The organism is Pseudomonas kairouanensis (assembly GCF_004682055.1).
Lineage (GTDB): Bacteria > Pseudomonadota > Gammaproteobacteria > Pseudomonadales > Pseudomonadaceae > Aquipseudomonas > Aquipseudomonas kairouanensis.
The window spans coordinates 1-57,671 of sequence record NZ_QUZU01000034.1; the positions used below are offsets into that span (position 1 = coordinate 1).

General features: G+C 59.7%; 51 protein-coding genes and 1 tRNA gene (1 of these 52 running past the window's edge). 39 read left to right on the forward strand and 13 right to left on the reverse strand.

The window, feature by feature from the left end; translation table 11 throughout:
- Positions 1-113 precede the first annotated feature (113 nt).
- Both DYL59_RS22595 and DYL59_RS22600 read left to right on the forward strand, forming a co-directional pair.
- Positions 114-374, forward strand: a complete 261-nt coding sequence (locus DYL59_RS22595) for a DUF6429 family protein (RefSeq protein ID WP_135291172.1) — start codon at positions 114-116, stop codon at positions 372-374.
- Positions 375-407: 33 nt separating this feature from the next.
- Complete coding sequence (locus tag DYL59_RS22600; protein WP_135291173.1) at positions 408-950, forward strand: AAA family ATPase; 543 nt, start codon at positions 408-410, stop codon at positions 948-950.
- Positions 951-1,152: 202 nt separating this feature from the next.
- On the opposite strand, the gene DYL59_RS22605 is transcribed toward DYL59_RS22600, so the two are convergent.
- Positions 1,153-1,237: transfer RNA gene (locus tag DYL59_RS22605), tRNA-Leu, on the reverse strand.
- Positions 1,238-1,345: 108 nt separating this feature from the next.
- On the opposite strand from DYL59_RS22605, the gene queA reads away from it, so the two are divergent.
- The 6 genes from queA (at position 1,346) to DYL59_RS22635 (ending at position 7,419) form a co-directional block, all read left to right on the forward strand.
- Complete coding sequence (queA, locus tag DYL59_RS22610) at positions 1,346-2,395, forward strand: tRNA preQ1(34) S-adenosylmethionine ribosyltransferase-isomerase QueA (protein WP_135291174.1); 1,050 nt, start codon at positions 1,346-1,348, stop codon at positions 2,393-2,395.
- 5 nt (positions 2,396-2,400) lie between these two features.
- A complete protein-coding gene (gene tgt / locus DYL59_RS22615; protein WP_162303237.1) occupies positions 2,401-3,516 on the forward strand; it encodes a tRNA guanosine(34) transglycosylase Tgt in 1,116 nt (371 codons plus the stop codon).
- Positions 3,517-3,559: 43 nt separating this feature from the next.
- Positions 3,560-3,898, forward strand: a complete 339-nt coding sequence (gene yajC / locus DYL59_RS22620) for a preprotein translocase subunit YajC (RefSeq protein ID WP_003175975.1) — start codon at positions 3,560-3,562, stop codon at positions 3,896-3,898.
- A 62-nt stretch (positions 3,899-3,960) separates the two neighbouring features.
- Positions 3,961-5,829 (forward strand): protein translocase subunit SecD, encoded by a 1,869-nt coding sequence (gene secD, locus DYL59_RS22625; protein WP_135291175.1) that lies wholly within the window; start codon positions 3,961-3,963, stop codon positions 5,827-5,829.
- Between the two features lie 9 nt (positions 5,830-5,838).
- A complete protein-coding gene (secF, locus tag DYL59_RS22630; protein WP_135291176.1) occupies positions 5,839-6,753 on the forward strand; it encodes a protein translocase subunit SecF in 915 nt (304 codons plus the stop codon).
- 123 nt (positions 6,754-6,876) lie between these two features.
- The gene (locus DYL59_RS22635) at positions 6,877-7,419 is read left to right on the forward strand and encodes a glycine zipper 2TM domain-containing protein (RefSeq protein ID WP_135291177.1); all 543 of its coding nucleotides are present in this window, start codon (positions 6,877-6,879) and stop codon (positions 7,417-7,419) included.
- A gap of 206 nt (positions 7,420-7,625) precedes the next feature.
- Here the strand turns inward: DYL59_RS22635 and suhB are convergent, their stop codons facing one another.
- On the reverse strand, positions 7,626-8,441 hold the full coding sequence (gene suhB / locus DYL59_RS22640; protein ID WP_003175971.1) for a type III secretion system regulator SuhB: 816 nt from the start codon (positions 8,439-8,441) through the stop codon (positions 7,626-7,628).
- 145 nt (positions 8,442-8,586) lie between these two features.
- Here suhB and trmJ point away from each other — a divergent pair, with 145 nt between their 5' ends.
- The 21 genes from trmJ (at position 8,587) to DYL59_RS22750 (ending at position 27,474) form a co-directional block, all read left to right on the forward strand.
- Positions 8,587-9,357 (forward strand): tRNA (cytosine(32)/uridine(32)-2'-O)-methyltransferase TrmJ, encoded by a 771-nt coding sequence (gene trmJ, locus DYL59_RS22645; protein WP_135291178.1) that lies wholly within the window; start codon positions 8,587-8,589, stop codon positions 9,355-9,357.
- Between the two features lie 2 nt (positions 9,358-9,359).
- Entirely contained in the window at positions 9,360-10,142 is a 783-nt protein-coding gene (cysE, locus tag DYL59_RS22650; RefSeq protein ID WP_135291179.1) for a serine O-acetyltransferase, read from the forward strand.
- Positions 10,143-10,441: 299 nt separating this feature from the next.
- Complete coding sequence (iscR, locus tag DYL59_RS22655; protein ID WP_003194020.1) at positions 10,442-10,933, forward strand: Fe-S cluster assembly transcriptional regulator IscR; 492 nt, start codon at positions 10,442-10,444, stop codon at positions 10,931-10,933.
- Between the two features lie 50 nt (positions 10,934-10,983).
- Entirely contained in the window at positions 10,984-12,198 is a 1,215-nt protein-coding gene (locus DYL59_RS22660; RefSeq protein ID WP_135291180.1) for an IscS subfamily cysteine desulfurase, read from the forward strand.
- Between the two features lie 99 nt (positions 12,199-12,297).
- Positions 12,298-12,684 carry a Fe-S cluster assembly scaffold IscU gene (gene iscU, locus DYL59_RS22665; RefSeq protein WP_028617851.1) on the forward strand — a complete coding sequence of 129 codons (387 nt, stop codon included), beginning with the start codon at positions 12,298-12,300 and terminating at the stop codon, positions 12,682-12,684.
- Positions 12,685-12,712: 28 nt separating this feature from the next.
- Positions 12,713-13,036: an iron-sulfur cluster assembly protein IscA gene (gene iscA, locus DYL59_RS22670; RefSeq protein WP_003175963.1), complete on the forward strand. Its 324-nt coding sequence runs from the start codon at positions 12,713-12,715 to the stop codon at positions 13,034-13,036.
- 8 nt (positions 13,037-13,044) lie between these two features.
- On the forward strand, positions 13,045-13,566 hold the full coding sequence (hscB, locus tag DYL59_RS22675) for a co-chaperone HscB (RefSeq protein ID WP_135291181.1): 522 nt from the start codon (positions 13,045-13,047) through the stop codon (positions 13,564-13,566).
- A 53-nt stretch (positions 13,567-13,619) separates the two neighbouring features.
- Positions 13,620-15,482, forward strand: a complete 1,863-nt coding sequence (gene hscA, locus DYL59_RS22680; protein ID WP_135291182.1) for a Fe-S protein assembly chaperone HscA — start codon at positions 13,620-13,622, stop codon at positions 15,480-15,482.
- A gap of 3 nt (positions 15,483-15,485) precedes the next feature.
- Complete coding sequence (gene fdx, locus DYL59_RS22685; protein ID WP_105523895.1) at positions 15,486-15,827, forward strand: ISC system 2Fe-2S type ferredoxin; 342 nt, start codon at positions 15,486-15,488, stop codon at positions 15,825-15,827.
- 14 nt (positions 15,828-15,841) lie between these two features.
- Positions 15,842-16,042 carry a Fe-S cluster assembly protein IscX gene (gene iscX / locus DYL59_RS22690; RefSeq protein WP_135291183.1) on the forward strand — a complete coding sequence of 67 codons (201 nt, stop codon included), beginning with the start codon at positions 15,842-15,844 and terminating at the stop codon, positions 16,040-16,042.
- Between the two features lie 92 nt (positions 16,043-16,134).
- Positions 16,135-16,560, forward strand: a complete 426-nt coding sequence (ndk, locus tag DYL59_RS22695) for a nucleoside-diphosphate kinase (RefSeq protein WP_003175956.1) — start codon at positions 16,135-16,137, stop codon at positions 16,558-16,560.
- Between the two features lie 29 nt (positions 16,561-16,589).
- A complete protein-coding gene (gene rlmN, locus DYL59_RS22700; protein ID WP_135291184.1) occupies positions 16,590-17,738 on the forward strand; it encodes a dual-specificity RNA methyltransferase RlmN in 1,149 nt (382 codons plus the stop codon).
- Between the two features lie 12 nt (positions 17,739-17,750).
- Positions 17,751-18,509 carry a type IV pilus biogenesis/stability protein PilW gene (gene pilW / locus DYL59_RS22705; protein ID WP_135291185.1) on the forward strand — a complete coding sequence of 253 codons (759 nt, stop codon included), beginning with the start codon at positions 17,751-17,753 and terminating at the stop codon, positions 18,507-18,509.
- Positions 18,509-19,504, forward strand: coding sequence for a RodZ domain-containing protein (locus DYL59_RS22710; protein ID WP_135291186.1), 996 nt, complete (start codon positions 18,509-18,511; stop codon positions 19,502-19,504). Before pilW ends, DYL59_RS22710 begins: the two co-directional genes overlap by 1 nt.
- 2 nt (positions 19,505-19,506) lie before the next feature.
- Entirely contained in the window at positions 19,507-20,616 is a 1,110-nt protein-coding gene (ispG, locus tag DYL59_RS22715; RefSeq protein ID WP_099585613.1) for a flavodoxin-dependent (E)-4-hydroxy-3-methylbut-2-enyl-diphosphate synthase, read from the forward strand.
- Positions 20,617-20,639: 23 nt separating this feature from the next.
- Positions 20,640-21,929 carry a histidine--tRNA ligase gene (gene hisS, locus DYL59_RS22720; protein WP_017736817.1) on the forward strand — a complete coding sequence of 430 codons (1,290 nt, stop codon included), beginning with the start codon at positions 20,640-20,642 and terminating at the stop codon, positions 21,927-21,929.
- A gap of 41 nt (positions 21,930-21,970) precedes the next feature.
- Positions 21,971-22,612: a YfgM family protein gene (locus DYL59_RS22725; protein ID WP_135291187.1), complete on the forward strand. Its 642-nt coding sequence runs from the start codon at positions 21,971-21,973 to the stop codon at positions 22,610-22,612.
- Positions 22,605-23,756: an outer membrane protein assembly factor BamB gene (bamB, locus tag DYL59_RS22730; RefSeq protein WP_135291188.1), complete on the forward strand. Its 1,152-nt coding sequence runs from the start codon at positions 22,605-22,607 to the stop codon at positions 23,754-23,756. The genes DYL59_RS22725 and bamB overlap by 8 nt, the downstream gene beginning before the upstream one ends.
- Positions 23,757-23,960: 204 nt before the next feature.
- Positions 23,961-25,430: a ribosome biogenesis GTPase Der gene (gene der, locus DYL59_RS22740; protein ID WP_135291190.1), complete on the forward strand. Its 1,470-nt coding sequence runs from the start codon at positions 23,961-23,963 to the stop codon at positions 25,428-25,430.
- A 116-nt stretch (positions 25,431-25,546) separates the two neighbouring features.
- Positions 25,547-26,695 (forward strand): pyridoxal phosphate-dependent aminotransferase, encoded by a 1,149-nt coding sequence (locus DYL59_RS22745; protein ID WP_135291191.1) that lies wholly within the window; start codon positions 25,547-25,549, stop codon positions 26,693-26,695.
- Positions 26,683-27,474 carry an amidohydrolase gene (locus DYL59_RS22750; protein WP_135291192.1) on the forward strand — a complete coding sequence of 264 codons (792 nt, stop codon included), beginning with the start codon at positions 26,683-26,685 and terminating at the stop codon, positions 27,472-27,474. Before DYL59_RS22745 ends, DYL59_RS22750 begins: the two co-directional genes overlap by 13 nt.
- Positions 27,475-27,647: 173 nt before the next feature.
- Here DYL59_RS22750 and leuA read toward each other — a convergent pair whose 3' ends face one another.
- The 5 genes from leuA to DYL59_RS22780 form a co-directional block, all read right to left on the reverse strand.
- Entirely contained in the window at positions 27,648-29,327 is a 1,680-nt protein-coding gene (leuA, locus tag DYL59_RS22755) for a 2-isopropylmalate synthase (protein WP_135291193.1), read from the reverse strand.
- A gap of 364 nt (positions 29,328-29,691) precedes the next feature.
- A complete protein-coding gene (locus tag DYL59_RS22765) occupies positions 29,692-33,609 on the reverse strand; it encodes a membrane-targeted effector domain-containing toxin (RefSeq protein WP_135291195.1) in 3,918 nt (1,305 codons plus the stop codon).
- A gap of 327 nt (positions 33,610-33,936) precedes the next feature.
- Positions 33,937-34,758, reverse strand: coding sequence for a M23 family metallopeptidase (locus DYL59_RS22770; RefSeq protein ID WP_135291196.1), 822 nt, complete (start codon positions 34,756-34,758; stop codon positions 33,937-33,939).
- Positions 34,759-34,761: 3 nt separating this feature from the next.
- On the reverse strand, positions 34,762-36,141 hold the full coding sequence (gene xseA / locus DYL59_RS22775) for an exodeoxyribonuclease VII large subunit (protein WP_135291197.1): 1,380 nt from the start codon (positions 36,139-36,141) through the stop codon (positions 34,762-34,764).
- Between the two features lie 10 nt (positions 36,142-36,151).
- On the reverse strand, positions 36,152-37,042 hold the full coding sequence (locus tag DYL59_RS22780; protein WP_135291198.1) for a LysR family transcriptional regulator: 891 nt from the start codon (positions 37,040-37,042) through the stop codon (positions 36,152-36,154).
- A gap of 99 nt (positions 37,043-37,141) precedes the next feature.
- Here DYL59_RS22780 and DYL59_RS22785 point away from each other — a divergent pair, with 99 nt between their 5' ends.
- From DYL59_RS22785 to DYL59_RS22820, 7 genes are all read left to right on the forward strand, one after another.
- The gene (locus DYL59_RS22785; RefSeq protein ID WP_135291199.1) at positions 37,142-37,909 is read left to right on the forward strand and encodes a sulfite exporter TauE/SafE family protein; all 768 of its coding nucleotides are present in this window, start codon (positions 37,142-37,144) and stop codon (positions 37,907-37,909) included.
- Between the two features lie 142 nt (positions 37,910-38,051).
- Positions 38,052-38,600: a sugar ABC transporter ATPase gene (locus DYL59_RS22790; RefSeq protein WP_135291200.1), complete on the forward strand. Its 549-nt coding sequence runs from the start codon at positions 38,052-38,054 to the stop codon at positions 38,598-38,600.
- A 229-nt stretch (positions 38,601-38,829) separates the two neighbouring features.
- Positions 38,830-40,299, forward strand: coding sequence for an IMP dehydrogenase (guaB, locus tag DYL59_RS22800; RefSeq protein ID WP_017478674.1), 1,470 nt, complete (start codon positions 38,830-38,832; stop codon positions 40,297-40,299).
- An 81-nt stretch (positions 40,300-40,380) separates the two neighbouring features.
- A complete protein-coding gene (gene guaA / locus DYL59_RS22805; RefSeq protein ID WP_016977685.1) occupies positions 40,381-41,958 on the forward strand; it encodes a glutamine-hydrolyzing GMP synthase in 1,578 nt (525 codons plus the stop codon).
- A gap of 227 nt (positions 41,959-42,185) precedes the next feature.
- Positions 42,186-43,793, forward strand: a complete 1,608-nt coding sequence (locus tag DYL59_RS22810; protein WP_135291201.1) for a Fic family protein — start codon at positions 42,186-42,188, stop codon at positions 43,791-43,793.
- Between the two features lie 291 nt (positions 43,794-44,084).
- Positions 44,085-45,407, forward strand: coding sequence for an NAD(P)/FAD-dependent oxidoreductase (locus tag DYL59_RS22815; RefSeq protein WP_167496708.1), 1,323 nt, complete (start codon positions 44,085-44,087; stop codon positions 45,405-45,407).
- A gap of 59 nt (positions 45,408-45,466) precedes the next feature.
- Positions 45,467-45,892 carry a hypothetical protein gene (locus tag DYL59_RS22820; RefSeq protein ID WP_135291203.1) on the forward strand — a complete coding sequence of 142 codons (426 nt, stop codon included), beginning with the start codon at positions 45,467-45,469 and terminating at the stop codon, positions 45,890-45,892.
- Here DYL59_RS22820 and DYL59_RS22825 read toward each other — a convergent pair.
- Genes DYL59_RS22825 through DYL59_RS22845 form a run of 5 tightly spaced genes read right to left on the reverse strand, consistent with a single transcriptional unit; the run spans position 45,889 to position 52,294 of the window.
- The gene (locus DYL59_RS22825; RefSeq protein ID WP_135291204.1) at positions 45,889-47,064 is read right to left on the reverse strand and encodes an acyl-CoA dehydrogenase family protein; all 1,176 of its coding nucleotides are present in this window, start codon (positions 47,062-47,064) and stop codon (positions 45,889-45,891) included. The genes DYL59_RS22820 and DYL59_RS22825 overlap by 4 nt on opposite strands.
- A 34-nt stretch (positions 47,065-47,098) precedes the next feature.
- The gene (locus tag DYL59_RS22830) at positions 47,099-48,802 is read right to left on the reverse strand and encodes a dipeptide ABC transporter ATP-binding protein (protein ID WP_135291205.1); all 1,704 of its coding nucleotides are present in this window, start codon (positions 48,800-48,802) and stop codon (positions 47,099-47,101) included.
- Positions 48,799-49,662 carry an ABC transporter permease gene (locus tag DYL59_RS22835; RefSeq protein ID WP_135291206.1) on the reverse strand — a complete coding sequence of 288 codons (864 nt, stop codon included), beginning with the start codon at positions 49,660-49,662 and terminating at the stop codon, positions 48,799-48,801. Before DYL59_RS22835 ends, DYL59_RS22830 begins: the two co-directional genes overlap by 4 nt.
- Positions 49,659-50,648, reverse strand: coding sequence for an ABC transporter permease (locus DYL59_RS22840; RefSeq protein ID WP_135291207.1), 990 nt, complete (start codon positions 50,646-50,648; stop codon positions 49,659-49,661). The genes DYL59_RS22835 and DYL59_RS22840 overlap by 4 nt, the downstream gene beginning before the upstream one ends.
- Positions 50,645-52,294 (reverse strand): ABC transporter substrate-binding protein, encoded by a 1,650-nt coding sequence (locus DYL59_RS22845; protein ID WP_193557577.1) that lies wholly within the window; start codon positions 52,292-52,294, stop codon positions 50,645-50,647. Before DYL59_RS22845 ends, DYL59_RS22840 begins: the two co-directional genes overlap by 4 nt.
- A gap of 421 nt (positions 52,295-52,715) precedes the next feature.
- On the opposite strand from DYL59_RS22845, the gene DYL59_RS22850 reads away from it, so the two are divergent.
- The gene (locus tag DYL59_RS22850; protein ID WP_238340764.1) at positions 52,716-54,824 is read left to right on the forward strand and encodes a TonB-dependent receptor family protein; all 2,109 of its coding nucleotides are present in this window, start codon (positions 52,716-52,718) and stop codon (positions 54,822-54,824) included.
- Positions 54,825-54,843: 19 nt separating this feature from the next.
- On the forward strand, positions 54,844-56,244 hold the full coding sequence (locus DYL59_RS22855) for an LLM class flavin-dependent oxidoreductase (RefSeq protein ID WP_193557578.1): 1,401 nt from the start codon (positions 54,844-54,846) through the stop codon (positions 56,242-56,244).
- Between the two features lie 30 nt (positions 56,245-56,274).
- On the opposite strand, the gene treR is transcribed toward DYL59_RS22855, so the two are convergent.
- Positions 56,275-56,979, reverse strand: a complete 705-nt coding sequence (gene treR / locus DYL59_RS22860; protein WP_135291210.1) for a trehalose operon repressor — start codon at positions 56,977-56,979, stop codon at positions 56,275-56,277.
- 198 nt (positions 56,980-57,177) lie between these two features.
- Between treR and treP the strand changes: the two genes are divergently transcribed.
- On the forward strand, positions 57,178-57,671 hold the beginning of the coding sequence (gene treP, locus DYL59_RS22865) for a PTS system trehalose-specific EIIBC component (protein WP_135291211.1). It continues 949 nt past the right edge of the window; only the first 494 of its 1,443 coding nucleotides appear in the window; it begins with the start codon at positions 57,178-57,180; its stop codon lies off the right edge, out of view.

Sequence of the window (57,671 nt, forward strand, 5' to 3'; positions counted from 1 at the left end):
CGAAAAAGTTATCGTGACTTGATCCCTGATCGTCATCACATCACTGGTCAGGATGGGGTGTGAATGCTCACAAGCGTCGATGACGCCCGTTGAATATGAACGGAGTGCCGATGATGGAATACGACGAAAAACTGATTGAAGACACCGTGCTTGCTCTATTGGCGGCCTTCAGTTCGGACGATGGCAATGCTTGGAAAGGGTTCGACTTCGAAATCATGAATCGGCTACATGAACATGGTTTCATCAGCAACCCCGTCAACCGCAATAAATCGATATGGTTGACTGGGGAGGGGCTCGAACGAGGCACGCAGTTGGCTGAGCAGTTGTTTGGGGTGAAAGCTCCAGCGGATCGTCTATCCGACTCTCATGCTTGATCTCCAACTGCTGGTATACGGTTGTCGGGTTTTATGCGGCGCATCATGATTGTTGGCCAGCCAGGCTCAGGAAAAACAACCCTTGCCCGAGAGTTAGGTAAACGTACCGAGCTGCCTGTCATTCATATCGATACGATCCACTGGCAGCCTGGATGGATCGAGCGGAGCAAGGACGAAAAGACCCGCCTGTGTCGCAAGGTTGAAGCGCGTGATCGCTGGATATTCGAAGGCGGCCACTCTGCGACATGGGATAGTCGTATTGCCCGTGCCGACGTCTTGATATGGATTGATCGTTCCTCGCCGCTGCGATTTTGGCGTGTGCTTCTCAGGGCTCTGATTCAGCGAGACGGCTTTCGGCCAGACCTTCCAGAGAATTGTCCTGAGCGGCTGGGTAACCTCCCGGAGTTTTTCACCTTCATGTGGATTACTCGTAAATCGGCGCGTTCCAAGATGAAACAGCTCGCGGCATCCGCCCCGTCGACGTGCCGTGTCATCTGCCTGCGCTCCAACCGTCAGACGAAGCTATTTCTTGAAAGTGTCGAGAGGTCGTGGCGTAGAGATGCCCTAGAAACATGATCTCGGTAGAACCGTCGCACATATCCCGCTAGCCCATGCGCACTCTCTCAAGCGCTCTTTAGTGAGGTTAAGAGTGTGATGGGAAGGGGGCAGCTAGAAAGTTGTTCCTCCAGGCGTGAGAGCCTGCATAGGAGCCCAGCCGGTGAAGCACTTTTCTACAGACGAAAAAAAAGACCTTGAATTTCAAGGTCTTTCTTTAAGATGGTGCCCCGAGGGAGACTCGAACTCCCACTCCTTTCGAAAACGGATTTTGAATCCGCCGCGTCTACCAATTCCGCCATCAGGGCTCAATGGCGGCGAAGTATAGAGATGAGATTACCGTTGGTCAATCACCTTTCATGGTCAATTTTCACTATTTCCGCTAGACTTCCCGGCCCTGCTAGACGAACTCCATCATGCGCGTTGCTGACTTTACTTTTGAACTCCCTGATTCGCTGATTGCTCGCCACCCTTTGGCCGAGCGTCGCGCCAGCCGACTGCTGACCCTGGACGGGGTAAGTGGTGCCCTCGAACATCGTCAATTCACTGATTTGCTTGAGCATTTACGCCCTGGCGACCTGATGGTGTTCAACAATACCCGGGTGATTCCTGCGCGGCTTTTTGGCCAGAAAGCTTCCGGCGGCAAGCTGGAAATCCTGGTAGAACGCGTGCTGGACAGTCACCGCGTACTGGCCCATGTACGCTCCAGCAAGTCGCCGAAACCGGGGTCGAAGATCCTCATCGATGGCGGCGGTGAAGCCGAAATGCTCGCTCGCCATGACGCGTTGTTCGAGCTCAAGTTCGCCGAAGAGGTACTGCCTCTGCTGGAACGTGTCGGCCACATGCCGCTGCCGCCCTACATCGATCGGCCCGACGAAGACTCGGACCGAGAGCGCTATCAGACAGTTTACTCCCAGCGCCTCGGTGCTGTTGCCGCGCCGACTGCCGGCTTGCATTTCGACCAGCCGCTGCTGGATGCAATTGCCGCCAAAGGCGTCGAGACTGCCTATGTGACCCTGCACGTGGGGGCCGGCACGTTTCAGCCGGTGCGTGTGGATAACATCGAAGACCACCACATGCACAGTGAGTGGTTGGAAGTCACTCAGGAAGTCGTAGACGCTGTCGCAGCGTGTAAGGCCCGTGGCGGACGAGTAGTCGCCGTAGGGACCACCAGTGTGCGTTCGCTCGAGAGTGCGGCCCGTGACGGCGTGCTCAAGCCGTTCAGCGGCGACACCGATATCTTTATCTTCCCAGGTCGGCCGTTCCATGTAGTCGATTGCCTGGTGACCAATTTCCATTTGCCTGAATCCACATTGTTGATGCTGGTCTCGGCATTTGCTGGCTACCCGGAAACCATGGCGGCTTACCAAGCGGCCATCGCTAACGAGTACCGTTTTTTCAGCTACGGTGATGCGATGTTTATCACCCGTAACCCGGCGCCACGCGGCCCAGAGGAACAGCTATGAGTCGTATGTCGTTTGAATTGCTCGCCACTGACGGAAAGGCCCGTCGTGGTCGCCTTACTTTTCCGCGCGGCACCGTCGAGACCCCGGCATTCATGCCAGTGGGTACCTACGGCACCGTCAAAGGCATGCTGCCCCGTGATATCGTTGCCACTGGCGCCGAGATCATTTTGGGCAACACCTTCCACCTGTGGCTGCGTCCCGGCACGGAAGTGATCAAGAAGCATGGCGACCTGCATGACTTCATGAAGTGGCAAGGCCCAATCCTCACCGACTCAGGCGGCTTCCAGGTGTTCAGCCTGGGTGCCATGCGCAAGATCAAGGAAGAGGGCGTGACCTTCGCCTCGCCAGTAGACGGTTCCAAGGTGTTTATGGGCCCGGAAGAGTCGATGCAGGTCCAGCGCGACCTGGGCTCCGACATCGTGATGATCTTCGACGAATGCACGCCGTACCCGGCCGATGAAGACGTCGCGCGCATCTCCATGGAGTTGTCCCTGCGTTGGGCCCAGCGCTCTAAAAACGCCCATGGTGACAACACGGCGGCGTTGTTCGGTATCGTCCAGGGCGGCATGCACGAAAGCCTGCGTAAACGCTCGCTGGAAGGCCTCGACAAAATCGGCTTTGACGGCCTGGCCATCGGCGGTTTGTCGGTAGGCGAGCCCAAGCACGAAATGATCAAAGTGTTGGATTATCTGCCGGGCCTGATGCCCGCTGAAAAACCTCGTTACCTTATGGGCGTTGGCAAACCGGAAGATCTCGTAGAGGGTGTGCGCCGCGGTGTGGACATGTTCGATTGCGTGATGCCAACCCGTAATGCCCGCAATGGGCATCTGTTCATCGATACAGGCGTGCTCAAGATCCGTAACGCGTTCCATCGCCATGATGATTCGCCGCTGGATCCTACCTGCGATTGCTACACCTGCCAGAACTTCTCCCGTGCTTATCTGCACCATCTGGACAAGTGTGGGGAAATGCTGGGTAGCATGTTGAATACCATCCACAATTTGCGTCACTACCAAGTCCTGATGGCTGGTTTGCGCGAGGCTATTCAACAGGGTACATTGGCCGCCTTCGTCGATGCCTTCTATGCCAAGCGCGGGCTTCCTGTGCCGCCCTTGGACTGAGTTTTCCGACCCTAAGATTCACTATTTGCAACTGGAGTGCTAAATGAGCTTTTTTATCTCTAACGCCATGGCTGACGCCGCTGCGCCTGCCGCTGCCGGTCCTATGGGCGGTGGTTTCGAGTGGATTTTCCTGGTCGGCTTCCTGGTCATCTTCTACCTGATGATCTGGCGTCCACAGGCCAAGCGTGCCAAAGAGCAGAAAAACCTGCTGGGTAGCCTGCAGAAAGGTGACGAAGTTGTGACCACCGGCGGCATCGCTGGCAAGATCACCAAGGTCTCCGACGCTTTCGTGGTACTGGAAGTCTCCGACACCGTAGAAATGAAGTTCCAGAAAGGCGCCATCGCCGCCACGCTGCCAAAAGGCACGCTCAAAGCGATCTAAGTTCCAACCTTTACCAATCGACGGGGCGCGCAAGGCGCCCCGCGTTATAAGCGGGCGGCGTGATGCTGAACAAATACCCTCTGTGGAAATACGTACTGATCCTGGCGGTGCTGGCGATCGGTTTTATTTATTCCGCTCCCAATCTCTATCCTGATGACCCGGCGATCCAGATCACTGGCGCCAGCACTTCGCTGCAGGTCAATCAGGCTGATCTGGAACGCGCGAGCAAAGCGCTCACCGACGCGGGTATCCAGGTTAAAGCGGCAACATTGGCAGCTGATGCGAAGGGCGGTTTGTTGCGCCTGACCAAGCAAGAAGACCAGTTGCCAGCAAAAGACGTCGTGCGCAAGGCAATGGGTGATGACTATGTCGTCGCACTCAACCTGGCACAGACCACGCCACAATGGTTGCGCAGCATTGGCGCGCACCCGATGAAGCTGGGTCTGGACTTGTCTGGTGGTGTGCATTTCCTCTTGGAAGTGGACATGGACAAGGCCCTTGATGCGCGCCTGAAAGTCTATGAAGGCGACGTGAAAAGCCTGCTGCGCAAAGAGAAGTTGCGTTATCGCAGCCTGCCGCAGCTCAACGGTGCGATTCAGCTGGGCTTCTCTGACGAAGCTTCCCGCGAACAGGCCCGTGCGCTGATCCGCAAGAACTTCAACGATTTCGACATCGTGCCGGCTGACCTGAATGGTCAGGCTGTACTGCGCCTGGCAATGAGCCCGGCGAAGATCGCGGAAATCCGCGAATACTCCATCAAGCAGAACTTGACCACGGTACGTAACCGCGTCAACGAACTGGGTGTGGCCGAGCCGATCGTGCAGCGCCAGGGTGCCAACCGCATCGTAGTTGAACTGCCGGGCGTACAGGACACCGCTGAAGCCAAGCGTATCCTGGGTAAGACCGCCAACCTGGAATTCCGCCTCGCGGCTGAGCCGGGTGCTACTCGCGCTACTTCCGAAGAGTTTGAATTCCGCGAAGGCAACCGTCCTCCTGCGTTGATCGAGCGTGGCTTGATCATCACCGGTGACCAAGTGACCGACGCCAAGGCAGGTTTTGGCGAGCACGGCACCCCTGAAGTGAACATCCGCCTGGATGGCCATGGCGGCGAACTGATGAGCCGCGCCACGCGCAGCAACGTCGGTCGCAGCATGGCGGTGATCTTCATCGAGCAGCGCCCGGTGACCACCTACACCAAGCAGGTCGTCAACGGCGTCGAGAAAGACGTGCCGGTACAGACCTTCAAGGAAGAGAAGAAGATCATCAGCCTGGCGACCATCCAGTCGCCGCTGGGTGCTCAATTCCGTATCACCGGCCTGAACGGTCAAGGCGAGTCCTCTGAACTGGCCTTGCTGCTGCGTGCCGGTGGCCTGGCTGCTCCGATGTACTTCGCTGAAGAACGTACCATCGGCCCGAGCCTGGGTGCGGACAACATCACCAAAGGTATCGACGCGGCCTTGTGGGGCATGCTGTTCGTGTCCTTGTTCATCATCGCCATCTACCGCTTCTTCGGCATCATTGCCACCGTGGCCCTGGCGGGCAACATGGTCATGCTGCTGGCATTGATGTCGCTGCTGGGGGCTACGCTGACCTTGCCAGGCATCGCCGGTATCGTACTCACCATGGGTATGGCGGTAGACGCCAACGTGCTGATCTTCTCGCGGATTCGTGAAGAGATCGCGGCCGGCATGACCGTACAACGTGCAATCAACGAAGGCTTCGGCCGGGCATTTACCGCGATTCTCGACTCCAACCTGACCACGTTGCTGGTCGGCGGGATTCTCTTTGCCATGGGCACAGGCCCAGTCAAAGGTTTTGCGGTGACCATGTCCCTGGGTATCTTTACCTCGATGTTCACGGCCATCATGGTGACCCGCGCAATGGTCAACCTGATCTTTGGCGGGCGTGACTTCAAGAAGTTGTGGATTTAAGGGGCTGCCATGTTACGTACAATCAACTTCATGGGCGTTCGCAACGTTGCGTTCGGCGTCACCGTGCTCCTTACCGTTCTGGCGTTGTTCAGCTGGTTCCATAAGGGCCTGAACTACGGCTTGGACTTCACCGGCGGTACGCTCATCGAGCTGACCTACGAGAAGCCGGCCGACGTTACCCTGGTGCGCAACGAGCTGGTCAAGGCTGGCTATCACGAAGCCGTCGTGCAGAGTTTTGGTGCGACAACCGACCTGCTGGTGCGTATGCCTGGCGAAGACCCGCAACTGGGTCACCAGGTGGCCGAGGCCTTGCAGAAGGTTGGTGGCGACAACCCGGCGTCGGTCAAGCGCGTCGAGTTCGTAGGTCCGCAAGTGGGTGAGGAACTGCGCGACCAGGGCGGCCTCGGCATGCTGATGGCGCTGGTCGGCATCATGATCTACCTGGCTTTCCGCTTTCAGTGGAAGTTCGGTGTCGGCGCCATTGTGTCGCTGATCCACGACGTGATCGTGACCGTGGGTATCCTGGCGTACTTCCAGGTGACCTTCGACCTGACCGTACTGGCAGCTGTGCTGGCTATCATTGGTTACTCGCTCAACGACACCATCGTGGTATTCGACCGGGTTCGCGAGAACTTCCGAGTACTGCGCAAGGCGTCGTTGATCGAGAACATCAACATCTCCACCACCCAGACCCTGCTGCGGACCATGGCCACATCGATCTCCACCTTGCTGGCGATTGCTGCGCTGATGATCTTCGGTGGTGACAACCTGTGGGGCTTCTCCCTGGCGCTGTTCATCGGCGTTCTGGCGGGTACCTACTCGTCGATCTACATCGCCAACGTGGTGCTGATCTGGCTGAACCTCAACAGCGAAGACCTGATCCCTCCGGCCAGCACTGGCAAGGAGGTCGACGACCGCCCTTGATGGGTGATTGTTGATCCGCTGTTACAAGAAAGGCACGAGTATTGAACTCGTGCCTTTTTTTTTGCTCCAAGGCTGGGTATAGCGCGGACGTTTCGGTCCGCTTGTGATGGTCAGGAGGTTCACGTGAACAAGTCGTTGCTGGTTGGTGCGGTATTGGGTGCTGTCGGTGTGACTGCCGGGGGTGCTGTTGCCACCTACAGCCTGGTAAAAAGCGGCCCTGAGTATGCGCAAGTGCTGGCGGTGCAGCCGGTGAAAACCCAGATAAAAACCCCTCGCGAGGTCTGCAAGGACGTCGCAGTGACCCGGCAGCGGCCGGTGCAGGATCAGCATCAAATCGCCGGTACGGTCGTAGGCGCCCTGGCAGGTGGCTTGCTAGGTAACCAGATCGGTGGCGGTAACGGTAAGAAGCTGGCCACGGTGGCCGGTGCGGTTGGTGGTGGTTATGCGGGTAACAAGGTTCAGGAAGGTATGCAGAACCGCGATACCTACACCACGACTCAGACGCGTTGTAATACCGTCAATGACATCAGCGACAAGGTTGTGGGTTATGACGTGCGTTACAACCTGGATGGCAAGGAAGGCACTGTGCGTATGGATCGTGATCCAGGCGGCCAGATCCCAGTCGACAAAGAAGGTCGTCTGATCCTGGGTCAAAACCAGCAGTAATCCCAGGCTTGGCGTAAATCAAAATGTGGGGGCGGGCTTGCTCGCGAATACGGAGTGTCAGTCAACATCTACTTCCACTGATACACCGTATTCGCGAGCAAGCCCGCTCCCACATTTGTTTTGTGTTGTTGCTGCAGTTGTGACAAAACCCAATACACAGACATAAAAAAAGCACCCCGAAGGGTGCTTTTTTTGTGCTCGCTCGCTTAACGCTTCAGCGAAGCCGGCAGGTGCGGCTGAATCGCCGTCAGCACTGCCTTGAAGCATTTGGTGTTACCAGCAACAACGTGGCCTTTCTCAAGGAAGTCGTGACCGCCGGTGAAGTCGCTCACCAACCCGCCTGCTTCCTGGATCAGCAGGGCGCCTGCAGCCATGTCCCACTCGGACAGGCCCGACTCCCAGAACGCATCGAAACGACCAGCAGCCACGTAAGCCAGGTCCAGGCTCGCCGCGCCAGCGCGACGGATGCCGGCAGTCTGGCCAACCAGGGCGCGGAACATGCCCAGATAGTTTTCCAGGTTGTCCATCTGGTCGTCACGGAACGGGAAGCCAGTGCCCAGCAGGGCGCCGTCCAGGCTGGTGCGGCCGCTGACACGCAGGCGGCGACCGTTCAGTTGGGCGCCACGGCCACGGCTGGCGGTGAATTCTTCCTGGCGAACCGGGTCCAGAACAACGGCGTGTTCCAGGCGGCCACGGTATTTGCACGCGATGCTCACGGCAAAGTGCGGGATGCCGCGCAGGAAGTTGGTGGTGCCATCCAGTGGGTCGATGATCCACAGGTAGTCTTCGCCTTCGCCGCTGCCTTTGTGCAAGCCGGTTTCTTCACCGAGGATGCCGTGGGTAGGGTAGGCCTTGCGCAGGGCGTCGATGATCTTCTGCTCGGCGGCGCGGTCCACCTCGGATACATAATCCTTGGCGTCTTTTTCGTCGACCTTGATGGTATCCAGGCGCTCGATGGAGCGGAAGATCAATTCACTGGCGCTGCGGGCGGCGCGCAGCGCGATATTCAGCATGGGCTGCATGGATGTGTCACCTAAGGTTGTTAAAGAAAGCCGGGCATTCTAGCAGAAACTTTCTTCAGGTGAAGGACGACGTTACCTTTCATGGCATAACCTTAGGCTGTTCTGTAAGATTTGCTCCCCTTTCCTATGTCCGAGAGCGCCTCCCTTGCTGCAAAACATTCGTGTCGTCTTGGTCAATACCAGTCATCCCGGCAATATCGGTGGGGTGGCGCGAGCCATGAAAAACATGGGGCTGACGCGCCTGGTGCTGGTCGAGCCGCGGGTGTTCCCGCATCACGAGGCCGATGCCCGCGCGTCCGGCGCCAATGACATCCTCGAAAAGGCTCAGGTCGTCGCCACTCTGGAAGACGCCCTGGTTGGCTGCAATCTGGTGCTCGGCACCAGCGCCCGCGACCGTCGTATCCCTTGGCCGCTGCTGGATCCGCGTGAATGCGGCACCAAAGTGGTGGAAGAGGCTGCGGGTGGCGCTGAAATTGCCCTGGTGTTCGGTCGTGAAGACTCCGGCCTCACCAATGAAGAGCTGCAGCGATGTCACTACCACGTCCACATTCCATCGGACCCTGAGTTCAGCTCGCTGAACCTCGGGGCGGCGGTACAGGTGTTGACCTACGAAGTGCGCATGGCCTGGCTGGTCGCTGCCGGCCAGCCTAGCAAGGTTGAAAAGGAAGAGGTCGCGTCGACCAAGAGCGGCGAATTGGCCACCATGGACGAACTGGAACGTTTCTATGAGCACCTGGAGCAAACCTTGGTGGCCATCGAATTCCTTGATCCTGAGAAGCCGCGGCACTTGATGGCGCGCCTGCGTCGCTTGTACGGGCGTAGCTCGGTCAGCCGGGCAGAGATGAATATATTGCGTGGCATCCTCACGGAAACCCAAAAAGCGGCCCGTGGTGAGCTTCTTAAGCGGAAGGATTAAAAATGTTCGAGCGTTTGCGAGAAGATATCCAGAGTGTTTTCCATCGTGATCCGGCGGCGCGCAATGCGTTTGAAGTGCTGACCTGCTACCCGGGGATGCACGCCATCTGGATTCACCGTCTGTCCGGTGCTTTGTGGGGAATGGGCTGGAAATGGCTGGCGCGACTGGTATCGAACTTTGGTCGATGGCTGACCGGGATTGAGATCCATCCAGGAGCCAAGGTGGGGCGTAGGTTCTTTATCGACCACGGCATGGGCATTGTCATTGGCGAAACCGCTGAAATTGGTGACGACGTGACGCTTTACCAGGGCGTGACCCTGGGTGGTACCAGTTGGAATAAAGGCAAGCGCCACCCGACATTGGGTGATGGCGTGGTGGTAGGGGCGGGTGCCAAGGTGCTCGGTCCTTTCACGGTCGGTGCGGGTGCGAAGGTGGGTTCCAATGCCGTGGTGACCAAGGCCGTGCCGCCGGGTGCAACGGTGGTCGGCATTCCGGGGCGGATTATCGTCAAGCCGGAAGTCGGCGACGAGCAGGAAGCCAAGCGCAAGGCTATGGCCGAGAAGATCGGCTTTGATGCCTACGGCGTCAGTGAGGATATGCCTGACCCTGTGGCGCGTGCTATCGGCCAGTTGCTTGACCATTTGCAAGCAGTGGATGGCAAGCTGGAAGGGATGTGCGGTGCGCTGAAGGACCTGGGCAGCCCTTACTGTGCGAAGGATCTGCCTGAGTTGCGCGAAGAAGACTTCGCCGAGATCAAGGATGAAGCCGCCACCAAGGCGGGCTAGTTCTAAGGGCTGATACATGACCCTGTGGGAGCGGGCTTGCTCGCGAAGGCGGTGAATCAGTCGCCAAATATATCGACTGCCACACCGCCTTCGCGAGCAAGCCCGCTCCCACATTTAGTCTCCGTTGGTCTTGAGGTCGGGCGGTGGTCCTGTTCCCGCTGTTCCTCCCCACCCCATCCTGCTATTATTCGGCGCCCTTTCTGCGGGTAATCCTGACTAAAGTACTAGGTCTTATAGTTGACTTAAATACTCGGGAATCGCATACTTGCCCACATTCTGAAACACCTTGGTAATTGTCCATGAGACTGACTACAAAAGGCCGATACGCGGTGACTGCCATGCTCGACCTGGCTTTGCACGCGCAAACTGGGCCGGTGTCCCTGGCCGATATCTCCGAGCGCCAAGGCATTTCCCTGTCATACCTTGAGCAGCTGTTCGCCAAGTTGCGCCGCAGCAACCTGGTTTCCAGTGTGCGTGGGCCGGGCGGCGGCTATCAGCTGTCCCGCGATATGCAGGGCATCCAGGTAGCCCAGGTAATCGATGCGGTCAATGAATCCGTCGATGCCACCAAATGCCAGGGCCTGGGTGATTGCCATGCCGGCGACACCTGCCTGACGCACCACCTGTGGTGCGATCTGAGCCTGCAGATCCATGAGTTCTTGAGTGGTATCAGCTTGGCCGATCTTGTGACTCGCCGTGAGGTGCAAGAAGTAGCCCAGCGTCAGGACCAGCGCCGTTGCAATACCAAGGCGCCGCGTCTGGACAAGATTGAAGCGTCCGCCGTCGAGTGACAGCCGAAGAGCTAACGGCACGCCAGCCAGCCTGATTTAGGAGAAAGTCCATGAAATTGCCGATTTACCTTGATTACTCAGCGACCACCCCGGTTGATCCGCGTGTCGCGCAAAAGATGAGCGAATGCCTGCTGGTTGACGGAAACTTCGGCAACCCGGCCTCCCGCTCCCACGTATTCGGCTGGAAAGCCGAGGAAGCGGTCGAGAACGCCCGTCGCCAAGTCGCCGACCTGGTCAACGCCGATCCACGCGAAATCGTCTGGACCTCCGGTGCCACCGAATCCGACAACCTGGCCATCAAGGGCGCCGCGCATTTCTACGCGACCAAAGGCAAGCACCTGATCACCACCAAGATTGAGCACAAGGCTGTCCTCGACACCATGCGCCAACTGGAGCGTGAAGGTTTTGAGGTTACCTACCTTGAGCCAACCACCGACGGTATCGTCACCCCGGCCATGATCGAAGCTGCGCTGCGTGAAGACACCATCCTGGTTTCCGTGATCCACGTTAATAACGAAATCGGCACCATCAACGACATCGCAGCCATCGGCGAGCTGACTCGCTCCAAGGGTGTACTGCTGCACGTCGACGCCGCTCAGTCCACCGGCAAGGTCGACATCGACCTGTCGAAGCTGAAAGTCGACCTGATGTCGTTCTCTGCCCACAAGACCTACGGCCCTAAAGGCATCGGCGCCCTGTACGTAAGCCGCAAGCCGCGCGTGCGTATCGAAGCCACCATGCACGGCGGCGGTCACGAGCGTGGCATGCGTTCGGGCACCCTGGCGACCCACCAGATCGTTGGCATGGGCGAAGCCTTCCGCGTAGCCAAAGAAGACATGGCTGCCGAAAACATCCGTATCAAGGCCCTGAGCGATCGCTTCTACAAGCAGGTCGAGAACCTTGAAGAGCTGTACGTCAACGGCAGCATGACTGCTCGTGTACCGCACAACCTGAATTTGAGCTTCAACTATGTCGAAGGCGAGTCGCTGATCATGGCGCTCAAGGACCTGGCGGTTTCGTCCGGTTCGGCCTGCACCTCGGCGTCCCTTGAGCCTTCGTACGTGCTGCGCGCCCTGGGCCGCAACGACGAACTGGCACACAGCTCGATCCGCTTTACATTCGGCCGCTTCACCACCGAAGAACAAGTCGACTACGCCGCGCAGAAAGTCTGCGAAGCGGTCAACAAACTGCGTACCTTGTCGCCGCTGTGGGACATGTACAAAGACGGCGTCGACATTTCCAAGATCGAGTGGGCGGCACACTAACTATAGAAGCCGCCACCCCAGCTCTGTAGGAACGTGGCGGAAAACGCAGGCGTTTCTACAGGGTTTCAGAGCGGCCCTGATGAGTGAGGATTCAGTACCATGGCTTACAGCGAAAAGGTCATCGACCACTACGAAAACCCGCGTAACGTCGGCAAGATGGACGCGGAAGACCCAGATGTCGGCACCGGCATGGTCGGCGCTCCGGCGTGCGGCGACGTCATGCGCCTGCAGATCAAGGTCAACGACGCTGGCGTTATCGAAGACGCCAAGTTCAAGACCTACGGCTGCGGTTCGGCCATCGCCTCCAGCTCCCTGGCGACCGAATGGATGAAAGGCAAGACCCTGGATGAGGCTGTGACTATCAGCAACACCCAGTTGGCCGAAGAACTGGCACTGCCGCCAGTGAAAATCCACTGCTCGGTACTCGCAGAAGACGCCATCAAGGCGGCCGTTCGCGACTACAAGCAGAAGAAAGGCTTGATCTAAGCATTTGGCGACGAGTAAGGAGTCAACGATGGCTATCAGCATGACAGAAGCGGCTGCGCAGCACATTCGCCGCTCCCTGAATGGGCGCGGTAAAGGTGAGGGGATTCGTCTGGGTGTTCGCACCACGGGCTGTTCCGGCCTTGCCTATGTGCTGGAGTTCGTCGACGAGGTGGTTGCGGAAGACCAGGTGTTCGAAAGTCACGGCGAGAAAGTGATCATCGACCCTAAGAGCCTGACTTACCTGGACGGCACCGAGCTAGATTTCGTCAAGGAAGGGTTGAACGAAGGCTTCAAGTTCAATAACCCCAACGTACGCGGTGAATGTGGCTGCGGCGAAAGCTTCAACATCTGAGGCTATTCGTGGGCACTCCTTGTCATTTCGCTTTATTCGAGTTGCAGCCGAGTTTTCGCCTGGACCTTGAGCAGCTTGCCACGCGCTATCGAGAATTGGCGCGTGGGGTGCATCCGGACCGCTTCGCTGACGCTTCCGAGCGCGAGCAACGCCTGGCGCTGGAAAAGTCAGCCAGCCTCAATGAGGCCTATCAGACCCTCAAGAATCCACCCAAGCGGGCGCGTTACCTGCTCGCGATGAACGGTGGTGAGCTGCCGCTGGAAGTCACGGTGCACGATCCGGGCTTCCTGATGCAGCAGATGCAGTGGCGCGAAGAACTCGAAGACTTGCAGGACGAGGCCGATCTGGCCGGCGTCGCGGTCTTCAAGCGTCGTCTGAAAACGGCCCAGGATGAGCTCAATGAAAGCTTCGCAGCCTGTTGGGATGATGCAACGCAACGTGAACAGGCCGAGCGCCTGATGCGGCGTATGCAGTTCCTCGACAAGCTCACCTACGAAGTGCGCCAGCTAGAAGAGCGCCTCGACGATTAACCCCGTGTGCTGCCCGTGATGCACGCCTGATAGACAGATAAGACCTGATTACCATGGCCCTACTGCAAATCGCCGAACCCGGCCAAAGCCCCCAACCGCACCAGCGTCGCCTGGCGGTCGGGATTGACCTGGGCACCACCAATTCCCTGGTTGCCGCCTTGCGCAGCGGCTTGTCCGAGCCGTTGCCCGATGCCGATGGCCAGGTGATCCTGCCGTCAGCCGTGCGCTACCACGCCGATCACACCGAAGTGGGTGAGTCGGCCAAGTTGGCAGCCTCTACTGACCCCCTCAATACCGTGCTGTCGGTCAAGCGTTTGATGGGTCGTGGTCTGTCCGACGTCAAGCAATTGGGCGATCAACTGCCGTACCGCTTTGTCGGCGGCGAATCCCATATGCCGTTCATCGACACCGTCCAAGGCCCTAAAAGCCCGGTGGAAGTGTCGGCTGATATCCTCAAGGTGCTGCGCCAGCGCGCGGAAACCACCTTGGGCGGTGAACTGGTTGGCGCAGTGATCACGGTTCCAGCGTATTTCGATGACGCCCAGCGCCAAGCCACCAAGGATGCGGCGAAGCTCGCCGGCCTGAACGTGCTGCGCTTGCTCAACGAGCCTACTGCTGCGGCGGTGGCCTATGGCCTGGATCAGCACGCTGAAGGCCTCGTCGCCATCTACGACCTGGGCGGCGGTACTTTTGATATTTCGATCCTGCGCCTGACCGGCGGCGTCTTTGAAGTGCTGGCCACCGGTGGGGACAGTGCCCTGGGCGGTGATGATTTCGACCACGCCATCGCGGGCTGGATCATCAGCAGTGCTGGCCTGTCTGCCGACTTGGATCCAGGTGCTCAGCGCAGCCTGCTGCAAACCGCTTGTGCGGCAAAAGAAGCGCTGACTGATTCGGCATCGGTTGAAGTGTCCTACGGCAACTGGTCGGCCCAGCTGACTCGTGAAGCCTTCGATGCGTTGATCGAACCGATGGTTGCCCGCAGTCTCAAAGCCTGCCGCCGCGCAGTGCGTGACTCCGGTATCGAGCTGGAAGACGTGGGTGCCGTGGTCATGGTGGGCGGTTCCACCCGTGTCCCCCGTGTTCGCGAAGCCGTCGCCGAAGCCTTTGGTCGCGAGCCTTTGACTGAAATCGACCCGGACCAAGTGGTCGCCATTGGCGCCGCAATCCAGGCCGATACTCTGGCCGGCAACAAGCGTGATGGCGGCGAACTGCTGCTGCTCGACGTGATTCCGTTGTCCCTGGGTTTGGAGACGATGGGCGGCCTGATGGAGAAGGTGATTCCGCGCAATACCACCATCCCCGTGGCCCGCGCCCAGGACTTCACCACCTACAAAGATGGCCAGACGGCCATGATGATCCATGTGCTGCAAGGCGAGCGCGAGCTGATCAGCGACTGCCGTTCCCTGGCGCGCTTTGAATTGCGCGGCATCCCGGCGATGGTAGCTGGCGCTGCGAAGATCCGCGTGACCTTCCAGGTTGACGCCGATGGCCTGCTGAACGTGGCTGCGCGCGAACTGGGTTCAGGTGTTGAGGCGAGTATCCAGGTCAAGCCGTCCTACGGCCTGACCGACGGCGAAATCGCCAAGATGCTCAAGGACTCGTTCCAGTACGCCGGTGACGACAAGGTCGCCCGTGTATTGCGCGAGCAGCAAGTGGATGCCCAGCGCCTGCTCGAAGCCGTGCAGGGCGCCCTTGATGTTGACGGCGAGCGCCTGCTGGATGCCGAAGAGCGCATGGTCATCGACCTGCAGATGCAGGAACTGGCCGAATTGATGAAAGGCACCGATGGCTATGCCATCGAGCAACAGACCAAGCGCCTGTCGCAAGTGACCGATGCCTTTGCCGCCCGCCGTATGGACCAGACGGTAAAAGCCGCCCTGGCGGGACGCAACCTGAATGAAATCGAGGAATAATTAATGCCGCAGGTCATTTTTCTGCCACACGCCGAGCACTGCCCGGACGGTATGGTTGTGGAGGCTGAGACCGGCAAGTCCATCCTCGAAGTTGCCCATGACAACCACATCGAGATCGAAAGTGCCTGCGGCGGCGTATGCGCCTGCACCACTTGTCACTGCATCATCCGCGAGGGTTTCAATACCCTGGAAGAGGCTGACGAACTGGAAGAGGACTTTCTTGATCGCGCATGGGGCCTGGAAGCCCATTCGCGCCTAAGCTGTCAGGCAAAGGTCGGGACGCAAGACATCACCGTCGAAATTCCGAAGTATTCCCTCAACCATGCTGCCGAAGCGCCGCATTGATTCAAGGAAATGTCATGAGCCTGAAATGGGTTGATGTACAAGAAATCGCTATACAACTTGCTGAAGCTCACCCGGACGTCAATCCTCTGTCGGTGAACTTTGTCACGCTGCGCAATCTGGTGATGGCGCTACCGGAATTCGACGACATCCCGGATCGGGGTGGCGAAAAGGTTCTGGAGGCGATTCAAGGCCTGTGGATCGAAGAAGCAGACTGAGTCGCCTTTTTACGCAGTTAGGCAATACCCAATAACCCGCGTATAATTCGCGGGTTTAATTTTTCGTAAATTACCGTTTCTGGAGTTACACCATGGCTGTTCAACGTACTTTCTCCATCATCAAGCCTGACGCTGTTGCAAAAAACGTCATCGGCGAGATCACCACTCGTTTCGAAAAAGCCGGCCTGAAGGTTGTAGCTTCGAAACTCAAGCAACTGTCCAAAGCTGAAGCTGAAGGCTTCTACGCTGAGCACAGCGCTCGTGGTTTCTTCGGCGACCTGGTTGCGTTCATGATCTCCGGTCCTGTTGTTGTTCAGGTTCTGGAAGGCGAAAACGCTATCGCTCTGAACCGTGAGCTGATGGGCGCTACCAACCCTAAAGAAGCTGCTGCTGGCACCATCCGTGCTGACTTCGCTGAATCCATCGACGCCAACGCTGTACACGGCTCGGACTCCGAAGCTGCCGCTGCTCGCGAAATCTCGTACTTTTTCGCTGCTACTGAAGTAACCGCTCGCTAAGCACTGGCTTAAAGAGTGAGGGTGAATCCATGACTACATCGACTGTTAAAACCAACCTGCTGGGTCTGACCCAGCCGGAAATGGAGAAATTCTTCGACTCAATCGGGGAGAAGCGTTTCCGTGCCGGTCAGGTAATGAAATGGATTCACCACTTTGGCGTCGACGATTTCGACGCCATGACGAACGTCAGCAAGGCCCTGCGCGACAAGCTCAAGGCCATTGCCGAGGTCCGTGGTCCCGAAGTGGTCAGCGAGGACATCTCCAGCGACGGCACCCGTAAGTGGGTGGTGCGCGTGGCGTCCGGCAGCTGCGTCGAGACCGTATACATTCCCCAGGGCAAACGCGGCACCTTATGCGTTTCGTCCCAGGCAGGCTGTGCCCTGGATTGCAGTTTCTGCTCCACCGGCAAGCAAGGCTTCAATAGCAACCTCACCGCCGCCGAAGTCATCGGCCAGGTGTGGATTGCCAACAAATCCTTTGGCAGCGTCCCGGCGACCGTCGACCGTGCCATCACCAACGTGGTGATGATGGGCATGGGTGAGCCGCTGCTGAACTTCGACAACGTCATTGCGGCCATGCACCTGATGATGGACGACCTGGGCTACGGCATCTCCAAGCGCCGCGTGACCCTGTCGACCTCCGGCGTGGTACCGATGATCGATGAGCTGGCCAAGCACATCGACGTCTCCCTGGCGTTGTCGCTGCACGCACCCAATGACGCATTGCGTAACCAATTGGTGCCGATCAACAAGAAGTATCCGCTTAAGATGCTGCTCGAATCCTGCCAGCGTTACATGGCGACCTTGGGCGAGAAACGCGTGTTGACTATTGAGTACACGATGCTCAAAGACATCAACGACAAGGTCGAGCACGCGGTAGAGATGATCGAGTTGCTCAAGAACACCCCGTGCAAGATCAACCTGATCCCGTTCAACCCGTTTCCACATTCTGGCTACGAGCGGCCGAGCAACAACGCCATCCGCCGTTTCCAGGATCAACTACACCAGGCCGGCTACAACGTTACCGTCCGCACCACCCGTGGTGAAGACATCGACGCCGCCTGTGGCCAATTGGTAGGGCAGGTGATGGACCGCACCCGCCGTAGCGAGCGTTATATCGCCGGCCGCGAACAGAACGCCGCCGACGATTTGCCGCTGATCGCTGTGAATCGAATCTGAGAGAGGATCTCTATGCCCCTGCGCCTTGCGCTGCTTTTGCTTGTTACCGGCCTTGTGGCTGGTTGTGTTTCATCGGGCCATGAGAGTCCTTTGCAAACCGGTAAAGGCCGTGATGAGGCGCGAGTTGCCTATGTGCAACTGGGTTTGGGTTACCTTCAGCAGGGAATGAGCGAGCAGGCCAAGGTGCCTTTGAAAAAGGCCCTGGAACTCGACAGCGGGGATGCCGATGCCAACGCCGCCCTGGCCTTGGTCTTCCAGGCGCAGGCTGAGCCTGAACTGGCTGAGCGCTATTTCCACAAGGCCCTGGCCTCACGTCCTGCCGATCCGCGGCTGCTGAACAACTACGGCAGCTTCCTGTTTGAGCAAAAACGTTATGACCAGGCCGCCCTTTATTTCCAGCAAGCCAGCGCCGATAGCCTTTATCCTGAGCGTTCCCGTGTTTTCGAGAACCTTGGAGTGACCTCGATGCGCCTCGGTCATCGCCAAAGCGCTCGTCAGCAACTGGAAAAAGCCCTGCATTTGAACGCTCGCCAACCTCGGGCATTGCTCGAAATGGCTGAGTTATCCTTTGATGACAGGCATTATGTGCCGGCACGTGACTATTACGAGCGTTTTAGCCTGCTCAGTGGGCAAAATGCACGTAGTCTATTGCTCGGTGTGCGCCTGGCGACCGTTCATGAAGAACGCGAAACAGCCGCACGTTTTGGCCAGCAACTCGAACGACTCTATCCCGGTACGCCGGAATATCAGCAATACCTGTCGGAGCAATGATGAAAGCGGCGCACCCGGAAGTTGTAGCAGCTAATCGCGTAAACCCAGGCGACACCTTGCGTCAGGCCCGCGAAAGCAATGGTTGGTCGCTGGCAGAAGTGGCCCTCAAGCTCAATTTGACCACCACGTCCCTGGCCAATCTGGAAGCCGGCGCGTTCGATAAGCTGCCTGGGCATACCTTTGCTCGCGGCTATATCCGCGCCTACGCCAAATTGCTGGGCATCGACCAGGCCATCCTGGTCCAGGAATTTGACCAGTTCACCGGCACCGACTCCCAGGGCAGCAATGTCCATGGCCTGGGTCGTATCGAAGAGCCGGTGCGGGTTTCCCACACGATTTTGCGTATTGTCAGCCTGTTGTTGCTGATCGCCGTGATCGGCGGTGGTTTTGTCTGGTGGCAAGACCAGACCTCCCAGCGCACCAAAGACTTGACCAGCAACGCCATGGAGCATGTCGAAGTCGAAAGCGCCGATGGCACCACCCAGATTCATCCATTGGACGAGCCGGAAGACCAGGCCGTTGCCGAAGGTCAAACCGCGCCTGAAGCTCCAGTTGTCACCGAGCAATCTGCGCCGCAAACCGCTCCGGCGCCGACGGCTGTTGCCCCGGCAGCCCCAGTCACTGCTCCGGCCCACACTCAAGCCGCTCCCGTTGCTCCGGCTAATACCCCGGCCGCTCCCGTGCAGGCCCCCGCGACGGCTACCCCGGCCGCCCCGGCAATTTCACCGCCCACCACCCCCGCGTTGATCGCCGGTGATGGTCGCGTACAGATTACCTTCATCGCTGACTGCTGGACGCAGGTTACCGATGGCAACGGCAAAGTGCTGTTCAGCGGTCTCAAGCGTAAGGGAGATACGCTCGACCAGGGCGGCAAGCCTCCTTTGACGCTGCGTCTGGGCTTTGCCCGTGGCGCGCAAGTGGCCTACAACGGCCAGCCTGTGGACGTGGCGCCGTTCACCAGTGGCGAGACTGCTCGCCTGAAGTTGGGACAATAGTCATGCACGGCGAATCTCCAATCAAACGTCGCGTATCGCGCAAGATCTGGGTTGGCTCGGTGCCAGTGGGTGGCGATGCCCCCATCGCAGTACAGAGCATGACCAACAGCGACACCAATGACGTGGCCGCCACCGTTGCCCAGATCAACCGTCTGGAAGCCGCTGGTGTGGACATCGTGCGGGTATCCGTGCCGGACATGGATGCCGCCGAAGCCTTCGGCCGCATCAAGCAACTGGTCAAGGTGCCATTGGTTGCCGACATTCATTTCGACTACAAGATCGCTTTGCGCGTGGCCGAACTGGGTGTGGATTGCCTGCGTATCAACCCGGGCAACATCGGTCGCGAAGACCGTGTACGCGCCGTGGTGGATGCTGCCCGTGATCGCGGCATTCCAATCCGCATCGGCGTCAACGCCGGTTCCCTGGAAAAAGACCTGCAAAAGAAATACGGCGAGCCTACCCCGGCAGCGCTGGTCGAATCTGCATTGCGCCACGTTGAGCACCTTGAGCGCCTGAACTTCCAGGACTTCAAGGTCAGCGTAAAGGCCTCTGACGTGTTCATGGCCGTAGAAGCCTACCGCCTGCTGGCCAAGGAAATCGTGCAGCCATTGCACCTGGGTATCACTGAAGCGGGCGGTTTACGCTCAGGCACAGTGAAATCTGCGGTGGGTCTCGGTATGCTGCTCGCCGAAGGGATTGGCGATACTATCCGCATCTCCCTGGCGGCAGACCCCGTAGAGGAAGTGAAGGTCGGTTACGACATTCTCAAATCCCTGCGTTTGCGTTCCCGTGGTATCAACTTCATTGCCTGCCCGAGCTGCTCGCGGCAGAACTTCGACGTGGTGAAAACCATGAACGACCTGGAGTTGCGCCTCGAAGACCTGCTGGTTCCGCTGGATGTTGCAGTGATCGGCTGTGTGGTCAACGGGCCGGGCGAAGCCAAGGAGGCTCATGTGGGCCTCACGGGCGGCACGCCGAACCTGATCTACATCGACGGTAAGCCGGCGCAGAAGTTAACGAATGACAATCTGGTGGATGAGCTCGAAAGACTGATCCGCGAGAAAGCGGCCGAGAAGGTCGCAGCTGACGCAGCGCTGATCGCGCGCGGCTGATTGAACGAATTTAAGGATTTGATGTGAGCAAGTCTCTGCAAGCCATTCGTGGCATGAACGACATCCTGCCGGAGCAGACGCCACTGTGGCGCTACTTTGAAAGCACCGTCGCGCGTCTGCTGGATAACTACGGTTACAAGCAAATCCGCATGCCGATCGTCGAATTCACCGAGCTGTTCAAACGCTCCATCGGTGAAGTGACCGACATCGTCGAAAAAGAGATGTACACCTTTGAAGACCGCAACGGCGATTCCCTGACCCTGCGTCCGGAAGGTACCGCCGCCTGCGTACGTGCTGTGCTTGAGCACGGCCTCACCGGTGCTGGCCAGCCGCAGAAGCTGTGGTACATCGGCCCGATGTTTCGTCATGAACGCCCGCAAAAAGGTCGTTATCGCCAGTTTCACCAGATCGGCCTGGAAGTCTTCAACATTGATGGCCCGGACATCGATGCCGAGCTGATCGTGCTGACCTGGCGCCTGTGGGGCCTGCTGGGCATCCGTGATGCGGTCAAGCTTGAACTCAACAGCCTGGGCACCAGTGAATCCCGTGGCCGCTACAAAGTGGCTCTGGTCGAGTACCTGTCGGCTCACCTGGACAAGTTGGACGAAGACAGCCAGCGTCGTTTGAAAACCAACCCGCTGCGCGTCCTGGATACCAAGAACGCCGACACCCAAGCCGTACTGGTAGATGCGCCGAAAATGGCCGATTACCTGGACGATGAGTCGCGCATTCACTTCGAAGGCCTCAAGGCCCGCCTGGATGCGGCCGGTATTCCGTTCGTGATCAACACCAAGCTGGTGCGTGGCCTCGATTACTACAGCAAGACCGTGTTCGAATGGGTCACCGACAAGCTCGGCGCCCAGGGCACCGTATGCGCCGGGGGGCGCTACGACGGCCTGGTCGAGCAGATGGGCGGCAAGCCGACTACTGGTGTGGGCTTTGCCATGGGCATCGAGCGGCTGATCCTGCTGCTGGAAACCCTGGAAAAGGTTCCGGAAGAAATCTCCCGTCAGGTGGACGTTTACCTTTGCGCCTTTGGCGAGGCCGCCGAACTGGCTGCCCTTGCCTTGAGCGAAAAAGTGCGCGACCAACTGCCAAACTTGCGCCTGCAGGTCAATGCCGGCGCCGGCAGCTTCAAGAGCCAGTTCAAGAAGGCTGACAAGAGCGGTGCGCTGTACGCACTGATCCTGGGCGATGACGAACTGGCCCAGCAAGTGATAGGTTTCAAACCCCTGCGTGGCCAGGGCGAGCAACAGAACATTGCCTTTGATGCGCTCGCTGCGCACTTGGCCACCTGCGTCGTGCAGGGTTGAAGCTGTCGAACAGCCGAATTTAGCGATTAAGGAGTGTTGGGGTGTCGAGTACTGATGATGAGCAACTGGCCGAGTTCAAGGACTGGTGGCAGCGTAACGGCAAGCCCCTGGTTACTGGCGGCCTGCTGGCTTTAGTGGTGGTGTTCGGCTGGCAAGCCTGGACCAAGTATCAGGCCAACCAGTCCCAGGGCGCCTCGATCCTCTATCAGCAATTGCTGGAAACCACGCTGACGCCGGACGGCAAGCCTGACCCTGCGCAGGTTGCAGACCTGGCCGGCAAGCTGAAGAGCGAATTCGGCGGTAGCACTTACGCCCAATACGGCAGCCTGTTCGTCGCGAAAGTTGCGGTCGATACCGGCAAGCTGGATGACGCCGCTGCGGAACTGAAGGCCATTGCCGACAAGCCGACCAACCCAACCCTGGGTGAAATCGCACGTCAGCGCCTGGCTCAGGTTCTGGCAGCACAGAACAAGGCTGACGAAGCACTCAAACTGCTCGACGGCGATGCTGACAAAGCATTTGTAGCCACTCGCGAAGAGCTCAAGGGCGACCTGTTGGTCCAATTGGGTCGTACCGACGAAGCCAATGCTGCGTACCAAAAAGCCAAGGCGGCGCTGTCTGATGAAGCGGCGGTCGGTGGCTTACAAATCAAGCTGGACGACTTGGCCAAAGGGGATGCGTGACGTGATCCGTTGGAAACATGCAGCATTGCTGGCTCTGGCCGTTCTGGCCGCGGGTTGCAGCAGCAACAGCAAGAAAGAACTTCCGCCTGCGGAGCTGACCAGCTTCAAGGAAGAAGTGGTCCTGCAAAAGCAGTGGAGCCGCTCCATCGGTGATGGTCAGGGCGAAACGTACAACATGTTGGTACCGGCAATCGACGGCGACAACATTGTGGCGGCTGACGTGACCGGCGTAGTGATCTCCATGGATCGCATGAACGGCGACGTGAAGTGGAAGAAAGACCTTGAATTGCCAGTGTCGGGCGCCGTCGGCGTGGGTTACGGCCTGGTGATGCTTGGTACGCTCAAGGGTGAAGTCGTGGCGCTGGACTCCAGCACCGGTGAAGAGAAATGGCGCGCTCGCGTGACCAGTGAAGTACTCGCACCGCCTGCTACCAATGGCGATATCGTCGTGGTGCAAACCCAGGACGACCGCGTGATCGGCCTGGACGCCAGCACCGGCGAACAGCGTTGGTTGTACGACAGTACCCCTGCGGTGTTGACCTTGCGCGGTACCAGTGGTCCGGTTGTGACCAACAATCTGGCCGTGGCAGGCCTGTCCACCGGTAAAGTAGTCGCCCTTGATACCCAGAACGGCGTGCCGGCCTGGGAAACCCGTGTGGCTATCCCGCAAGGTCGTTCCGAACTGGACCGCGTAGTGGACATCGATGGCGGCCTGCTGCTGTCGGGTGAAACCCTCTACGTTGCCACGTACCAGGGCCGTGTTGCGGCGCTGGACCTACAGACCGGCCGCGTCAACTGGCAGCGTGATGCTTCCAGCTACGCCGGTGTCGCCCAAGGGTTTGGCAGCGTCTACGTAAGCCTGGCGTCCGGCACCGTTGAAAGTGTCGACGAGCGTTCCACCACTGCATTGTGGAGCAACGACTCGCTGGCTCGCCGTCAACTGTCGGCACCGGAAGTGTTCTCCAGCTATGTTGCGGTCGGCGACTTCGAAGGCTACCTGCACCTGCTGAGCCAGGTTGACGGTCGCTTTGTCGGTCGCGAGCGTATCGACAGCGACGGCCTGCGTGCTCGTCCGCTGGTGGTAGGTAACATGCTTTATGTGTTTGGCAACAGCGGCAAGCTGGAAGCCCTGACCATCAAGTAAGAACTATGCTTGGGGCGTAACCCTCAAGCAGCTTCACCTGTAGGAGCGAGCTTGCTCGCGAAAATCGTTAACGATAACGCGTGCTGTCTGGATAAACGCGGTGCCTTTGCGTTTTTCGCGAGCAAGCTCGCTCCTACAGTCGAGCACCAGCCGCTGCCCTGCAGCGGCTTTTGTATTTTCTGAAATAACGAAGTGGAGAGCCGCATGGTTCCCGTAATCGCCCTGGTGGGCCGACCTAACGTCGGCAAGTCCACCTTGTTCAACCGCCTGACCAGGACTCGCGACGCCATCGTCGGCGACTTGTCCGGTCTGACCCGTGATCGCCAATACGGTGAGGCAAAGTGGCAAGGGCGCTCCTACATTATCGTCGACACCGGTGGTATCTCCGGTGACGAGCATGGCATGGACGAAAAAATGGCCGAGCAATCCCTGCTCGCCATTGAAGAAGCCGATGTCGTGTTGTTCCTGGTGGACGCCCGTGCGGGCTACACCGCCGCCGACCAGATGATTGGCGAGCACCTGCGCAAGCGCAACAAGCGTTCCTACGTGGTCGCCAACAAGATCGACAACATCGATCCTGAACTGGCCCGCGCCGAATTCAGCCCGATGGGCCTGGGCGATGCGATCCCGATCGCCGGTGCCCACGGTCGCGGCATCAGCCAGATGCTGGAAATCGCCCTGCGCGACTTCCCCAAGGATGATGTCGAGGAAGAAGAGGGTGATGAAGAAATCGTCGCCGAAGGTGAGGAAGCCAAGCGCATTCCTGGCCCGAGCGAAAAAGACGGTATCAAGATCGCCATCATCGGTCGCCCGAACGTCGGCAAATCGACGCTGGTCAACCGCATGCTGGGTGAAGACCGGGTTATCGTCTACGACCAGCCCGGCACCACCCGCGACAGCATCTACATCCCGTTCGAACGCAACGAGGAAAAGTACACGCTGATCGACACCGCCGGTGTGCGCAAGCGCGGCAAGATCCACGAGGAAGTTGAAAAGTTCTCGGTGGTCAAAACCCTGCAAGCGATCAAAGACGCCAACGTGGTGATCTTCGTGATGGACGCCCGCGAAGGCGTGGTGGACCACGACCTCAACCTGCTGGGCTTTGCCCTGGAAGCCGGTCGTGCCCTGGTAATCGCGATCAACAAGTGGGACGGCATGACGCCGAGCGAGCGCGATTTCGTCAAGATCGAGCTGCAACGTCGGCTGTTCTTCGTCGAGTTCGCCGATATCCACTTTATCTCGGCACTGCACGGTACCGGCGTGGGCAACCTCTACGCCTCCGTACAGAACTCGTTCAAGTCGGCTGTGACCCGCTGGCCGACCAACCGACTCACCCAGATCCTGGAAGACGCGGTTGGCGAGCACGCGCCGCCGATGGTCAACAACCGCCGGATCAAACTGCGTTACGCCCACTTGGGTGGTGCCAACCCGCCGATTATCGTGATTCACGGTAACCAGATCGAGAAGGTGCCCAAGTCGTACGTGCGTTACCTGGAGAACACCTACCGCCGTGTCTTGAAGCTGGTCGGTACGCCGATCCGTATCGAGTTCAAGGGTGGCGACAACCCATACGAAGGCAACAAGAACACACTGACTGACCGTCAGGTGAACAAGAAGCGTCGTTTGATGACTCACCACAAGAAGGCCGACAAGAAGCGCCGCGACAAGCGCTGATATCGACTTCGCGAAAAAGGGCTCTCCATGAGCCCTTTTTTGTGCGCGACGGTTTGTGCCTTGACCCAATGCAGTGGGCAGCTTAAAACTTGGGGCTCACCTGCAGGGGCCTTTCGATGATCACCAGCAAGCTGCCGAATGTCGGCACGACTATTTTCACCACCATGTCTCAACTCGCTGCCGAGACTGGCGCGCTCAACCTGTCCCAGGGCTTCCCGGATTTCAATGGCCCCCAAGGCCTGCTCGATGCGGTGGGCAAGCATGTCGCCAGTGGGCACAACCAGTATTCACCGATGACCGGCCTGCCAGCCCTGCGCCAGCAGGTAGCGGCCAAGATCGCCCGTAGCTATGGCTCCATCGTCAATGCCGACAGCGAAGTGACCATCACCCCAGGTGCCACTGCCGCGATCTTCTGCGCGATCCAGGCGGTGATCCGTGCGGGCGATGAAGTCATCGTGTTCGACCCCTGCTACGACAGCTACGAACCCTCGGTCGAGCTGGCGGGCGGGCGTTGCGTGCATGTGCAATTGAGCCTGCAAGGCTTTGCGCTGGACTTTGATCAGATCAAAGCTGCGCTCTCGCCCCGTACACGCATGATCATCCTCAACACCCCACACAACCCCACAGGCGCCTTGATCAGCCGTGCCGAGCTGGACCAGTTGGCTGAATTGATCCGCGATCGCGATATCTACCTGGTCAGTGACGAGGTGTACGAACACCTGGTATTCGATGGCGTGCCTCACGTCAGCGTATTGGCCCACGAAGAGCTGTATCAGCGTGCGTTCGTGGTCAGCTCCTTTGGCAAGACCTACCACGTCACCGGCTGGAAAACCGGCTACGTCGTGGCACCACCGGCCCTCACGGCCGAATTGCGCAAGGTGCACCAATACGTCAACTTCTGCGGCGTGACGCCATTGCAGTTCGCCTTGGCCGACTTCATGGCCGACCACCCGGAACACGTGGACGAGTTGCCAGCCTTCTACCAGGCCAAGCGAGATCTGTTCTGCGACCTTTTGGCGCCGTCACGTTTGAACTTTACCCGTGTGACCGGTACCTACTTCCAATTGGTGGATTACTCACACATTCGTCCGGACCTGGATGACGTGGCCATGTCCCTGTGGATGACCCGCGAACACGGCGTGGCGACCATTCCTGTCTCGGTGTTCTACCAGACCCCACCCCAAGGCCAGCGCCTGGTGCGCCTGTGCTTTGCCAAACGCGAGGAGACGCTGCGCCAAGCGGCCGAAAAACTATGCGTGATCTGAGCGCTTTACCCAACCTGAACATCGCCTTGGTCCAGACGGGCCTGGCCTGGCATGACCGCCAGGCTAACCTTGAGCATTTCGAGCTGCTGCTGGAGCAGGCCCGGGGCGCTGACCTGATCGTGTTGCCGGAGATGTTCACCACCGGTTTTTCCATGGAGTCGGCCACGCTGGCCGAGCCGGAGCACGGCCCGACCCACCGCTGGCTCCAGGCCCAGGCGGCGAAGTACAACGCGGTCATTACCGGCAGTGTGATCATCCAGGCCGCCGACGGCAGCCACCGCAACCGCCTGCTGTGGGCGCGGCCAGATGGCGAAGTGTTGCACTACGACAAGCGCCACCTGTTTCGTATGGCCGGTGAGCACAATCACTACACCCCCGGCGAGCGCCAGGTGCAGTTCGAATTGAAGGGTTGGCGCATACGCCCGCTGATTTGCTACGACCTGCGCTTCCCGGTGTGGAGCCGCGATGCCCAGGACACCGACCTGTTGTTGTACACCGCCAACTGGCCGGGCGCGCGGCGTTTGCATTGGAACCGTCTGTTGCCGGCGCGGGCCATCGAGAATCTGTGTTACGTGGCCGCGGTGAATCGGGTCGGCACCGACGGCAAAGGGTTCGCCTACACCGGTGACAGCCAAGTGTTGGACTTTCAGGGCGAGACGCTACTGAGTGCGGGGGAGGCGGATGGGGTGTTTCAGGTGTGTCTGGATGCGGCGGAGCTGGCGGCGTATCGCACACGGTTTCCGGCGAACCTGGATGCCGATACTTTTGAGTTTGTCTGACAGACCGTTTTCGCGAGCAAGCCCGCTCCCACATTCGACCGTGTTTATCCTGACTGAACGCGGTCGAATGTGGGAGCGGGCTTGCTCGCGAAGAGGCCATAACTATGACTAAACCCCTCAAGCAAAAAGGCCCCTGGACTCACACCCAGGGGCCTTTCACATTTCAGCAGTCGTTACGCCGCTTTGGCTTCCTGCTGGCTCAACGAACGGTTCAACGCACTGAACAGCGCCTTGAAGCTAGCCGTGGTGATGTTTTCATCAATACCCACGCCATGTACTGGACGCTCACCGTTCACGCGCAGCTCAATGTAGGCCGCTGCCTTGGCATTGGTGCCCGCGCCAATGGCATGTTCGTTGTAGTCCATGATCTCCACGCCAATCGGCAGGCCGGCTACCAGGGCTTCCAGTGCACCGTTGCCTTTGCCTTTCCAGTGCAGGTTGGTCTCGCCCTGGCCCTTGCCGGAGACTTCAACCTCGACAAAGCTGTTGCCGTTTTCTTCCTGCAGGCGATGGCTGACCAGCGCGTACGGGGTGTTGGCTTGCAGGTATTCACGCTGCAGCAAGGCGTAGATCTGCGGTGCGGTCATTTCCAGGCCCACGCGGTCGGTTTCGGCCTGCACAACCTGGCTGAACTCGATCTGCATGCGGCGCGGCAAGCTGATGTCGTATTCCTGCTCCAGCAGGTAGGCGATGCCGCCTTTGCCCGACTGGCTATTCACACGAATCACTGCCTCATAGCTGCGACCGATATCGGCCGGGTCGATTGGCAAGTACGGCACTTCCCACAGGGCGTCGTCTTTCTGCTGGGTGAAGCCCTTGCGGATTGCGTCCTGGTGGGAACCGGAGAAGGCGGTGTGTACCAGATCGCCTACGTAAGGGTGGCGTGGGTGTACCTGGATCTGGTTGCACTCCTCGACGACTTTGCGCACGCCATCGATGTCGGAGAAGTCCAGCTGCGGGTCCAGGCCCTGGGTGTACATGTTCAGTGCCACGGTAACCAGGTCGACGTTACCGGTGCGCTCGCCGTTGCCGAACAGGCAGCCTTCGACACGGTCGGCGCCAGCCATCAGGCCCAGCTCGGTGGCGGCTACGCCAGTACCACGGTCGTTGTGGGTGTGCAGGCTGATGATTACGCTGTCACGACGGTTGATATGACGACCGAACCACTCGATCTGGTCGGCATAGATGTTCGGCGTGGCGCACTCAACGGTGGCAGGCAGGTTGAGGATCATCTTGTGCTCAGGCGTCGGGTTCCACACCTCGATCACCGCGTCACAGACTTCCTTGGCGAATTCCAGTTCAGTGGCGCTGAAGGTCTCCGGGGAGTATTCGAAGGTCCACTGGGTTTCCGGCTGCTGGGCGGCGTATTTGACGAACAGCTTGGCAGCATTGACCGCGATGGCCTTGATGCCGTCCTTGTCCTGGTTGAACACGATACGGCGGAACGAAGGAGAGGTCGCGTTGTACAAGTGCACGATGGCTTTCTTGGCGCCGCGCAGGGATTCGAAGGTGCGTGCGATCAGGTCTTCACGGCCCTGGGTCAGCACCTGGATGGTGGTGTCCTCAGGGATGTGGCCGTCTTCGATCAGGGTGCGTACAAAGTCGAAGTCGGTCTGCGACGCGGCCGGGAACGACGCCTCGATTTCCTTCACGCCAACGGCGACCAGGGTCTTCCAGAAACGCAGTTTTTTCACCGCATCCATCGGTTCGATCAGCGACTGGTTGCCATCACGCAAGTCGGAGCTGCACCAGATCGGCGCGGTGGTGATGGTTTTCGAAGGCCAGGTACGGTCCGGGATATCGATGGTCGGAAACGCGCGGTACTTCGAAGACGGGTCTTTGAGCATGCTCATCGGGAAATCCTTTGCTGTAGGGGCCGAGAAAAGGCGGCCTGCCGTAAAACTGTTATTGGGGATAAAACGGGGGGCGAGGCAGATCGATTCAGCCTGGCAGTCGTGCGCTGACAAGGCACAGGCTGCGGTGCTGACGAAGCTGAATGAGGGTGTGAGAGGTTTTCATGGGCTCAACCCTAACCGGGGCGAGAAAGGATGGCAAGCGCAGTGGGAAAATTAAGATAAATTCTCTATTTTAAGTTTTATTCGATTTTAAATTGCGCATTTTGTTTTTTGTTGAGCGTTTTGTTGTTGTATGTTTTGAGCTTTCGCAATTGTGAAAGCACAGGCTACGGCCTTGTGACCGCAGCCTGTCGTCCATGAGTTAGTGAGTGATGCCATCGATGTTGTAGTCGATGTGGAGATCACCCAGCGGCTCTATGATATTGCTGCCTTTCAGTATCTTGATGGAAGGTGCGGCTGTGTGGGGTGGGTGGCAAACCAGGCTGGACGAACTTTTTGCCGCAGGCGACAGCGAAATCCCGATGCCCTTTGTCAGCTCTGCGACGCCAGGTACGTTGTCGTAGGTGTTCATGTGGGCTTTGCCAAACAGTGCTACGAATTTTTCCCCGATCGGCGTTTGGTCGATGATGCGCGTCGCCATATAGTTGGTCTCCTTGAGACGATGGGGCCAGGACTGATAGTTGCCCGACCTAGAGCGAAGGTTGTCGGCATGCATCGTCAACTCCCTGTGCTCAAGACCGATAACTTTGATGCCATGTGCATCGGCCGCTTTGATCACGTCAAGTGTCGTTGGGCTGTTTGATTTGAAAGCTGAATCGTATTGACGCGGATACGCGTAGATTGCGTCGGCCTGTGTGTAGGCGCTGGAGCCGAACCCGGGAGCGCCTTGAAGGAACTGCGCGTTTTCCAGGTAGATGACGGTCACACCATTGTTTTTGAAGGTCTGCATCTGATCAATCAAGAACTGATAACCGACAGGTTCATGGTGAACCTCGCCAAGTACCAGCCCGCGAACCCCTGGCTGAGCCAGCACGTCGTTGATTGCACTTTTAGGCGTGGCGTTAATCCCTACCGACGAGATCTGAGGCCTGGCAGGCAGCGGGCGGGCGTAGAAGTCATCCATGTCTCGGATGAACCAGCGTCTTAGCCGACCGGTCGTGGCCGCGTCGCCATTGAAGTCATGAACGCCCTTTCCGGTAATGACCCTGTCCATGTATTCATCAGTGGGGGGGGTGGTTCTTGCTCTGTGGCGTTTTCCGCCAGGCAGATTGTTAAGCCGCCACTCGCCATTGCCCGCCGATTGCAACGATGCCTTAATCCTGCTGCCCTTCGCAGCAGTCAACGGCACATTGGGATCAATGATATTGACCTGCCCGTTGCGTGCGTGAAATGCCGAGTCGATCTGATAGACCCTGTTGCTGCCTGTGCCATCGGTAAAGCGTACGTAGAAGTTATCGCCGACATTGTAGGTGCCGTCTGGCCGCAGCGGGCGGCCCAGGATGACCGTGTTCGGCACGGCATACGCGCTCAGGTCACGGCCAGTGCTGGCGACGGTATCCGAGGTGGAAGTGACGGGCGCGAGAGTGCGCGTGCTGGTCGAGGTTGTCGCGGCTGGCGGGCTGTTTGTGGCTATGGTCCGGGGCGTGGGTTCAATGGCGCGCAAGGGGGCTTTGGCCACTGGCCTTAGCGGTGTGGTTCGAACCATAGGAATACTCGCCCCGACCGTGGCGAAGTCCGCATAGATCGCCCGACCCAGCGCAGGGTTTTTGATCAGTTTGGGCAAGAGATTCGCATTGGCGCGTAACGCTGTCACCCCGGCCTTGCCCAGGCGTACCGCGGTGGAAACCCCCTTGCCGACCACTGGCAACAGGTCCAGAAAGATTGACGCGACCTCAATGCCGAACTGAACCTTGTTGTGCAGTGACTGCGACGCCACTTCGGCACTGCTGATGGATTGGTGGTCGGCCTTGTCCCGCAGCAACTGTACCTGTTGCTCGTACAGCGCATCCTGGTAGTTGCCCGTCATGGGCGTGAGGGTGGAGGTGTCACCTGTGAGCTTGAGCGTCTTGACGAGCACGTCATAGGCCGCGACCGGGTTGGTGCCCAAGCCTATGGCGTTTTGTTGGATGGCTTCTTTTGCTTTGACGACATCATCCCTGGCGACCGCAGACTTGAGGTTTCTGGTGTAAATCCGCCACTCGTTTTTATCGAGCAGGGCATTGAGTGCTTCCTGGCTTGCTACCTCGCGAAAGGTGATTCCATCGGGGGCATCTGGCGTGTAGAGCACCCGCTCCGGGTCCTTGCTGTTGCCGATCACCATGACGCCCTGCACCGGCAGGCCACGCTGGACAAGGGCTTGGGTGACGATGGTTTCGCCGTCGACCTGCGGCCGCCCGGCGGGGTCGGGGTGCTCCAGTATGGCGGCAACCCATTGCGCGCCACGCTTGGTGGTCTTGTCGTTTTTGGCTTCTGCCTTGTAGGCAGCGGGGTCGAGTTCTGCGAGAAAAGCTTCTTTGGCCATCAGGTCGGCCTGGCTGGTTTTCCAGGCGTCGCGTCTCTCTGCTGCCAGGCCTGACACGGCGTCGGTGGCCAGTTCTTTGTTCAGCAGGCGGGTGTATTCGCCACCGACGTCGGCGGTGTTGACCAGGGCCTTGAGTTGGTCGGTGTCCAGTACCACAGGCTTGCCGTCAGTGCCGAGCACCGGTTTGCCCTGTTTGTCGGTCAATGCCAGGTGAAAGGTGGTTTGGGTGAAGGTAGCGCTTTCGCCAGCCGGGAATGCGGTGGGGTTTTTCAGGGCTAGGTCGGTCAGCGACAGGCGGGTGGTCTTTTCGAGCGGGGTGTGGCTGCTGCTTTTTCGGCCGTTGTTTATGTGGGTCCTGGTGCGCGCCCGAACCATCAGTTGATCGGCATCCACCTGTGCGTTGGGGTATTGCTTGTGAAGGGCCTCGTTGATCGTGTCCCGGGCGAAGGTGCCCAGGGTGGGGATTTTTTCCAGCAATGGCACCAGTGCGGCGGCGCTTTTTTCTTGGGCTTGCTCCAGGTGGGCAAAGACGGCCTCCTGAGCCGGGCTGAGGTTTTTCAGCCACTCAGGTTGTAGCTTGTCCGCGAGCTTGCTGTTACGCGCCAGCAGGGCGTTGCTAGCGTCAAGCAAGTAGGACCAGTCGGCGGCGACGTCGATGGTGGTTGAGCTCAGAGGGTTCTCGGCCAGGCTCGCCTCGACTTCGGCCTGCTGACGTTTGAGCATCCAGGGAATCCCTTCGGCCAGTACATCCCCGTCCAGCGGCGCGACACTGTGCATCAGGTCTTCCCCGGTGGGTGGCTCGGCTCGGGTTTGCAACGATAGGGGCAAGGTCTGCAGCAGCAGATCGGCGTTTATCCCGCCGTCATCGAGGCGTTTAGCCAAGGCCTGGCGGGCCTGGGCTGGGGTGGCAAATTCCTCGAACCCCTCACCAGGGGTATACAGCACGACCGGACCGTGGGTGTCGTCGAGCGCCAGGGATTTGCCTTTGGGCCACGGTGGTGGCGTGGCAAAGGACCCATCGGTCTGGGTGATCAGAAAGGTACCGGCCAGCAGCGCGCCGCGTTCGGTGCCGTCGTCGATCGTGAGCGGGTAGACGCCCGGGCGCGTGCCATCTGGAAAGTTTTTTTCCCGTTCGGCCAGGGTGGGGTGTTGCAGTGCGTTATCGATCAGGGTCTTGCTGGTGGGGCTTAGGGTGCCATCGGCTGCGCGCAGTGCGGCGAGTGTCGACAGTTGTTGTTTGTGCAGGGCCAACAGCTGGTTCTGCGGTGAGTTCAGGTTTTTTGGGTTGAGCTCGGTCGGGCGCGGCGTGGTCCAGAATTCTTGCAGTGTTGCCGGGTACTGAGTGGCGATGGCCCTGGCGAGCGACAGTAACGAGCCTGAGGTGGCAGCAGGGATAGTGCTGCCGGTAGGCGCCTGGCGGACGATGAATTCGCTGCGTATGTTGCGCTCGTTGTGTAGAAGTTTATTGGGGTTGGCCTGGATGGCCTGAATCATTCGGTGCAAAGCCTTCATCAAGGGTTCGCTAGAGACTAGGGTTTCGCTGTTGCCCTCGCTGCGGTAGCGGTTAAACGACAGGGTTTCAGCATTCAATGGTCTGACTTCTGGAAACGCCTGCTCAAGTTGAGCTTGGATAAAGGCTTTAAAGCTGGGCTGTTGGCTGTGCAGGCGTTGCATGGCAAGGGTGAGGTCGTCGTGTTGCGCGATGAAGGCTTGCTGATCAGTGACCTTGAATGCCTTCGCGAGGCCGGGGTATTTCACTGTGGCCGGTGCAATGCCTGCCGATGAGGGAAGCGGTGGCGTATCCGGTGCGTAAGTCGAGGGGCTTGTGGTGACCGCCGGCGGGGTGTCAACGGCGCCGGGTGTTTGTATCGGGGGGGCAGGGGGAGTGCGAGGTATAGAGAGGGATTGGTGCATCAGGGCATGGCCGAGTGCAAACATATGAAGACCTCATAAGGCAGTTTCGATTGTGGTCGTTACGCTCCCTGTAAGTCTTCAGATGGGTGAGTCGTCAATGAGGGTTGGTTCCCGAGGCAAATGTAAGGAAAGACACGGCACAGCATCGATACCGTGCCTGTCGCGCGGGCATCAGGGCTGGAAGGCGCCGATAAAGATTGCCGGGTCGACCCGAGCATCATTGAGGCTGACGTTCCAGTGCATATGCGGCCCGGTTGCGCGTCCCGTGGCGCCGACTTTGCCCACTACTGCGCCCCGTGTGAGTTGATCGCCAACTTTCACATCGATCTTCGACATATGGCAGAACATGCTGATGAAACCCTGGCCGTGATCGACGAAGACGGTGTTGCCGTTGAAGAAGTAATTGCCTACCAGGATTACTTTACCGTTCGCTGGCGTCTTGATGGGCGTACCGGCCGGTACGGCGAAATCCAGGCCTGAATGCGGGTTGCGCTCCTCTCCATTGAAGAAGCGGCGCACACCGAACTTGCTCGACAGCGGCCCGTTCACCGGTTTGTCCAATACCAGGTTGCTCGGCAGGTTTGGGCTGAAGCTGCGGTAAGCCTTGATCTGCACAGCCAGCTCCGACTCGATGCGCTTGAGCTGGGCGGGGGCAGGGTTGACCTGGCTTTTGTTTTTCAAGGTGATGCGCTGTTCCGGGTACTTCTTGTAGCCGACGATAAACGGCAGGCTGCGCCCGCCACTGGTGATGCGCTCGTTGCCTGGCTTGACGGTCAGTGGGATACCGACAATCGCCAGCCAGTTGTCCTGTTCTTTCACCACCAGCACGGGCTTGCCCTGGTAGGTGGCTTTTGGCGCAACCGCCCAAGGGCCCAGTTCGACCACGGCAACACCACCCGGCACCGGTTTGTTCAGGGTGCGGGTGATGTAGCTGTCGGCGTGGGCGTTAAAGGCGAGGCACAGCAGCATCAACAGGCTAAAGAGACGAGGCATCAATTAATCCAATAACGAAAGGGTGACGGGTGTGAGGTGGTTGTCTTCCACCCTCACTTGCAATTGGCCTTCACCCAGGCGCGCAGTCAGGCGCTGGCCGGTGTGGGTCTGCGCGGCATTGCGTATGGCCTGGCCACGCTCATCCAGCAGGATGCTGTAGCCGCGGCCCAGGGTTGCCAGCGGGCTGACCACCTGCAACGTCTGCACCTGGCTCTGCAGTTGCAGGCGCCGTGCCTTGAGGCCTTCGCGCATGGCGCGGGGCAGGCGTTCGGCGAGGCTCTCCAGGCGCTGGCGCAGCAGGGCCAGTTGGCGACCGGGGTGCTGGCCGGCGAGGCGGGTTTCCAGGCGGATCAGGCGTTCACGACGGGTATTGAGGCTGCGTTCGAAAGCGCGGCGCAGTCGCATGTCCAAATCGTCGAGGCGCTGGGCCTGCTGGCGCAGACGTTCGCCGGGGTGACGCAGGCGTCGGGCCATGCCTTCCAGGCGCAAGCGGTCATGGCTCAGGCGGTTGCGCATCAACATCACCAGGCGCCGATGCAGGTTTTCAACCTGGCGGACCAGGTGGCTGGCGTCTGGCGCGAGCAATTCGGCTGCGGCGGACGGCGTTGGAGCACGCACGTCGGCGACGAAATCGCTGATGGACACATCGGTTTCATGGCCCACGGCGCTGACGATCGGTGTGACGCAAGCGTCCACCGCCCGAGCCACGGCTTCTTCGTTGAAGCACCACAGGTCTTCCAGCGAACCACCGCCACGGGCCAGGATCAGCGCGTCAAAGCCACGGGCATCGGCCAGTTTCAGCGCTCGTACAATCTGCGGGATCGCTTCGCGGCCTTGCACGGCGGTGGGGATCAGCGTCAGTTCAACGTTCGGCGCCCGACGCCTGAACACGCTGATGATGTCGCGGATCACCGCGCCCGTTGGCGAACTGATGATGCCAATGCGCCGAGGGTGGGCGGGCAACGGCACTTTGCGGTCGGCACTGAACAGGCCTTCGGCGCTGAGTTTTTCTTTCAGTGCATCGAAGGCCAAACGCAGCGCACCATCACCCGCGGGTTCGACGGTGTCGAGAATCAACTGGTAGTCACCACGGCCTTCAAACAGCGAGACCTTGCCCCGCACTTTCACCGCCAGGCCATCCTTCAGCGCCTGGCGCACACGCGCAGCGTTGTTGCGAAAGAGGGCGCAACGCACCTGGGCGCCGCTGTCCTTGAGGGTGAAGTACACATGGCCGGAGGCCGGGCGGGCGAGGTTGGAGATCTCGCCTTCAACCCAGATATTGGTGAACACGTCTTCCAGCAACACCCGCGCACGGCCGTTGAGCTGGCTGACAGTCAGGACTTCGCGGTCCAGGCCCAGACGGGCAAAGGGATCTTTAATCATGGGCGGCAGTTTATAGGCATTCGTGCAGGGTTTGGCAGAATTGCTCCACCAGCGCGCTGGGCGTTTGCTGACAGGCCAGGGCCACAGTGCTTATGCAGTCCGGGTCAGCCAGGGGTAAAAAACGCACGCCGGAAGGAGAAATGTCCTGCATGGATTTTGGTAACAAGGCAATACCGAAGCCCGCCTGGATCAGTTGCAGTTGGGTGGTCTTGCGCGACATCACCCGCGCCGACTTGGGGAAAAATCCCGCGCGCATGCACAACTCTGCCGACAGATAACTCAGGCCGCCGCGCTGTGGATGCGGGATGGAGATAAACGCGTCGTCCTTGAGCTGTTCCAGCGCTACGGGGGTATTGCGGGCCGCCAAAGGGTGATCCGGCGGCACCGCCAGCAACAATTGCTCGCTATATAAAGGCACTACCCGGACGCCTTCGCGCTGGCGCAATACCGGCAAGCGCAATAGCCCAACTTCCAGGCGACCATCGGCAATTTCTTCCAACTGCGCTTCGGAGGACAGTTTGACGATATCCATCGATACACCAGGGCAGCGCTCCAGCCAGGTACTGATGCCCTGCAGCAATGGGCCACTCATCGGCACGGTACTCGAATGGCTCAGGCGCAGGGTGCCCAGTTGGCCGTTGCCCACTTGCGTGGCCATCTCGCTGGCCTTGAGCAGTTCGCCCAGAAGGTTACGCGCCCTGGGGTAAAAGGCCTCACCGGCCGCCGTCAGCCGGGGCTGGCGCGCGGTGCGTTCGAACAGCGGGGTTTGCAGCTGGATCTCCAGTTCCTTGATCTGCCGGCTCAGGGCTGATTGCGCCACAAACAGGCGCTCGGCAGCGGCGCTGAAGCTGCCGCTGTCGGCGATTTCGACGAAGTAGCGCAGTTGGCGGGTTGAAATCACGCGTCATGCCTTTTAGAGATGGGTGAAGGGCGTTGAAGATATTAGTCGCAACCCTCGCCGATGGCTAAAGTGAAGGCCATCTCTTTAAAGGAATAACCCATGAGCCCGGTTGAGCTGATGAGCCAGTGGTCGTTTGGCGGTGTGCAGTGGCTGGTGATCGGCCTGGGCGTGGCGGTGGCGTATATCGTGTTTGGCATCGCAGGCTTTGGTACGGCGCTGGTGGCGGGGCCGGTGCTGATCCTGTTTATGCCGTTGTCGAAGATCATTGCGCTGTTGGTGCTGCTGGATTTTGTCGCGGCGTTTGGCGGCCTGCTGCAAACGCGGCGCGATGTGAACAAGTCGGAGCTGCTGCGCTTGCTGCCGTGCATGGCCATAGGTTGCACTTTGGGCGTGGTGTTTTTGCTCAACCTGCATTCGGACTTGTTGCTGCTGCTGATGGGGCTGTTTATCAGCGCCTATGCGATCTATAGCTTGACGGTAAAGGCGCGGCCGACGCAGTTGGCGGCGGGTTGGTCGGTGCCCATGGGTACCGTGGGCGGGTTGTTTGGTGCACTGTTTGGCAGTGGCGGCTTTTTATATGCGATCTATCTGAACAGCCGTTTGCCCAAAGACGCGGCGCGCGCCACCCAGAGTGCGTTGATCAGTTGCAGCACGGTGGTGCGCCTGAGCCTGTTCCTGATTGCCGGGGTGTATGCGGATTTGCCGCTGTTGATGTTGGCGGTGTGCCTGTTGCCAGCGATGGTATTGGGGTTGTGGTGTGGGCGCAGGTTGACCATGCGCATGTCGCGGGAGGCGTTTGTGCGGTTGGTGACCTGGTTGGTGCTGGCCAGTGGGCTTGCGTTGATTGGGCGGTATTTGAGTGCTTGACCGGATTGTTTCAGGGATTAAGCTGCCAGCCTTTAGGGCCTCATCGGGGGCAAGCCCCCTCCCACACTTGAAAGCATTCACAATTCAACGGTGGGAGGGGGCTTGCCCCCGATGGCGTCAGCAGCCACACCGCAGGACTCCCATGAACTCCCAAAGCATCCTTGTCCCCAAAATCTCCACCTTGCCCGTCCACGAACCCCGCGCCCGGGCCATCGTGCGCTGGCTGGTGCGCAAGAACATCATCAAGGAAGAACTCACCACCTGCGGTCGCACCGGCAATCGCATGGGTTACGCCCTGGCCGATGGCGCCCGCGCCGTGGTGCTGCACCCCGAAGCGCTGCCGTTCAACGAACCGGTCAATGGCCTGGAGATCATCTACAAACGCTGCATCTACACCCCGGCCAAGGGTTTTCTCGAAGAAGCCGGCTGCCCGGAATGCCGCAAGGAAGTCGGCGAAGCGCTGTTCGAAAGCCTGGAAGACTGGATGCCCGGCCACACCGACAACTTCACCTGCCCGCTGTGTGGGCACGAAGATGACATCAACGGGTTTCTATTCCTGCAGGAATGCGGGTTTTCCAACCTGGGATTCATCTTCAACAATTGGGCGGAGGCGGGGTTCAAGCAGAGCTTTATCGACGAATTCGCCGATTGGCTGGACCAGAAGATGAGTTGGGTCAAAGTCGAGTTGTAACCCATCTTGTAGGAGCGAGCTTGCTCGCGAAAATCGTCAACGATAACGCGGGCAGTCAGGTTCAACGCGGTGACCTTGGGTTTTTCGCGAGCAAGCTCGCTCCTACAGAAAAGCCGCAAGGGTTCCCCATCTATCAGTATTCCCAAATATGTCAGAGTTTTACATTGAGCCAGACGGGGTGCATGTATATAATGGCGCGCTTCCATTTTCCCGCTCGGGAGCCCCCGCGATGCTGCGTATCAGCCAAGAAGCTCTGACATTCGACGACATTCTCCTAGTGCCCGGTTATTCCGAGGTGCTTCCTAACGAAGTCAGTCTCAAGACCCGCCTAACCCGTGGCATCGAGCTGAATATTCCACTGGTTTCCGCTGCCATGGACACCGTCACTGAAGCCCGTTTGGCAATCGCCATGGCTCAGGAAGGCGGCATCGGCATCATCCACAAGAACATGACTATCGAGCAGCAAGCTGCCGAAGTGCGCAAGGTCAAGCGCTACGAAGCGGGTGTGGTCAAAGACCCCATCACCATCGAAGCCGACGCCACCGTGCGTGACCTGTTCGACCTGACCCGCCTGCACAACATCTCCGGTGTACCCGTGCTGCATGATGGCGACCTGGTCGGCATCGTCACTTCCCGTGACGTGCGTTTCGAAAACCGTCTTGAAGTCACCGTCCGTGAAGTGATGACGCCTAAAGAGCGTCTGGTCACTGTCAAGGAAGGCGCCGACAAGAACGACGTACGCGAATTGCTGCACAAGCACCGTATCGAGCGCGTGCTGATCGTCGACGACAAATTCGCCCTTAAAGGCATGATGACCGTCAACGACATCGAAAAAGCCAAGGCTTACCCGCTGGCCAGCAAGGATGACCAAGGTCGTCTGCGCGTTGGCGCTGCCGTCGGTACCGGTAAAGACACCGGCGACCGCGTAGCCGCGCTGGTGGCTGCTGGTGTTGACGTGGTGGTGGTCGACACTGCCCACGGTCACTCCAAAGGCGTGATCGACCGCGTACGTTGGGTCAAGCAGAACTTCCCTGAAGTCCAAGTGATCGGCGGCAACATTGCCACCGGCGCCGCTGCCAAGGCCCTGGCCGAAGCGGGCGCAGACGCCGTCAAGGTCGGTATCGGCCCAGGTTCGATCTGCACCACCCGTATCGTCGCCGGTGTAGGCGTGCCGCAAATCAGCGCCATCGCCAACGTCGCCGCTGCCCTTGAAGGCACGGGCGTACCGTTGATCGCCGACGGCGGCATCCGTTTCTCCGGTGACCTGTCCAAGGCCATCGTTGCCGGTGCTTCCTGCGTGATGATGGGCTCGATGTTCGCCGGTACCGAAGAAGCGCCAGGCGAGATCGAACTGTTCCAGGGCCGTTCCTACAAGGCTTACCGTGGCATGGGTTCGCTGGGCGCCATGTCCCAGGCTCAAGGTTCTTCCGACCGTTACTTCCAGGACTCCTCGGCAGGCGCCGAGAAGCTCGTTCCGGAAGGCATCGAAGGCCGTGTGCCGTACAAGGGCACCCTGAGCGCCATCATCCATCAACTGATGGGCGGCCTGCGTTCCTCGATGGGCTACACCGGCAGCGCCGACATCGAAGAAATGCGCACCAAGCCAGAGTTCGTACGGATCACCGGCGCCGGCATGGCTGAATCCCATGTCCACGACGTGCAGATCACCAAGGAAGCGCCAAACTATCGCGTAGGTTGATGCTTTCTGCAAAACGTTAAGTAACCGGGGCTGTTCTTTCAGCCCCGAGTTGTTTCTGATTCATTAGACGAGACTGACTTCATGGCCCTCGACATTCACGCCCACCGCATCCTGATCCTCGACTTCGGTTCCCAGTACACCCAGCTGATCGCCCGCCGCGTGCGTGAAATCGGCGTGTACTGCGAACTGCATCCGTTCGACATGGATGACGAAGCGATCCGCGAATTCGCACCTAAAGGTGTCATCCTCGCCGGTGGCCCCGAGTCCGTGCACGAAGCCAACAGCCCGCGTTGCCCGCAAGCGGTATTCGACCTGGGCGTGCCCGTCTTCGGTATCTGCTACGGCATGCAGACCATGGCCGAGCAACTGGGCGGCAAGGTTGAAGGTTCCGAGCTGCGTGAATTCGGTTATGCCCGTGTCGACGTGGTCGGCAAGAGCCGCCTGCTGGACGGCATCGAAGACCACGTCGACGCCGACGGCCTGTTCGGCCTCGACGTGTGGATGAGCCACGGTGACAAGGTCACCAAGATGCCGGAAGACTTCCACATCCTGGCCAGCACCCCAAGCTGCCCGATCGCTGGCATGTTCAGCGACGAGCGTCGCTACTACGGCGTGCAGTTCCACCCGGAAGTGACCCACACCAAGCAAGGCGGGCGCATCCTGTCGCGCTTCATCCTCGACATCTGCGAGTGTGAAGCCCTGTGGACCCCATCAAAAATCGCTGAAGACGCCATCGCCCAGGTTCGCGCCCAGGTCGGCACCGACAACGTATTGCTGGGCCTGTCCGGCGGCGTTGACTCCTCCGTGGTAGCCGCCCTGCTGCACAAAGCCATTGGCGATCAACTGACCTGCGTCTTCGTCGACAACGGCCTGCTGCGCCTGCACGAAGGCGAGCAAGTGATGGCTATGTTCGCCGAGAACATGGGCGTCAAGGTGATCCGCGCCAACGCCGAGGACCAGTTCCTCAACAACCTGGCCGGCGAGTCCGACCCAGAGAAGAAGCGCAAGATCATCGGTCGCACCTTCATCGACGTATTCGATGCCCAGTCCAACAAACTGGACAACATCAAGTACCTCGCCCAGGGCACCATCTACCCTGACGTGATCGAGTCGGCTGGCGCCAAGAGCGGCAAGGCCCACGTGATCAAGTCCCACCACAACGTGGGTGGCCTGCCTGAGGAAATGAACCTCAAGCTGGTAGAACCGCTGCGCGAACTGTTCAAGGACGAAGTCCGCCGTCTGGGGCTGGAACTGGGCCTGCCGTACGACATGGTCTACCGCCACCCATTCCCAGGCCCGGGCCTGGGCGTGCGCATCCTGGGTGAAGTGAAGAAGGAATACGCCGACCTGCTGCGTCGCGCCGACCACATCTTCATCGAAGAACTGCGCAAAGCCGACTGGTACCACAAGGTCAGCCAGGCATTCGTAGTGTTCCAGCCGGTGAAATCCGTTGGCGTGGTAGGCGATGGTCGTCGTTATGCTTGGGTGGTTGCCCTGCGTGCCGTAGAGACCATCGACTTCATGACTGCCCGTTGGGCACACCTGCCGTACGAACTGCTGGAGACTGTCAGCGGCCGTATCATCAATGAGATCGAAGGCATTTCGCGCGTTACTTATGACGTGTCGAGCAAGCCGCCAGCGACGATTGAGTGGGAATGATCCTGCGCTAGCAGGTGAGTGCTGAACAACAAAACCCCGGCCTGGTGCCGGGGTTTTGCGTTTTTACGGCAGGCTACTTGGACAATGCTTAAACCTTGTCCATAATCGATTTTGAGCAAACCTACCTATTTCTAATTGTTTTTATGCGGCCCGAATCCATTTTTATGTTTTCTCTCCATTCCTAATCGTTTTTGAGCAGACCGACTGTGGTCATTCAGGAGCCCGCCATGATCGACCTTCCCGCAGATCCCATCGGCGCCGCCTGGCTCGCGCGCCGCTATGACACCATGGCGCTGGGAAGGCTGCCGGTGATGAGCCAGGTTGGCGGACGACGTGCAACACAAGTCACCGAAGGTTTTCGCCTCGAAACCTATCTGGACGCCATGCGACCGCTTTGCGAACCCGCAGCACACCTTCAGTTTCATTTACGCCATGAAATCCCTCACCTGGAATTTATGGCACGTCTCTTCGAACGGACCGGCCCGGCGTTTATCCAGGCCTGGATCATCGCCGAACCTACCGGACAATACGCCCGCCGAGGGGCGTTCCTGTACGAGTGGCTGACGGGTGACACCCTTGCTGTACCTGAGCGGCTGGGTGGCAATTATGTCGATGTGCTTGATGGCAACAAGCAGGTCGTGGCGTCGGTCGACCACGCGGTGAGGTCAACGCGTTGGCGCGTGATCGATAATCTCCCCGGTACTCGGAATTTCTGCCCGATGCTTGCCAAGACCGATGCAGTGGTTGCAGCCGCGGGCTTGGATGTCCCCGTTCTATTTGGAGAGCTGACGGCCGAGTTCGGAGAAGATTTGTTGGTGCGTGCGGCGGTCTGGATGACCTTGCGCGAAAGTAAGGCCAGCTTTGCTATTGAAGGTGAATCCGATCGCGTTAGTCGCGTGCAGCGTTTTGCCGATGTAATGGCGAGGCGCACGGGCCAGGGCGAAGTGCCTTTGAGCGATGGCGCGTTGGCAGAACTTCAGCAGGCGATCCTCGGTGAGAGGACCACCATCGAGCATTTTGGCATTCGACGTTCTCCCGTGTTTGTTGGTGAGACGGTGCGCTATCAGGAGGTGGTGCATTACGTCGCGCCGCCAGCGCAGGAGGTGCCTGCGATGCTAGAAGGCTTGCAAGTGTTCTTGGCGAGAACCGAAGGGCAATCGCCAGTGATGCGCAGTGCAGTGGCCGCGTTCGGCTTCGTCTACATTCACCCGCTCGCGGATGGCAATGGGCGTGTGCATCGGTTTCTGATCAACGATGTGTTGCGTCGTGATGGCGTGATTCCCGAGCCGGTAATATTGCCGATATCGGCGGTCATCACCGATGACAGTGGCGAGCGTCGCAGCTATGACCGTGTACTCGATCAGGTCTCCAAGCCTTTGATGCAAGCTGTGGGTGAGCAGGTTGCGTTTGAGCGTACACGCACCGCCTACCCGGATGGCATAACGTCCAATGTGGTTTTTAAAGGCGCGGACCTGGCCAGGCCCTTGTGGCGCTTTCCTGACTTGGGGGCTCATGTGGTGTTCATGTCGAATGTCATTGGCCGCACGTTGACCGAGCAGATGCGCGAGGAGTCGCGTTACCTGCGTAGCCATTCACGAGCGCGGGTGGCTTTGAAGGAGGTCGTGGAAATGCCGGATCAACAGGCAGACCGGTTACTGCGCTCTATCGAACAGAACAACGGTGAACTCAGTAATGCCTTGGCCAAGGAAATGCCAGTATTGGGTCGCCCAGGCATTTGGGACGCGATCAAAGATGCGGTCGCGTTGGTGTTTCAGGAAGAGGCTGCTGATAACGCGGTAATTGATCGATACCGTCCACAAAAACCAGCCAGATGAAGAAACCTTCAAAAGGTATACAGCCCGCCTGCACGCGGGCTTTTTTTTGCATTGAATTTGAAGTTGCGCAGTCCTGAAAACTCCCTACTCACCGCATTGACGGCTCACATGAAGAATAATACATTGTGTATACAAATATTATTCAATATGTAACCCTTTGAATCGAGTGGGATTAACATGCCTGTTTCAAGAAGAAGTGTACTGATCGGCGCCGGCGTGGGTGCAGGTGTTGTTGCCGCTGGCGGGGCTGCGTCGTTGTTGTCCGATGGGTTGCCTGCCGATCCGTCGTCGTTGCATCGCATCGCGTCGTTGCCTGCCGATGACGCTAGCCCAGGCTGGTTCCACACCAGCCGTCTGCGTCAGCCTAAGGCGCCGTTGATCGGTGATGCGAAAGCCCCGTGGGTAGTGGTCGGTGCAGGCTTTACCGGCCTGGCGGCGGCTCGCCAGCTGGCGCTGAATTTCCCGAATGACGAGATCATCCTGGTGGAAGCCCAGCAAGTCGGTTTCGGCACTTCCGGGCGTAACGCCGGTTTCCTCATCGACGTGCCCCACGACATCGGCGCGCCGGATTACATTGGCGACCAGACCATCGCCAAGCACGTGTTGGAATTGAACCAGCGCGGCCAGTCGATCCTGCGAGACCAAGTGCAAGAGCACAATATCGTTGATGCGCAACTGCGCCACTCGGGCAAGTACCAGGCCGCAGTGGAAGACAAGGGCATTGCGGTGCTCAACGCCTACCGTGGTGGCCTGGAAAAACTCGGCCAGCCCTGCGAGATCATCGAAGGCAATGAACTGCGGGACCACATCGGCACCTCGTTCTACCGCAAAGCGCTCTACACCCCAGGCACTATGCTGGTCCAGCCGTCGGCACTGGTGAAAGGCCTTGCCGACTCGCTGCCGGCCAACGTGAAGCTGTATGAAGACACGCCGATTACTGCAGTCGACTACGGCAGCAAAACCGTGCTGCACCACGCTACTGGACGCATCACCGCCGACAAGCTGATCCTGGCGAACAACGCGTTCGGTCAGTACTTCGGCTTCCTTGAAGGCCGCATGCTGCCGATCTTCACCTACGGCAGCCTGACCCGCCCACTGACGCCTGCCGAACAGGCCAGCATTGGCGGCAAGGAGTTCTGGGGTGTGATCCCGGCCGATCCGTTCGGTACCACATCGCGGCGTACCCACGATAACCGCATCCTGGTGCGCAACAGCTTCAGCTTCAACCCGGACGGCCGCGCCAAGCCTGGCTACCCGGAAAAAGTCCGCGCCGCGCATCGCCTGTCGTTTGAACGTCGCTTTGCGACCCTCAAAGACGTGCCGTTCGAACACACCTGGGGTGGCGGCCTGGCCATGACCCGCAACGGCGCGGGCTTCTTCGGTGAACTGCGTGAAAACGTCTACGGCGCACTGGGCTGCAACGGCCTGGGCACCGTGCGCGGCACCGCCACCGGCACGCTGTTGGCCAACTTGCTGGCGGGCAAGCGCGAAAGCCTCACCGACTACCTGTTGAGCGCACCGAAGCCGGCGTGGAATCCACCTCAGCCGCTGCTGTCGATCGGAGTGAATTTCACCCTGCGCAAAGGCCAGTCCGACGCCGGCCTGGAAGGCTGATCCAGGGCTCAATGCCTGGCAGGGCGATGCTCTGCCTGGCTTCTCTAAGGAGACTCGACATGTTCCGAAAACTCTCGATGTGCCTGTTGGCAGTGGCCTGCACGGGCGCAGCTTATGCCCACGATCACGCCGCCCACCAAAGCACGACCTACTCGGTTCCCAACCCGCTGCGCCCCGGTGCCAAGGCGCCGTACTGCGAAGCCCAACCCGAGACCACCGATGGCTGCACCTTCCACAGCGTGGCCGGTGGCACCTACAGCGCGCACCTTTCGGCAGGCCCTGGTGAACGTTGGGTCGCGATCCCTTCCGATGCCGATACGGTCAAGGTTCAGGCCCCGGCCGCACAAGGCCAGGGCTATCAAGTCATTGAGCTAAAACCCAACCCGGCGCAAAACGCCGACGCCACCGTGACCTTCGACAAGTTCAGCGGCGACGCCAAGCTGATCGAACGTCGCCGCATCACCGTCATGATCCACCCTGCTTAAAACAGCCCCGATGTTGGCGGTGGCGTGCCCTTGAGCTGCCATGCGCCAACCGCTGCGGCTTTCCAGTGACGCGGGTTGTGGTTGGCCACCGTGCGCGCATTGCGCCAGTGACGATCCAGGTTATGACTACGCCCCGTCGTAGACGCACCGCCCACATCAAATAACAACTCGGCGGCCTTCAGCGCCGACTCGGCGCCAATGTACTGCGCCTGCGCGGCATCGATAGCCGCCTGGTCGACAGACGCGGTGGTCAATCCCAGCGCCCACGCCCGATCAATTGACTGCGCCGCCCGCACCACCACCGCCTGGGCCGTGTAGGCACGGGCACTGATGTCGCCGATGCTCAATTCCACATAGGGGTCATCCACCGAGCGCGCTGCCGTGCTGTGCTTGATCGGCCGCGCATGGTCGCGGGCGAAGGCCACCGCGTCGTTCAACGCGTTCACCGCAATCCCGGCTTCAACGGCTGCCAGGAACAATTGCAGGAACGGCGTGACGATGGTACGCGTGCCGTCCTCCACTGTGCGGGTGCGGATTTCGCTGGCTTCAACCCGCACATTGTTCAAATGCGTGGTGCCGCTGGCGGTGAGGCGCTGGCCCATGGCGTCGAAGTCGTCCAGCAGCTCCAGGCCTTCGCGGCTGCGTGGCAGGATAAATGACACCGGCTGATCCTCATCGTCCAGCGCCACTGCGCTGACCCAATCGGCGTACAGCGAACCGGTGCTGTAGTACTTGCTGCCGTTGACGCGAAAGTGCTCGCCTTCGCGCACAATCCGCGCACTCACGGCACCGTTGGCGGCGCCGATTTCCCAACCGGCATTGCCGATCACCGCGCCCTCCAGGTAGCGCGCAAACCAGCGCTCGCGTTCCTGCTCGGCATCGTCGGTTTGCGAAGCCAGCAAGCCTTCGACAAATCCCAAGCCTGGGCGAAGGGCCTGGGCGACGTTGGAGTCTACCGAGGCGATGCGCACCAGCAAGCCGATCACATCCTCCACGCTGCCACCGGGGCCGCCGTATTGCGCGGGAATGCGTGTGGTGTAAATGCCCGCCTTGGCCAGGCTCGCCACCGCCTCGTAAGGCAGCTGGCGGTTGCGCTCGCGCTCGGCGGCGCCCTTGGCGATCTCGGGCAACAGCGCGTCGAGGCGGGCAGAGAGTTCGGTCACGGTACTCATGGTATTTCCTTAAAGTTGATCAATGGCGCGTGGCTTAAATCGCGATTTTCCACAGGCGTGATTCGTCGAACAGCAGTACGGCGCTTTCCGGCTCAAGCTCCGGCACCACCAGCGTCACGCCGGCCCCCGGCAAGCGTGGAACAGCACCGAGCAATCGGCGGGTGTAGTCGTGTTGGGGGTGGTTAAACAGGTCTTCGACGGCGGCGCTTTCCACCACTTGGCCCTGGCGCATTACCAGCACTTCGTCGCTGACATGGCGGATCACGCCGAGGTCGTGGGAGATAAACAGGTAGGCCAGGCCCAACTCGGCTTGCAGGTCGGCGAGCAGGTCCAGCACCTGGGCCTGCACCGACACGTCGAGGGCCGACACCGGCTCATCGCACACGATCACCTTGGGATTGCTGGCGATGGCACGGGCAATCGCCACGCGCTGGCGCTGACCGCCGGACAGTTGCAAGGGGCGACGGTTGGCGAGGTCGCCGGGCAGGCGCACCTGGCTCAACAGTTGTGCTACCCGCTCGGGCTGTTCGGTGGGCGCGACACCGGCTATATCGAGGGCGTCAGCGAGGATCTGACCGACGCTCCAGCGCGGGTCGAAAGAGCTCAGCGGGTCTTGGTAGATCACGCTGATCTCACTGCGCCGGGCGCGGCGATCTTTCTCCAGCGGCGCTTCGTTTGCGGTACCGGCCCACGGCTGGTCGAGGAACCGTACGCTGCCCGCATCCGGCTCTAACAAGCCCAAGGCGATACGCGCCACGGTGGATTTGCCCGAGCCCGACTCACCGACAATCCCCAGCGTGCGCCCGGCGTACAGGTCAAAACTCACGCCGTCCACCACTTGCCGCAACTGGCGGTCGGGGCCGATGTAACGTTTGCCCAGGTCTCGCGCCTGCAACAGCAACTCGCCGGTTGCCGGGCGAGACGCCACGGCTTGGCGCCCAGGCGTTAGCCGTGCACCCCGTGGATGTTCCGCCGGCACCGCGTCCAGCAACGAACGGGTATAGGGATGACGGGGATTGCGCAGCACCTGTTCCATGGGGCCTTGCTCCACCACTTCGCCATGGCGCAGCACCAAGACCTGGTCCGCCAGTTGGGCAACCACTGCAAGGTCATGGCTGATGATCAGCAGCGAATTGCCGCGGGCCTTGATGTCTTGCAGCACGCCGAGGATCTGCGCCTGTACTGTGGCATCCAGCGCAGTGGTGGGTTCGTCGGCGATCACCAAGCCTGGGTCAAGGGCCAAGGCGCTGGCGATCAACGCCCGTTGGCGCAGGCCGCCGGAGAGTTGGTCCGGGCGCTGCAAGGCACGCAGCTCGGGCTCGGGAACCCCGACCAATTGCAGTAACTCCAGCACGCGCTCGCGACGGCTGCGGCGGTCGCCCCAGCGATGGGTCTTGAGCACTTCGAGGATTTCCTTACCCACCGGGCGCAATGGGTCGAGGGACACCAGGGCGTCCTGCAATACAAACCCGACCTGACGGCCGCGCACGTCGCGCCACTGGCGTTGCGACAGGCTTAGCAAGTCCTGCCCGCCGTAGTTCAGGGTGCGTGCGCTCACTTGCGCGTTGGCGGCGGTAAGGCCGATCAGGCTACGGGCGGTGACGCTCTTGCCCGAGCCGGACTCGCCCACCAGCGCCAGGGTTTGCCCCGGTTCTAGCGTGAACGACAGGTTATGCACCACGCGCTTGCCGGCAAAATCGATGTTCAGTCCATCGACGATCAGACGTTTATCGCTCATGTCAGGCGACCCTCCAGGCGTTGTTGCAGGTAGCGGCCAGCTACCGTGGTCGAGAGCGTGGTCAGCACAATGAACAGCCCTGGGAAAAACGTCAGCCACCAGGCATTGGCGACAAAATCGCGGCCCATCGACAACATGGTTCCCCACTCCGGCGCAGGCGGTTTGGCGCCCAGGCCGAGAAAACTCAAGGCCGAGGCCCACACAATGGCCTGGCCGACGCCCATGGTCAGCGTGACGATCAGCGGGCGCATGGCATTGGGTAGCAACTGTCGGCGGATAATGCGCAGCGGTGGGTGACCGAGGGCGCGGGCGGCCTCGATATAGCCTGCGTTACGTACCGCCAGTACCTGCCCGCGTACCATGCGTGCATAACCGGGCGCGGCGCCGATGCCGGTGGCCACGATCAACGGGCCGATGCCGCTGCCGAAAATCGCCACGAACAACAGCGCCAGCACCAGACTGGGAAACGCGAACAAAATCTCCAAGAACCAGCCCACTGCACGGTCGGTGCGCGGGCCACCCAGGCCGCCGAGCAAGCCGAGCACAATCGCGATGCTCATGGCGATAAAGGTCGCGGCCACGCCGATAAACAGCGACTGGCGACTGCCATAAATCACCCGCGAGAAAATATCCCGGCCCGACTGATCGGTGCCAAACCAGTACGCCCAACTTGGCGCGTGGAAGGCTTCGCGGGGCACGATACGCAAGGGGTCGCTGTGGGCGAACCATTGCGGGAACAGTGCCGCCAATACCACGAAAATCAGGAAGCCCAAGGCCACCCAGGTGCCCACCCGCCAACGTCGCGGTTGGCGTTGCACACGCAGCGCCAGGGCCGGCGCTTCCAGCGTCAAATCAGTCATGCGGCAGGCTCCAGGCGAGGGTCGATCCAGTGGTACAACAGGTCTACCAACAGGTTGGCCACCACGTAACCGGCGGCGACCACCAGGCTGATGCCGATGGTCAACGGCAAGTCCTGTGCCTGTACGGCCTGGTAGAGCTGGCGGCCCAGGCCCTTGCGCGAGAAGATCACTTCGATCACCACCGCGCCGCTGATCAACGCGCCGATGGCCCAGCCCGACAGCGACAAACCCGGCAACACCGCGTGGCGCAACGCATGTTTGAAACGCACCGCCACATCGCTCAAACCGCGGGTACGGGCGGTGAGGATGAAGGGTTGGTCGAGGGTCAGTTCCAAGGATTCGCGGGTCACCTGGCCGATAAACCCCGCCAGCGGAATCGCCAGGGCCAGGGACGGCAATATCAGCGTGCGCCAGCCGTCACTGCCGGCAGGAGGGAACAGGCGCAGGCCGAACGCGAACACCGCCAGCAACAGGATGCCCAACCAGAAATTCGGCAAGGCGGCAGCGAGGGTTTCGGCCAGCGAGGCCAGGCGCCCCAGCCATTGCTGGCGCCCGGCGGTGAGCACGGTAAGGGCCAGCACCAGCAGCCACGCCAGGGCCAGGGATGCGAGGGTCAGTTGCAGGGTCGGCCCGGATTGCTCGGCGAGCACCTGGGTCACGGGTTGATGCTGGGAGTAGGACACCCCGAGGTCGCCCTGCACCAAGTGGCCGAGGTACACCAGGTATTGCACGCCGATGGGTTTATCCAGGCCGTATTCGCGGGTGGCTTCGGCGATGGTTTCCGGGGTGGGGTTGCCGCTGGCGCCACCGAGGATGGCCAACACCGGGTCGCCGGGCATCAGGCGCAGGGCAAAGAAGGTCAGGGTGGCCACCGCCCACAGCACCAGCAGGCCGCCGCCCAGGCGCAGCACGGCACGGCGGCCCAGGCGGGTAAAACGTTCGCGGCGCGGATGGGGCGCCGGGTTGCTCAACGGGATCGTGCTCATTTATTCACCCATGCGTCGTACAAGTAGGTCACCGCCAGCGAGCTTTCCAGGCGCACGCCCTGGGTGGTTTTGTAGATGCCCAGGCGTGTGCTTTGCGGGTAAGTAGTCAGTTGCAGGTAGTTCGCCGACGCGGTGGCTTGTGCCTGTCGGTACAGGGCTTTGCGTTGTTGCGGGTCTTGGGTGGCCAGGGCTTGTTGCAGCACATCGTCGAACGCCTTGTTGCTGAAACCCGCCGAGTTCTGGTGGTAGCCACCCACGCCAGCGGGTTGGATAAACGCGCTGCTGAAGATGATCCGCAGCACATCCGCCGAATTAGTGTTCCAGTAGCCAAGGTTTACGTCGTAGTCCCAATCGGCCTGGCGCTTGGTGGCTTGCACGTCGCTCATCTGGTCCATCACCAGTTCGAAGCCAGTCTCGCGGGTGGTGGCTTGCACCTGTTCCCACAGGGTCAATTCCGAGGGCGGCGCGCGGTTGCCGAGCGTCACCACCACTTGCAGGCGCTTACCGTTTTTGGTGCGGTAGCCGTCGGCGTCGCGGCCGGTCCAGCCGGCTTCATCAAGCAGGCGATTGGCGCGGGCGGGGTCGTAGTCTTGGGCGTGTTCGAAGTCTGGGCTGTAGAACGGCGTGGCGCTGCTCAGGGGCGCGCCGGCGCGAGGGAATTCGCCGAAGTACACGCTTTTGAGGGCGCCTTCGACGTCGGCGCTGCGCACAAAGGCTTCGCGCACCTTGAGGTCGTCGAATGGCGCACGGCGGGTGTTCAGCGTGCCGTTCGTAGGGTTGCCGGGGCGCTGGGCGATGATCAGCGACAGGTCCGGGTTGCGCCGTGCAGCCTCGTGGGATTCAGGTGGCAGGGCTTCGATCACGTCGACTTCACCGGCTTGCAGCGAAGCGAATCGCACCGAGGGCTCCTGGATGAACTTCCAGATAATCCGCTCCAGGTACGCGGGGCCCTGATGTTTGGCTGTGGGCGGCGCGGAGTTGTAGTCGGGGTTGCGCACCAGTTCAACCTGGTTCTGCCGGTCCCAGCGCACCACCTTGAACGGGCCGGTGCCCACCGGGCTTTCGCAATTCACGTCCCGTGGGCGGGCGAGGGCGGTGGGCGACTCGATACCCAGGAACGCCTGGGCCAGCACTTCAAGGAACGCGGCGTAGGGCGTGGCCAGGTGGACCACGGCGGTGTAGTCGTCAGGCGTATCGGTGCGCACGTATTGGCGCAGGTAACCGCCGGCAGTGCTCGACTGGGTTTTCGGGTTGGTCACGTGGTCGAGGTTGGCCTTCACCGCCTGCGCGTTGAACGGTGTGCCGTCGGTGAAGCGCACGTCGTTGCGCAGGTGGAAAGTGTAGGTCAGCCCATCCGGCGAGATTTCCCAACGGGTCGCCAGCCACGGGCCGATCTGCCCCTGGGCGTCCATCGACACCAGAGAGTCCAGGTACTGTTGGCCGACAAACACTTGCGGCATGTCACCGGCCACATGGGGGTCAAGGCAGGTGGGTTGGCGGTCGGTGGCGTAAATCAAGGTGCCGCCACTCACGGGCTGCGCGCTGCGTTGCGCCGTTGGGGCGCTGTGATCGCAGGCGGCCAGTAACAGGCTGCAACTGGCGGCACCGATGGCGCGATAAAGCCTGGAAGTACGTAATAGTTGCATGGGGGCAGGCGACCTCAAGTCCGGGGTAAGTTCCATTGCATGAGTTATGCCAAGGATATAACCCGCTAAAACCTGGAAGTCGTTGAATAAGCAGCGCTGATAACAATGCAAACTGCCCCGTCGATGTTGCCCTGGCAACAGTTGGCGTGAAATAAGCGTTTTAGGGTGTGATTGATTAAATCCTTAGTTTGCCTGTGGTTATGTGTCGTTAATTACGTATTTAAATGCCAGGTGTTCAGCGAGCAACAGTGCATGTGCAGTTAATCGACATTTCAGCACTCAATTGATGTGTTGTATCTGCTACAGCAGCGGAAATAACACTTGGCACATTGATGGCACGCTTACTGCTATAGGGAGTGTGCACCAGACTATTCCAATAGATGGTTTTAACTTCTATTCATTGGACACTCTGGAGTTATCCATGACCTTGCGTTCTACCTTAAAACCGGCCTTACGTTCGCGCTCCCTGCCGGTGGCTGTTTCTTTCGGCCTGGCCACGTTATTGGCCCACGGTGTGTTGTATGCAGCCGACACCAGCCTGCAAACCGTCGTGGTCAACGGCAAGGCGGAAACCGATGCCCAGTACGACAAAAAACGCCTGAGCAAGGTTGCCGGCGCCACCGCCGTGGTCGACAACAAGGAAGTCAACAAGGGCCGCGCGGCCACCGCCGAAGATGTGCTGGCGTATCAGCCAGGCGTCTACGCCCAAGCTACCAGCGGACAGAGCGCAGCGAAGATCTCGATTCGCGGCTCGGGCATCAACAGTTTTTACGGCGGTTACGCTCTGGGCATCAAATACCTGTACGACGGCATCCCCGTGAGCGGCCCCGGTGGTACCCAGGAAGATTTGCTCAACATGGCGGCAGTGGATCACACCGAAGTCCTCTCCGGCGCCAATGCGTTTGAATACAGCGCACTCACATTGGGTGGCGCCATTAATATGGTGACCAACAGTGGTTATACCGCGCCCGGCAATCGTATTCGTCTAGAGGCTGGTAGTTTCGGTTATAAGAAAGAACAGATCAGCACCGGCGGTGTCGTGGGCGATACCGATTACTATCTTTCCGTGCTGCATAACGAACGCAAGGGTTATCAGGATGACTCTGCTAACCACGGCAGCGATGTGGTGGGTAACTTCGGGCATATATTCAACGATAAGTGGGAAACCCGTTTTACTTTTCGTCATCGCGATGAAGATAATACTAACGCCAGTACCCTCACCAAGTATCAGATCAAACACGACCCCAAAGCCAATAACTACCGCTGGGTGCGTAAAAAACCGGGCACGACCTTGCTGGGCAGTACCACCACTTATACATTCGACGACAGTTCCAAACTTGAATTGGGCCTGGGCTATCACCACTACAAGTTGACCGATGGGCTGCACTATTACGCCAACCCTGGCGTGTGGGATTCCACCGACTTGTCCACTTCCCTGCGCTACCTGCGCAAGGGCGACTCATTCTTCGGCCTGCCCAGCGACACCACCCTAAGCTTCAGCAACACCGTGCTGATGCCCGGCGACGTGAAAATCCGCGACCCGCAAACTTGGCAGCAAGTGCAGCGGGTCAAGTTCAGCGGCTCTCGCGACACCGTGTTCGCCCTCGGCAACGAGCTGCAACTGACCGACCGCACCTGGTTGTCCACCGGCCTGTCGGCGGCCAACTCGGTGCGCAACGTGCGCGTCACCTACGCCACCGCGCCCAACACCAGCGAATTCCCCAGCGCCGTGCATTACGACGATTGGAACCTGGCGCCGCGCATCGGCCTGCGTTATGCGCTGACGCCGAGCATTCAGATCTTCGGTAACGTCAGCCGCTCCATCGACCCGCCGGTAACCTGGTATTACTCATCGGGCCCGGTGAGCAACCCCTACGTGCAAGACCTGCACGCGCAAAAAGCTAACACCGTGGAAGTCGGTATTCGGGGCAGCCAGGGCATTTTCGAGGGCAGCCTCACGGCCTATCGCTCGTGGATTCAGGGCGAGTTGCTATCGGCAGTGATCGCCAACGCCACAGCTACCTCCAACGAAATTGTATCCAACACCAACGCCTCGCCCACCATTCACCAAGGCATCGAATTCGGCCTGAGCACCAAACTGTGGGAAGGCACCGATGGCAGCACCATCAAGTGGCGCCAGGCCTACACCCTCAACGACTTCTACTTCCGTAACGACCAGACCTTCGGCGGCAACGACCTGCCAGGCCTGCCCGGCCAGGTCTACCAGGCCGCGTTGCTGTACCAGAACCCCAACGGTTTCTACGCCGACGTCAACCTCAACCACGCCTCCAGCTACTACGTGGACTTCGCCAACACCCTCAAGGCGCCGCAATACACCATCTTCGGCGCGAAGATCGGCTACGAGACCCCGAGCAAGCGCTGGAACGTGTTCCTCGACGCGAAAAACCTCACCAACAAGCACTACGTCACTGCGTCCAAAACCTCCTATGACCTCAAGGGCCAGGACTCGGACAACTTCTACGTAGGCGACGGTCTGGGCTTTACCACCGGCGTGCAATACAACTTCTAAGCGGAGCATGGATAAGCCAATGAGCTTGAAACCTCTACACGTCAACCTCTTCGAAATGAATTGCGTGAGCCACATCACCCATGGGCTGTGGACCCACCCGGATAACAATCGGCACCGGTTTAACGACCTGGATTACTGGATCGAACTGGCGCAATTGCTCGAACGCGGCGGCTTCGATGCGGTGTTCCTGGCCGACGTGATCGGCACCTACGATGCCTTTCGCAGTGGCCCCGAAACCGCGTTGCGCGAAGGTATGCAAATCCCCAGTAACGACCCGTTGATGGTGGTCTCGGCGATGGCGGCGGTCACTCGCAACCTGGGGTTTGGCGTGACGTTTTCCACCACCTACGAGCCACCGTTCGCCTTCGCACGGCGTATGAGCACCCTCGATCACCTGACCAAGGGCCGCATGGGTTGGAACATCGTCACCTCGTACCTGCCCAACGCCGCGCGCAATTTCGGCCACGACGGCGAAGTGGTCCACGACCGGCGCTACGAGATCGCCGACGAGTACCTGGACGTGCTGTACAAACTCTGGGAAGGCTCGTGGGACGACGACGCAGTGATCCAGGACCGCGAGCAACGGGTGTATACCGACCCGAGTAAGGTGCGCTACATCAATCACGAAGGTGAGCACTTCAAGGTCGCCGGCCCGCACCTGTGCCAACCGTCACGCCAGCGCACCCCGGTGCTGTTCCAGGCCACGGGGTCGCCGGCGGGCATCGAATTCGCCGGGCGCCATGCCGAAGTGGTGTTCACCGGCGGGCGCACCCACGACACCGTGCGTCGCAATATCGCGACCATGCGCGCCAAGGCCTTGGAACACGGGCGCGCAGCCAACAGCATCAAGTTTTTGGTGATGGCCTCGGTGATCGTCGCCGAAACGGAGGAGGAGGTGGCGCGCAAAGTCGAAAGTTATCGCGAACTGCTCAGCGTCGAAGGCTCTATGACACACTTCCAGCTGCCCATCGACCTGCTGGCGTACCCGCGTGACGAACTGATCGAGCAGGTGTTCCAGCGTGAACAGTTGCCGTCCTTGTCCCGCGACTACTTCCCGCCGGGCGAAACCGTGGGCCAGGCGCTGGATCGCATCGGCAGCCTCGACCAGGACTTCTTTTTCGTCGCCGGCACGCCTGCCGTGGTGTGCGACGAAATCGAAAAATGGCTGGACGAAGACGGTATCGACGGCATCAACCTGCGCCAGTTCCTGTCGTTTGAAACCGCGCGTGACTTCATCGACCTGGTGATCCCGGAACTGCGTCGACGCGGGCGGTTCCGCCAGGCGTATGATCCGGGCGAAACCTTGCGGGAACGGTTGTTTGGCAGCGGCGATGCGCGTTTGCCGGATGAGCATTTCGCCAGCCGCTACCGCGATGCTGAGGCGTTGAAGCGGCCGGCGGTGCCGTTGCGGTTCAAATAAGCAGGCGTGTCCAAGGCACCGTCCGGTGCCTTAGCGCCGCGCAATATCCGAAAAGTAAAATTTATCCAACGTATGCCGCGACTCGGTGTACTCGAACTGCCGCCCATCCTGCAAAAACGTCTGGTTGCTCACCACGATCACATGGCTTTGGCCATCGAGGTCGAGGTGTGCCTGGTCGTCCTTGCTGCGGGGCAGGGCTTCGATGGTGCGTTGGGCGTAGGCGATTTGCAGTTGCAACGTCTGTTCGATAAACGCGTAGATCGACTGCTCGGCAATGGCCTGGTCCAGCCCCGGAATCACCTCGGCGACGAAGTGGTTGATATCGAGGATCACCCGTTTGCCGCCGATGCGCCGCACCCGTTTGATGCGGGTGATCAGGGTGCCGGGTTCGGCTTCGATGTGTTGCAGCAATGAGCCTTCCAGTGGGAACTGGGTGAATTCGACTACTTCAGTGCGTACGTCATCGCCCAGGTCGGCGTGGGTTTCGTAAAAGCTCACGATGCCGCCCAGTTGGAACTCAATCGGGTTGGGGGACAGTACGAAGGTGCCCTTGCCGTGGATCTTTTGCGCGAACCCGCGCTCCTGCAACTGCTCGATGGCCCGACGTACGGTGCCTCGGCTGGCCTGGTAGCTGTCCATCAGTTCGGTTTCGGAGGGAAGGCGCGTGCCGCGTTGCAGGCGTTCGGTGGTGATGCTGGCAAGCAGATCCGTGTAGATCTGGTTGTATTTGCTCATGGGGATGGCTCTGTGCCTTGGCGTTCAGGCAGGAACCTTAGTGGCATGGGTGGGGTTTGTCCATTCGACGGGCAACCCACGCGTCCTACAGAAAATAAACTTTTTGTAACTCGTACAGACGAGTTGTTGCTTTAACTCGTCTGTACGAGTACTTTTGCCTGCGTTCCCTCAATAAAAAAACCAAAGTGGAAACCCAGCATGAGCCACGACTATTCCAATATCGCCCGCGAGATCCTCGACAATCTCGGGGGCAGCGACAACCTTGAGCAAGCGGCCCACTGCGTGACCCGCCTGCGCCTGGCGCTCAAGGACCCGAGCCTGGTCAACAGCAGTGCGCTGAGCCAGGTCGATCTGGTCAAGGGCTCATTCTTTACCGGTGGCCTGTTCCAGGTGGTGATCGGCCCCGGCGAAGTGGAAAAGGTCTACGCCGCCCTGCGCGAACAGACAGGCCTGGCCGCTGCCACCATTGCTGATGTGAAGAAGAAGGGCGCCGACAAGACCAACGCCATGCAGCGTCTGGTGCGGGTGTTCTCCGATGTGTTCATGCCGATCCTGCCCGCGCTGATCATCGCCGGCCTGTTGATGGGCGTGAACAACCTGATGGGCGCCAAGGGCATGTTCATCGAGGGCAAGACGCTGCTGGAGGCCTACCCGAACCTGGATGGCCTGTGGAGCCTGATCAACCTGATGGC

What these genes read in the sequence shown, in the direction of transcription:
- DYL59_RS22750 (WP_135291192.1), top strand. Translation starts at nt 26,683, where the DNA reads ATGCGTGATCTGAGCGCTTTACCCAACCTGAACATCGCCTTGGTCCAG.
- suhB (WP_003175971.1), bottom strand. Translation starts at nt 8,441, where the DNA reads ATGCAGCCCATGCTGAATATCGCGCTGCGCGCCGCCCGCAGCGCCAGT.
- DYL59_RS22835 (WP_135291206.1), bottom strand. Translation starts at nt 49,662, where the DNA reads ATGACTGATTTGACGCTGGAAGCGCCGGCCCTGGCGCTGCGTGTGCAA.
- DYL59_RS22850 (WP_238340764.1), top strand. Translation starts at nt 52,716, where the DNA reads ATGACCTTGCGTTCTACCTTAAAACCGGCCTTACGTTCGCGCTCCCTG.
- pilW (WP_135291185.1), top strand. Translation starts at nt 17,751, where the DNA reads ATGCCCCTGCGCCTTGCGCTGCTTTTGCTTGTTACCGGCCTTGTGGCT.
- rlmN (WP_135291184.1), top strand. Translation starts at nt 16,590, where the DNA reads ATGACTACATCGACTGTTAAAACCAACCTGCTGGGTCTGACCCAGCCG.
- tgt (WP_162303237.1), top strand. Translation starts at nt 2,401, where the DNA reads ATGTCGTTTGAATTGCTCGCCACTGACGGAAAGGCCCGTCGTGGTCGC.
- hscA (WP_135291182.1), top strand. Translation starts at nt 13,620, where the DNA reads ATGGCCCTACTGCAAATCGCCGAACCCGGCCAAAGCCCCCAACCGCAC.
- DYL59_RS22855 (WP_193557578.1), top strand. Translation starts at nt 54,844, where the DNA reads ATGAGCTTGAAACCTCTACACGTCAACCTCTTCGAAATGAATTGCGTG.
- DYL59_RS22825 (WP_135291204.1), bottom strand. Translation starts at nt 47,064, where the DNA reads ATGAGTACCGTGACCGAACTCTCTGCCCGCCTCGACGCGCTGTTGCCC.
- DYL59_RS22660 (WP_135291180.1), top strand. Translation starts at nt 10,984, where the DNA reads ATGAAATTGCCGATTTACCTTGATTACTCAGCGACCACCCCGGTTGAT.
- DYL59_RS22840 (WP_135291207.1), bottom strand. Translation starts at nt 50,648, where the DNA reads ATGAGCACGATCCCGTTGAGCAACCCGGCGCCCCATCCGCGCCGCGAA.
- ndk (WP_003175956.1), top strand. Translation starts at nt 16,135, where the DNA reads ATGGCTGTTCAACGTACTTTCTCCATCATCAAGCCTGACGCTGTTGCA.
- treR (WP_135291210.1), bottom strand. Translation starts at nt 56,979, where the DNA reads ATGAGCAAATACAACCAGATCTACACGGATCTGCTTGCCAGCATCACC.
- guaB (WP_017478674.1), top strand. Translation starts at nt 38,830, where the DNA reads ATGCTGCGTATCAGCCAAGAAGCTCTGACATTCGACGACATTCTCCTA.
- DYL59_RS22820 (WP_135291203.1), top strand. Translation starts at nt 45,467, where the DNA reads ATGTTCCGAAAACTCTCGATGTGCCTGTTGGCAGTGGCCTGCACGGGC.
- DYL59_RS22845 (WP_193557577.1), bottom strand. Translation starts at nt 52,294, where the DNA reads ATGCAACTATTACGTACTTCCAGGCTTTATCGCGCCATCGGTGCCGCC.
- DYL59_RS22790 (WP_135291200.1), top strand. Translation starts at nt 38,052, where the DNA reads ATGAACTCCCAAAGCATCCTTGTCCCCAAAATCTCCACCTTGCCCGTC.
- iscU (WP_028617851.1), top strand. Translation starts at nt 12,298, where the DNA reads ATGGCTTACAGCGAAAAGGTCATCGACCACTACGAAAACCCGCGTAAC.
- DYL59_RS22785 (WP_135291199.1), top strand. Translation starts at nt 37,142, where the DNA reads ATGAGCCCGGTTGAGCTGATGAGCCAGTGGTCGTTTGGCGGTGTGCAG.
- guaA (WP_016977685.1), top strand. Translation starts at nt 40,381, where the DNA reads ATGGCCCTCGACATTCACGCCCACCGCATCCTGATCCTCGACTTCGGT.
- secD (WP_135291175.1), top strand. Translation starts at nt 3,961, where the DNA reads ATGCTGAACAAATACCCTCTGTGGAAATACGTACTGATCCTGGCGGTG.
- yajC (WP_003175975.1), top strand. Translation starts at nt 3,560, where the DNA reads ATGAGCTTTTTTATCTCTAACGCCATGGCTGACGCCGCTGCGCCTGCC.
- DYL59_RS22770 (WP_135291196.1), bottom strand. Translation starts at nt 34,758, where the DNA reads ATGCCTCGTCTCTTTAGCCTGTTGATGCTGCTGTGCCTCGCCTTTAAC.
- fdx (WP_105523895.1), top strand. Translation starts at nt 15,486, where the DNA reads ATGCCGCAGGTCATTTTTCTGCCACACGCCGAGCACTGCCCGGACGGT.
- iscX (WP_135291183.1), top strand. Translation starts at nt 15,842, where the DNA reads ATGAGCCTGAAATGGGTTGATGTACAAGAAATCGCTATACAACTTGCT.
- queA (WP_135291174.1), top strand. Translation starts at nt 1,346, where the DNA reads ATGCGCGTTGCTGACTTTACTTTTGAACTCCCTGATTCGCTGATTGCT.
- DYL59_RS22710 (WP_135291186.1), top strand. Translation starts at nt 18,509, where the DNA reads ATGAAAGCGGCGCACCCGGAAGTTGTAGCAGCTAATCGCGTAAACCCA.
- ispG (WP_099585613.1), top strand. Translation starts at nt 19,507, where the DNA reads ATGCACGGCGAATCTCCAATCAAACGTCGCGTATCGCGCAAGATCTGG.
- iscR (WP_003194020.1), top strand. Translation starts at nt 10,442, where the DNA reads ATGAGACTGACTACAAAAGGCCGATACGCGGTGACTGCCATGCTCGAC.
- bamB (WP_135291188.1), top strand. Translation starts at nt 22,605, where the DNA reads ATGCGTGACGTGATCCGTTGGAAACATGCAGCATTGCTGGCTCTGGCC.
- DYL59_RS22830 (WP_135291205.1), bottom strand. Translation starts at nt 48,802, where the DNA reads ATGAGCGATAAACGTCTGATCGTCGATGGACTGAACATCGATTTTGCC.
- DYL59_RS22810 (WP_135291201.1), top strand. Translation starts at nt 42,186, where the DNA reads ATGATCGACCTTCCCGCAGATCCCATCGGCGCCGCCTGGCTCGCGCGC.
- xseA (WP_135291197.1), bottom strand. Translation starts at nt 36,141, where the DNA reads ATGATTAAAGATCCCTTTGCCCGTCTGGGCCTGGACCGCGAAGTCCTG.
- DYL59_RS22595 (WP_135291172.1), top strand. Translation starts at nt 114, where the DNA reads ATGGAATACGACGAAAAACTGATTGAAGACACCGTGCTTGCTCTATTG.
- DYL59_RS22745 (WP_135291191.1), top strand. Translation starts at nt 25,547, where the DNA reads ATGATCACCAGCAAGCTGCCGAATGTCGGCACGACTATTTTCACCACC.
- cysE (WP_135291179.1), top strand. Translation starts at nt 9,360, where the DNA reads ATGTTCGAGCGTTTGCGAGAAGATATCCAGAGTGTTTTCCATCGTGAT.
- leuA (WP_135291193.1), bottom strand. Translation starts at nt 29,327, where the DNA reads ATGAGCATGCTCAAAGACCCGTCTTCGAAGTACCGCGCGTTTCCGACC.
- DYL59_RS22600 (WP_135291173.1), top strand. Translation starts at nt 408, where the DNA reads ATGCGGCGCATCATGATTGTTGGCCAGCCAGGCTCAGGAAAAACAACC.
- secF (WP_135291176.1), top strand. Translation starts at nt 5,839, where the DNA reads ATGTTACGTACAATCAACTTCATGGGCGTTCGCAACGTTGCGTTCGGC.
- iscA (WP_003175963.1), top strand. Translation starts at nt 12,713, where the DNA reads ATGGCTATCAGCATGACAGAAGCGGCTGCGCAGCACATTCGCCGCTCC.
- der (WP_135291190.1), top strand. Translation starts at nt 23,961, where the DNA reads ATGGTTCCCGTAATCGCCCTGGTGGGCCGACCTAACGTCGGCAAGTCC.